This window comes from Mycobacteroides sp. H001 (genome assembly GCF_001440005.1).
In the GTDB taxonomy this organism is placed as follows: domain Bacteria; phylum Actinomycetota; class Actinomycetes; order Mycobacteriales; family Mycobacteriaceae; genus Mycobacterium; species Mycobacterium gwanakae.
In genome coordinates this window covers 1-57,671 of record NZ_LJYH01000023.1, presented here as the reverse complement: position 1 = coordinate 57,671, position 57,671 = coordinate 1, and the positions used below count along the sequence as shown (strand labels likewise).

Sequence of the window (57,671 nt, the reverse complement as noted above, 5' to 3'; positions counted from 1 at the left end):
GCAGGTGGCAAGTGCACGGCGATCAGGCCGGGTGCCGTTGTTGTCGAAGGCGGCGATATCGGCCTTCGAGGGCTCGGCGAGTTCGATGGAGGTGTATCGCCAGTGGCTTCCGACGTCGCATGTCTGCGCCAGAACTTTTGCGACCGTGGTGAATTCCTCCGCCGCGAGGGGATCAAGGGGGTGGAAGGTGTCGGTTGCCATTGCTAGTGCGCGCTCATCACATGTTTGATCCGGGTGTAGTCCTCCACGCCGTAGGCCGAGAGGTCCTTGCCGTAGCCGGAGTACTTGAACCCGCCGTGAGGCATCTCGGCGACCAGCGGAATATGGCAATTGACCCACACGCAACCGAAATCTAATTCACGCGTGAATTTTTCGGCGGTTTCGTGGTCCTTGGTCCACACACTGGAGGCCAGTGCGTAACGCACTCCGTTGGCCAGCCGGACGGCTTCGTCCGCGTCGTCAAACGATTGGACGGTCAAGATCGGCCCGAAGGTCTCTTCCTGGACGATTGCATCCTCCTGGCGCACACCGGTGACGATGGTGGGCTCGATGAAGAACCCCTTGTCGCCCCAACGTTTTCCGCCGGTCACGACCGTCGCGTGTGCGGGCAGGTTGTCGAGTTTCTTGGTGACCGCGGTGAAGTGGTTGATGTTGTTCATGGGCCCGTAGAAGCTGTCGGCATCATCGGGCAGGCCCGGCCGCAAAGTCTGTGCCGCGGAGTTGAGGGCGCTGACGAACTCGTCATGGATCGACTGGTGCACGATCACCCGGGTGGCGGCCGTACAGTCCTGGCCGGCGTTGAAGAAGGCGGCCTGTGCGATACCGGTGGCCGCCTTGTCGATGTCGACGTCACCGAACACCACGACCGGGGCCTTGCCGCCGAGCTCGAGGTGGCTGCGCTTGAGCTGTTCGGCTGCCGAGGCCGCGACGGCGATACCGGCCCGCACCGACCCCGTGATCGACACCAGGCCGATGGCGGGATGACTCACCAATTCGGAGCCGGTGGTCGCGGTACCCAACACAACGTTGAAGACGCCGTCGGGCAAGATCCCCTTCGTCAGCCGGGCCAGCACCAGTGTGCTCTCCGGGGTGGTGTCGCTGGGCTTGAGGACGATGGTGTTCCCGGCTGCCAGCGCGGGGCCGATCTTCCAGATGGCCATCATGAATGGGTAGTTCCACGGGGTCACCTGTCCGACAACCCCGATGGGCTCGCGCCGAACATAGGAGGTGAACCCCTCCATGTACTCGCCGGCAGATTTGCCTTCGACAAGTCGCGCAGCTCCCGCGAAGAACCGGAGCTGGTCGGCGCTCACTGTCACCTCTTCGGCAGCGATGACCGCCTTCGGCTGACCGGTGTTACGGCATTGGGCCTCGACGATCTCGTCGATGTGCGCCTCGATCGCGTCGGCGAGTTTGAGCAGCGCCTGCTGCCGGACGCTGGGTGTGGTCTTGCCCCAGGTGGCGAAGGCACGTTCGGCGGCGCTCACCGCCGCGTTCACGTCGTCGGCATTGGACACGGGGGCGCGCCCCACCACCGACTCATCGACCGGGTTGATCAGGTCGATGGGCTCGGTAGATTTCAGGGATAAGGAATCGACGAACTGGCCGTCAATGTAGTTCTGCAGTATCGAGTCCGGCATGTGGCACGTCCATCCGTCGAGGGAATCCGTCTAAGCACGTCAAGAAAGCACGCAGACAACCAGTGTGCGACAGGACACATCCCTGATCATCCGACAATTCGGGGAATCTTGGCGGTGTTTTTCACCATTCTGTACAGTCCCGTGAGGTGACTGTTCCGGTGCGTTGGGTGTTGGATCAGCCGGACCTGAAACTCACCTTGAAGGGCGGCGCCGCGGGTGTGGGGCGCGAGATCAATTTGGCGCTCACCACAGAACTCGCCGACCCCGCCCAATGGCTATCCGGTGGAGAGCTGGTGCTCACCACCGGTATCGGTCTGCCCACGACGGCGCCGGAACGGCTGGGCTATCTACGGGCGCTGGATGAAAATGGTGTCGCCGCACTGGGATTCGGTACCGGTCTGACATTTGACGAGGTGCCAGGGGAGTTGGTGGCTGCGGCCGACGAGCTGGGTATGCCGTTGTTGGAGGTGCCTCTGCGCACTCCCTTTGCCGCCGTGGTCAAGGCCGTGAGCACGCACATCGCCGAACTGGAGTATGACGCGGTGCTGCGCGCATCGCGGGCACAGCCCCGGATCACCCGCGCAATCGTCAACGGAGGTGTGCAGGCGGTCACGGCGGAGCTCGGGCGGTCGCTGCGTGCCAACGTCGTGGTGCTGGACTCAAGTGGCACGGTGATCGCCAGTCATCCACGCAATCTGGATGTCGCGACGATCAATCTGGTCCGCGGCGCATTGACCCCGGGTGTATCGGCCGTCGCGCAACAACTGGACCCCGAAGTTGCCGTTGCGCAACAGACGATCGGGGTGGGCGGTACGTCTTACGGAGTGCTGGCCGTTGTCAGTAAGACGCCCTTGACCTTCGTGGATCAGGTGCTGCTGGGGCATGCAAACTCCTTGCTGGCCTTGGATTTCGATAAGCCGTCGCGGCTGCAGGACGCGCAGCGGCAGTTGAATGGGCAGGCTCTGGGGCTGCTGCTCGGCGATGAACGGAACCTGGAACCGGTATGGGCGCAACTGGCGCAGGCCGCCGACGGGCGCGGGCGGATCCGGGCGCTGGTGGTGGATGCCGAATCACAGGCGGCGCTGCGGCGGGTGCAGTCTGCGGTCACCCGTGCCATGGAGTCTGCGGGCTACCCGGTCTTTGCGCACGCCGCCGAGTCCCGCCTCATCGTCGTAGTGCCGGGATCGGAGACCGCCGAATTCGCCCGGAAATTGTTCACCGACGTGGATGGACGCACGCGCAAGGGGCTGCGAGCCGGGTTGAGCGGAGCGCACGCGGTGGGGCGGTTGGGTGATGCGGTACAGAACGCGAAGCTCGCCGCATCGGTGGCCGAGCGCGGTGGCATACCGCTGGAGTTCACCTCGCTTGCCGGCAGCGCGCTGCTGTCCTTCGGCGCGAGTCGTGAGGTGCTGATCGCCGTTGCCAATGCGACGTTGGCGCCCATCGTCGAGCACGACGCCAGTCACGGCACCGACCTGATGGTGTCCCTGCGGGCCTATCTGGAGGCGAACGGCCATTGGGAATCGGCGGCCGCTGCGGTCGGTGTACACCGCCATACGCTGCGCAAACGTATCGAGACGGTACAGGCGCTGCTGGTCTGTGACCTCGACATCGCACGGGTACGCGCGGAGCTGCTGCTGGCGATGCTGGCGGGAACGCCGAAAACCGGGATCTGAATCAGGACCGCGAAATCGCAGTGCGCGGGCCTGCGGTAGTGCTACCTTATTTAGAACAGGTTCCAGTTTCGGGGTTATTTATGCAGGTGAAAAGATCGTGAGCGCCATGGTTGAAGTGTCACCGGTGCGGCCAGCCGCCATGCCGTCGACCCGGCGCCAACATGAGCAGTACAAGCGCATGCTCGACGCGGCCGAAGAACTCGCCATGACGCGCGAGCTCGACCACGTCCAGATGCACGACGTCGCCAAGCACGCCAACGTTGCCATCGGTACGTTGTATCGCTACTTCCCGACGAAGCGGCATCTGTTCGTGTCGGCTCTCGTCCGGGAATCGGAACGGCTAGTGGGCCGCATTCCCGTCTCTCCGGACGGGAAGGAAACGGCGGCCGACCGGGTGGGCGAAGCGCTGGTACGGGCGCTGCGCGGCCTGACACGGCGCCGCATGCTCGCGATCGCGATGATTCGGTCCTCCAACTCAGCGTCGCTGGCCGAGGTGCCGGACCTGATGCAGGTCGAGAAGCGATTCCACGAGCTGATTTCCGAGGTGGCCGGTCTTTCCGATCCGTCCGAAGAGGATGAGGCCGTGATCAGGCTGCTGGTGCACCAGTGGTTCGGCTGCATTCAGGTGTGCCTCAACGGTGGTCTCACCGTGGCGCAGGCCGAGGCCGACCTGCGGCGAGCGGCGCAGTTGCTGACGTGCGACTGGCGCACGGTCGGCGAGGGTTAGGCTCCGTCGGTTTGTTTCAGAACCGTTAGTGCGGCGTCGATGGCCAGGGCCGGGACGTCGATTGTCTTGGACCCCAAGTCGTGACGTGCGCCGGTGATCTCCACGATCGTCGCTCCGCCCGGTATCAGGACCGACGCCGCCTTGATTTCGGCGATGGTGCCGAACGCATCCGAGGTGCCATGGGTGAACACCGTCGGAACCGCGATGCCAGGTAGATGTTCGGTGCGAAGCCGATCGGGCTTACCGGGCGGATGCAGCGGGTAGGAGAACAACGTCAGGACGTCGATGATCGGTCCCTTTTCCGATACGAGCATCGAGGTCTGGCGTCCGCCATACGAATGACCGCCAGCCAGGAGCGGGCCGTCCACCATGGCACGAGCCTTCTCGATCACCTCCGCGATACCAGCGCGGTCCTTGTCGGCCGATGAGGCCGAGGGCGGACCGCTGGGCCGGTTGCGCCGGAAGGGCATATCGAAACGTAGTGCCAGCCAGCCGCGTTCGGCCCACGCCGTGCACAACAAGCGCAGCATGGGGGAGTGGCAGCTACCGCCGGCGCCGTGGGTCAGCACCACGGCGCCATGCGGCTGCCCGTCGGGGTGATGCGCAATTCCGGCGATATCCGGAAGTTCCTCGGTGCTCACACGTTGAGTCTAAAGAGGGCCGATACCGGGCCGTGGCCTCGGCCAAGTGGATACGCGGCTCGCAGGCACTCGGTGATCCACCGTTTCCCGAATGCCACTGCCTCGACCACGGAAAAACCATGGGCCAGTGCGCAACTGATAGATGCGGCGAGGGTGTCCCCGGCGCCGTGATCATGGCCGGTGTCCACTCGCTCGACGGGGAAGTAGTGAAATTCGGTCCCGTCGAAGAGCAGGTCGGTGCTGGTATCGCTGGATCGAAGGTGCCCACCCTTCACCAGCGCCCATTGGGGCCCGAGGGCATGTAGTTTTCGCGCCGCTTCCCTTTGCGATTCCTCGTCGACTACATCGACGTCCACGAGCAGGCGTACCTCGTCCAGATTGGGAGTGACGAGTGTTGCCAACGGAAATAACTGTGTGCGTAGGGCATCCAGTGCACTGGGGTGCAGCAGGGGATCGCCGTGCATGGACGCGCACACCGGATCGACGACCAGGGGAACGCCAGGCGCCAGGTGCGACCATGCCTGCGCGATGGCCTCGATGATCGGCGCGGAGGCCAACATTCCGGTCTTGGCCGCCTGGATGCCGATATCGGTGATGACCGCGTCCATCTGCGCTGCCACCACCTGTGGCGGAATCTCGTGAAAGTCCCTGACACCCACCGAGTTCTGCACGGTCACCGCGGTGACCGCCACGCATCCGTGCACACCGAGCAGTGCCATGGTGCGCATATCGGCTTGGATACCCGCCCCGCCCCCGGAGTCGGACCCGGCGATGGTCATCGCACGCACCGGGGTGACTCCTGGCTCCGGGAGGGGCAGGAAGGCGTTCATGCTCACGCGATCGGCAGATAGACCCGGTTGCCGTGTTCTGCGAACTCCGCCGACTTCTCCTCCATGCCGCGTGCCAGCATCGCGTCGATGTCCTCCTGGGTCTCCAGACCGTTCTGGGCCGCGAACTCCCGGATATCGGCGGTGATGCGCATCGAGCAGAACTTCGGGCCGCACATGGAGCAGAAGTGCGCGGTCTTGGCCGGCTCGGCGGGCAGCGTCTCGTCATGGAATTCGCGGGCGGTGTCCGGATCGAGTGACAGATTGAACTGGTCATCCCAGCGGAACTCGAAGCGCGCCTTAGACAATGCGTTATCGCGCAGTTGTGCGCGCGGATGCCCCTTGGCGAGGTCGGCGGCGTGGGCGGCGATCTTGTAGGCGATTACGCCGTCCTTGACGTCCTTGCGGTCAGGCAGCCCCAGATGCTCCTTGGGGGTGACGTAGCACAGCATTGCCGTACCGGCCTGGGCGATGATCGCGGCGCCGATGGCCGAGGTGATGTGGTCGTAGGCCGGGGCGATATCAGTGGCCAGCGGACCCAGCGTGTAGAACGGAGCCTCCTCGCAGAGCTCCTCCTCAAGCTTCACGTTCTCGACGATCTTGTGCATCGGAACGTGGCCGGGGCCTTCGATCATCACCTGCACGCCATGGGATTTGGCGATTTTTGTCAATTCGCCGAGGGTACGCAGCTCGGCGAACTGCGCCTCGTCGTTGGCGTCGGCGATGGACCCCGGGCGCAGGCCGTCGCCGAGCGAGAAGGTCACGTCGTAGCGCGCCAGGATTTCGCACAGCTCCTCGAAATGGGTGTAGAGGAACGATTCCCGGTGATGTGCCAGGCACCAGGCGGCCATGATCGAGCCGCCGCGCGAGACGATGCCGGTGACACGCTTGGCGGTTAGTGGCACGTAGCGCAGCAGCACTCCGGCATGCACGGTCATGTAGTCCACGCCCTGCTCGGCCTGCTCGATCACGGTGTCGCGGTACAGCTCCCAGGTGAGAGCTGCCGGGTCGCCGTTGGTCTTCTCCAGCGCCTGGTAGATCGGCACCGTGCCCACGGGGACGGGTGAGTTGCGCAGGATCCATTCGCGGGTCTGATGGATGTCCTTACCGGTGGACAGGTCCATGATGTTGTCGGCGCCCCAGCGGATGGCCCAGACCATCTTCTCGACTTCCTCGGCGATAGAGGAGGTGACGGCCGAGTTGCCGATGTTGGCATTGATCTTCACGCCGAAGGCCTTGCCGATGATCATCGGCTCGCTCTCGGGATGCTTGTGGTTGGCCGGGATCACCGCGCGGCCCATCGCGACCTCGCTGCGCACCAGCTCGGCGGGGACACCCTCGCGGACGGCGATGAACTCCATCTCGGCGGTGATCTCACCGGCGCGGGCACGCTGTAGTTGCGTGCCGCGATCGGTCACGATCCCGGCGCGCGGCGGCAGACCCTTCTGCAGATCGATGACGGCATTGGTGTCGGTGTACGGACCGGAGGTGTCATAGAGGTCCAGATGCTCACCGTTGGTCAGGTTGACGCGGCGCTGCGGCACCCGCAGGCCGCTGTCGAGCTCTTGGTAGATCTTCTCGCTGCCCTGGATGGGGCCGGTGGTGACGGTCTCGGGGGTACGTGATTGGTCAGGCATTTCTTCCTCCCTACGCCGGCATTACCCGGTCAGGTTCATACGGTCGACGGCCCTAGCCGTCCTCTCAGCGCACTGGTGTGCGCTCCCGTGTCTTTTTGTGTTGGGGCTGTTCGTTGACGAACACTGGCCACGCTACTCGGTGAGCCACGGATTTCTCCGTCGAGTGCGAGCCTCACCCGGATTTTCGGCCAGATTTACGCGTCAGGCTCGCACTCGAACCGGATGAGGCATGCGCCCGAAGCCCGATCTGACAGATGAGGGCTCGAAAGTTTTTGGAATATAGTTTCCCTTGCTAAAGTTGTGCACGGTGGTGTCCACAGACGGCCGGTCGGAGCTGCCCGCGTCGGGGAGAAGCGCGCAACAAGGGTGACGATGACTGAATTGATGACACGGACCGACGAGACAGCTGCGGATATCGCAACCGCCCGACGTCGTGTGCGGGTAGATCGCGACCATCCCCACTACAAGTGGGTGGCGCTGTCCAACACCACGCTGGGTGTGCTGCTGGCGACCATCAACTCGTCGATTGTCCTGATCTCGCTTCCGGCCATTTTCCGCGGCATCGGTCTGAACCCGCTCGCTGCCGGGAACGTGAGCTATCTGCTCTGGATGCTCATGGGTTATCTGTTGGCCTCCGCGGTGCTCGTTGTGTTGTTCGGTCGCCTTGGCGACATGTACGGGCGAGTCCGGATATACAACATGGGCTTCGTCGTCTTCACCGTTGCGGCGGTGGTGCTTTCGTTCGATCCCTTCGACTACGGCGGCGGTGCGGTCTGGCTCATCGCCTGGCGCGTGGTGCAAGGGGTGGGTGGGGCCATGCTGATGGCCAACTCGTCGGCCATCCTGACCGATGCCTTCCCCTCCACACAGCGCGGTCTGGCGCTGGGCATCAACCAGGTGGCCGCGGTGGCCGGGTCCTTCCTGGGGCTGTTGATCGGAGGCGTGCTCTCCGAATGGGATTGGCGCGCCATCTTCTGGGTAGGTGTGCCGCTGGGCCTGCTGGGCACAGTGTGGTCGTACCGGTCGCTCGTCGAGATCGACCAACCCACGCCAGGAAAGCTGGACTGGGCCGGAACCGTGACCGTCGCGCTGGGGCTGACTGTGCTGCTCACCGGCATCACGTATGGCATTCAGCCGTACGGTAATTCAAATACCGGATGGGGTAACCCGCTGGTCTACGGATCGTTGATCGCCGGTGTCGCTCTGCTGGTGCTGTTCTGTGTGATCGAGTCTCGGGTGGCCGACCCAATGCTGGATATGCGCTTGTTCAAGAACCGTGCGTTCGGCCTGGGGAACCTGGCCAATCTACTGGCGTCGGTGGGTCGTGGCGGTCTGCAGTTCATGCTTATCATCTGGCTGCAGGGCATCTGGTTGCCATTGCGCGGATATAGCTATGAATCGACCCCGCTGTGGGCGGGAATCTTCCTGCTGCCCATGACACTTGGCTTCCTGTTGGCCGGCCCGGTGGCCGGTGTGCTCTCGGACCGCTATGGCGCCCGGCCGTTCGCCACCGGCGGCATGGTGCTGTCGGCGGTGACGTTCCTGGCGCTCATCGCCATTCCGGTGAACTTCAATTACTGGGCCTTCGCGGCGCTCATCTTCCTCAACGGGTTGGGATCGGCCATCTTCACCGCACCCAACACCGCGGCCATCATGTCGAGCGTGCCCGCCCATCAGCGCGGCGCTGCCTCGGGGGTGCGTGGCACCTTCTTCAACGCGGGCAACTCCCTATCGATTGGAATCTTCTTCTCGCTCATGATCGTCGGGCTTTCCGCCACGATGCCGGGGGCGATGCAGTCGGGTCTGACCGCCCAGGGCGTGCCCGCCGCCACTGCCGCTGAAGTGGCCGGTACACCACCAGTGGGCAGCCTGTTCGCGGCATTCCTCGGCTACAACCCCATCAGTGAATTACTCGCTCCGTCAGGTGTTCTGGAGCAGCCGGGGGTCAATGCGGCCGAGCTGACCGGGCAGTCGTTCTTCCCGAATCTCATCACCGAGCCGTTCCATGCCGGCCTGGTGGTGGTGTTCGTCGCCGCCGCGCTGATGATGGCAATCGCGGCGCTCGCCTCGCTGGGCGCCGGCGGCAAGTACGCCCACGCGGAGGACTGAGCTAGCTACTATCTGCCCATGGCAACGTGGGGGATATCCGGTCCGGTGGATCTGCTGCGCCGTACGGGGATCTTGTGGTGGCGCTGCTGGCCGCGGCTGGTGGCGATCTATCTGGTCGGCTGGCTGACCCGTTATGGCGCATTGAAGCTGGCCATCTTTGTGTCTGTACACGTGGGAGGCCTGTGGGGTGATCTGGTATTCCCACTGGTTCCACTGGCCCGGTTGCTTACCTACGTCGCGATGTTCTGGGTGGTGCGTGGGGCAGTGACAAACGCCAGGGCAAGTTGGACAGAAGCGACCAACACCGTTCTCCGGTCCATACTTCCGGTGTTTGTGCTGTTTACGGCCTGGAAGCTCCATCTGGAGGACCGTGCCGGGTATCTCAATGTGCGGTATCTCGAGTACTACGGCTCGACGATGGACGGCCTTTCATCGGCTAAGACAAGCGAACAGATCAACCAGTACTTGAGTCCGACTGACTGGCGTATCTACGCCGTCATTGGTATCGCATTCGCGATCAGGATGCTGCTGACCCGATTTAGGGAAAAATTGCCCACCTGGACACAACTGCTCGCCCTGTACTTGGAGGCGACATGGGTGCTTCTTCTGGTGACTGCCGCTGCGGACAAGCTGTTTGGCACTCCGGAGTGGATAAAAGAGCGCCGTGTTGTCGTGTGGTACCTGAATGAAAAGGAGAGCCTGCTCGCGAATCTCGGCCCAGTCAGACACCTTTGGGAGTGGGCAACGCAATTCACCGCGGCGGCGATACCCGCGGTCCTCATACCTTTGACATGGATTGCCATTGCGGCAGCGATTTACGGGATTCAGGCGATGGGTACCTGGTCGACGAGTGGACATGCATTCCTCGGCGAGAAACACGCGATCCGAGTCGCCAACGCAGGTCAGTCGGTGATGGGGCGAGTCCGGCCGCGGTGGTCGCGCGTTCCGTCGGGAATTCAGGCACGAACTACAGAATTCGCACGCGGCTTTCTGGGGATATTGGAGAAGCTGGCGGACTCTATTCGCGTGACCTTGCACGGTGGTCCGCTGATAGTGGCCACTTACGTGTTCGCGTTCATGTTCCTGGTGTTTCTCTACCCGTCAGGTTCCTACTACGAACCGCAGGTCGGGGAGGGTTTCGTCTGGCGCGCAGCGGTCAATCTTCTTGGCCCGCACGAACTCTCATGGTGGTCCGTGTATGGCCAAGTCTTCATCGTCGCGATTGGTTCGTTCATCGAGCCGGTGAAGGTCTGCTTGGTGGCGGCAACATACGGATATTGCCTCGAGCGGTACAGCCCGGAGCACGCTAGCCAGGTAGAGACTCGAAACGCACTACCTCGTTGATATCCGACTTCGACTTACGGATGGTGACTTCCAGGCTCAGATCCGTAGCGTCGTGCGGGACCAGCCCGACCACCATGAACGGACCGGGTTCGGCGCAGAACGTCCGATAGCCCGTCCGCTTCAGGGAATCCTGAATCGAGAACATTGAGACATGGTTCTGTTTGGTCCAGCGACGACCGCGCCGGTCCACGATTGCGACGTCGCAGGAGACCTTCTCGACATCCTCGGAAGACAGCTGGTGGCCCGCTTTAGACCGGTCAAGCACGAGCACCACGGCTTTGGTGCCCTTGGGAATCGGACTGTCGTACTTTCCAGGCAGGGGCGGATCGACCCGCCGGAGCCGCCAGTCGATGCCATCGACCGTTGCGGATTCGCCCGGCCGTACGACGAGAGCAGGCCGCTTGCTGTCGATGTCTCGCTCCCGGCGGGGTTGAACAATGAGGAACCAATACGTGGTGAGGGCTAGTGCGATCACCAGGAACGCCACGCCGTTACGCTTCAGCCAAGTCATTCCGGGAACTTTCCCTCGTAGAGGTCGATGACGTCCCGATGAACAAGCGTGGAGGTCGGGATGTCGATGTCCAACTGCGTGTCGATACCCCAGCCGCGAGCGGCTCCGACATCGGCGTTCCTGGTACCGGGCAGGCTCCTGACGACGAGAGACATGGACCGCGGAGATTCGGGCAGGTCGAACACCAGCGCCGTACGCTCAGGAATCCCAGGCTGATTGAAGAGCTTCGCCCTGGACCTGGTGGCCTCGATTCTCAGGTCGTCGGCATCGAGATACATGATGTGGTTTTGCACTGTCGTCAGGGTTTCGTAGACGACGTCCAGCACGATCCACTGCCCTTGGGTGCGCTCCGTGAAGTTCTCGGAACGGTCTTTGAACGTGTACTTCAGGGCCGATGCTGAGTACGCGCCGCGGATGGATATCGCGTTGTTTCTTCCCCGGGTCTGGTCAGAGGCGCTGCCGTGGACGGTAATGGGGCCGTAAGACTCTTGGAGGGTGGAAACGTTGGTGTACAACGTGATTGCCCCAACGAGCAGCAGTGCACTCAGAGTGGCCGGCGCGACCTTACTCGGCGCGGTCATGAGTCGCATTCGCGAAGAGTGGTGTGGAGAACGCCGTAAGACGGATGATTTTTAGGAGTCTTCCAAGACTCGGAGCCCGCTGCGTCAGGTTTCCATTCGAGGTCGTTCAGCCGGATGGCGATATTGTCCCCGGGGTGGATTCCTGGTCGGACGAAGGGGATTCCCCAAATGGCAAGTAGCTCAACTGTTTTGCCTGGAGGAAGTGAGTACATTTTTCCGGAACCGGAGTCCGAAGCGTATTCGCCGTAATATTTGAACTCTGATGGCGTGGTCAGAGTGAATATCTCGCGGTACACCGTCGAGCTGTTCTTTCGTTCGTCGTCCAGGGTGACGTTGATCTTGTCGGTGTTCTTGACCGTCGCGCTCAGTGCGATCATCTGGTAGGTGCTGGCCTCGTACGTGAAGCGCCTCATTATCGTGGGGTCCAGCCGCGAGTCCGGGCAGATCGCAAATACGGCGCGTGGGGTGATCTGCAGTGGGCCGTTGTCGTAGACATTCCCGAGCTCAATCGGGGTTGCAGGATCAGCCTGATCCAGTCCTCCGAATCCTGCGGTCAGGCCCAGCACGCCGACAACGGCCACGCGCCATAGGTTGTTGAGCGAAAAGCGGTCGAGAAAAGACCGTTTCTGCGGTTCATCGGGCTCGTTGTTCGGGCCGCCCGCTGGTCCATCCCCCGGCATGCGCAAATCATAAAGGGCGCATGCGGAGAGAAGATGGGAAAGTTCAGTCCAGATCGACGACTGGTGCCTGGCTGCTCGCGCCCGAAGTTCCAGTCACCGAACAGCGCTATCTGGGCTGCGGGATCGTGAGCCAGCTAACTGGCCCCAGCTTGACCACAAGTAGGTCAGGCAGAGTGCGCTTAGGTAGCGTGTTGCGATATGCGCATTGAGGGGGAATCCACACCGAGACGGCGTTGGCCGATGGATGAGTTGATCGCGCACCGGTACTGGGTGCGACGCCTGAAACCGTTCCCGCATGTCACCGTTCAGAATGTATTCAACCAAGCGTTCTATGACACTCTCGAAGATCACTATCGGCGCATCGCAGCTGTCGAGACCAAGTTCAATACCAAGACGCCCGGATACGACGCGTCGATGGCGCTCATCCGGGACAATCTCGACGGCCCACTCGCGGTGTTCACTTCCCGCGAGTGGCACGACATCATCGCCGGTGTCGCTGGTGTCTCGTGCACCGGCGATGTCTCGGCGAGCCTGCACCGGCACCGGCCCGGCGGCAACGCTGGTTGGCCACACAACGACCTAAACCCCGGTTGGTTCGCCGGGCCTACTCCGAATGACACCGAGACCAGGTGCGAAGGTACCGACGGCGTCGATTACCGCACCGGCAAGCGCCCCGATGGAGTCGACGCGCGCGAAACTGTTCGCGCGGTAGCGGTGCTGTTCTACCTGGCGAATCCGCCTTGGGAGCCCGAGGACGGCGGCGAGACCGGACTTTTCGCGAGCCTCGCCGCCGGCCAACGCGGTGACGGTCTGCGGGTTCCACCGCTCAACAATTCGATGGTGATGTTCGAATGCACACCTTTCTCGTGGCACGGCTATGCGGGATCATCGCGCAACGAGCGCAACTGTGTGGCGATGTGGCTACACCGACCGAAACAAGATGTCATCGAGACGTTCGGAGAGGCAAGCATTGTCTATTGGTGATCGCCGAGTCTGCCTCCTCACCGGAGCCGGTGGGCTGCTGGGCAACGAGTTCTGTAGCGCGTACGCCGACGAGTACGACATTCTCGCGGTGTGCAAGACGCGCGTACCCGGAGTTCCGTCTCAATACGAGTCCTACGTCGACCCGCTCGAACCAGACGTACCGTACGCCGCCGCATCCGTATATGTCGTCCACGCGGACCTCTGCGACGTCCATGACGTCGAGCGGGTGGTTGATGTCGCACTCGCCCGTTACGGACGAATCGATCTCTTGGTGAACAACGCCGCATACATGGACTGCTACCCAAACACGATGATCGATGGTGATACCGCCCTGACCAATTTGGTGCAGCACATGCAAACCAACGTCATTGCGCCACTGCGGTTGTCGGTCCGGTTGGCACAGCAGTTCTGGGCTAACCGAGCGGCGGAGAACCGCGCAGTTAACCGCAACATCGTCAACATCTCGAGCACCTCCGGGTCGACCGTGTACCCCTTTCAGGGACAGGCCGGTTACGCTGCGTCGAAAGCAGCGCTTGAAGCATTGAGTGGGCACATGGCCGCCGAATTCGACTCGTTCGGGGTGCGTGTGAATGTCGTTGCGCCGAACTCTTTCCCCGCCCTCGTGAGCACCGAGAGCGTCGTGCAGGCCGTAGGCAAGCTTGATCGCGGCACTGCGACCGGGTCCACCGTGATGGTCGACGTATAGACGTCCAGGCTGTGCCGATCGAACGGTCAGCGGTCCGCGATGGCGTAATCCATGTCGGATTCCACGGACCACCACCAACACAATTCGAGCCCGCGACGCCAACCTTGCAGCGACCCACGGCACTAGCCATCCAACTTAGGACTATCCGCCCGCTCCTGATTCCCGCCTTCCGCCGCTGGCTTTCGGCGCCGAGTGCTCGCCAGTGCATATGCGATTGCCATCAGCACGATACTGCCGGTGGTCACCGAATAGACGATCATCCGCGCGTTCCGCCCTTTGTCCACATGGGCGGCGCGGCCCGGAATCTGGATGCCGACTTGGACGTTGGGGAGCTGGTCGGACGGCGGCAGCTCGTAGGTAAGCGCCGCGACTGGATCGATTACGCCCCAACCCGTGGCCAGGTTGGGGCCCGAACCGGGGGTGCGGGCGGTCCGCTTGATCACGTCCATCACCTGGCCGGCATTCAGATCGGGTCGATACGCGCGGATCAAGGCTGCCAGCCCGGATACAAACGGTGCGGCGAAACTAGTGCCGTTGATGGGTGACAGGGCTCCCTGTTGGTCTGGCTCCGCGTTGATCAGTCCCGGACCGTTGGCATCGAGTGAGGTAATCCGCTCACCGGGTGCGGCGACGGCAACCCACGGACCGCGCAGGCTGAAGTCCGCGGGCAGTGCCTCCGGCGTAACCGCGGCGACAGCGAGAACGTAGCTGTCGAACCAGGCAGGACTCGCGACGGTGCGCACCGTGTCCCAGGCATTGTCCAATGGCCGGTTCGGATCAGTCATGCTGTTCTGAATCGAACAGAGGCCCCCCTGTCCGCCTTGTTTGCTGAGATTGCCTGCGGCAGCGACGACCACTACGTTTCTTTCGAACGCGTAGCGAACCGCCCGACCCAGCGCCGCGTCGTCGGGTTTTGCGCTCGCGGGGGTGCACGCCGCCATGGATAGGTTGATGACCGTTGCTCCCAGATCGACGGCCCGGGTGATCGCATACGCCAGCGTCAGTGTGTTGCCGTATCCGGTCGACACCGCGTTTACATCGTTGCGTTGACCGCCGCCGGAACCGGCAACCCCGAAAACGGCACTATTCTGTCGAATTGACAGGATAGTTGCCTCGGGGGCTACCCCTGAGAACATGTCATACGGGCTGGGTGAGCCCGCAATAATGCCGGCGACCAGTGTGCCGTGGGCGTCGCAGTCCTGAAGTCCGTCAGTGTGGGCGACGTAGTCCCCACCGCCCTCCAGGAACGGGAGGCGCGGATGTCGGCTTACTCCGGTATCGATGACGGCCACCTTCTGACCCGCGCCCCGCGTGTACTGCCAGGCTCTGCTGTAGTCGAGCATGGCCTCAGCGGCGGTTTGTACGGAGAAATCGGTGTGCGGAAGCACCCCTGTCGGAATACCGCAGATGGCTTTCTGCTCGGTTGGTTCGGATGGGCCTAACGGGCCGCTCGGAGGTGGCCCGGGCTCGACCACTGGCGGCGGAATGGCCGCGGCCACCGGGCTGGCTTGGCCTGCGAGGATCGCAAGCACGGACACCACGGCCCCCAGCTGCCGCAGCGTCCTCACCACCAGGGACCTAGATGTTCATAGAGGCCGAGCGCCCATAGCCCCACAGGGATCAGCGCCCCTACTGCCAGGTAATCCAAGTATCCCAGCAGCGTGGTCCGCCCGGTGGACAGCGTCGGTGCCGGCTGGGCGGTGAGACCAAGCAGGACGGCACCGACGGCCACTGCCAGCAAGACCCCTGTGGAGGCGAGCGGCAACGGGAGGATGCCGTGTTGCGAAACCACGCACGTGATGACCGCAAGGGAGGTGGCCGGCAACGCCAGAGCGATCCGCTCGGCCCATGTGCGAGGATGGCGGCTGCGCAGACCCAGTGCCACGGCGCACGTCAGCGCAAAGGCGAAGACCTGCCACGTGACGACGCCGCGATCGCGCAGCAACACCGTGTCTGCCGCGACCGCGGTACCGGCGAAACTTAACAGCAGTGCGGCTCGGGTCAGTGCGGCCTGGTGTACCCGGGCCCAAACCTGTTCCGCGGTAGGCATATTTGTTCCGGAGTTGGTGGTATCGGCAACCTGGGGCGTTTCCGTGGGGAACGGATTCTCCAGGGCCCATTCGTCGTCGGAACGCTCCACGTCGACTGGAGAGTTTGGTGCTTCAAAATGATCGATACCGGCGGTCAATCTGGGGACTGCCGCGCACATCAGGATGGTGACGATCGCCGACACCACGCACACTATGTCGGTGCGTACGCCGATCGAATGGATCAGCACCGCGACCCCACACAGGCCTGCCGCCAATGAACTGGCCAGGAATACCCAATAGCCTGTCCCGATCGCGCGGTAACACACGTAATTGGTCAGTAATAGCGCCGCGCACGCGCCCGCGAACCCGTAACCCCCAAAAGCGATGAGCGGCACTCCCAGAAGGGTCGCGCTGATGGGGATAGTGGCCGCACCGAGTGCCACGGCGACATCGTCGAGGGCGAAACTACGGCGCGCTACCGCGGCGAAGGTCGTCAAACCCACCACCGCGATCACGCCCAGCCCGGTCATGGTCACGCGCTGCACCTGTGATAGCGGCTGAATCAACAACAGTGCCAGTGCAATTGCGCCGAGGTTCGCGCCCACCAGGCCCATCCATCGGGCCGAACGCGAATCCCATTCGGCGTAGGCAGCCTTGTTCAACTGGGCGGCAGCATCGACGACGTCGTCATACAGCGTCGGTGGGGACAGTGCCCGCTGCGACGACAGTCGGAGCAGTTCGCCGTTGACAACCCCTGCCTCGCGCAGCGTCTTGTCCGGGCCGATCTCGACGCCGGTGTCGAATCGGCTCAGCACTCCGAATGTTCGGCGTTCTTCTTTGCCACGCGAATCGTCGCTGGGCGTCGCGTCGCGTGACCGGACCAACTTGGTCAGGTCCGGAATAAAGCTGGATACCGGGAGGTCCAACGGCAGTCCGATGTCGAGCTGCGTGTTGCCGCCGAAGACAGACACCCTGATCTGTTCAGGTTCGGCCGAGATCACCCGGAGGCTGTTCGATTCGTCGAGGTCGTTCATAGGTCCTGCATCTTCGATAGTTGGATCACGCCGCCCTTCATGCTGCGAGAGACCAGCATTCCTCGGCCGGGAGGCATTTGAGACGGCTTATGGCCGAACAGGGCACCCTCCTCTCGAGAGCCGCTCATCACCAGAGCGTTGCAGGACAGGTCGCGCAGACGCCCGATGAACGGATCCATCATCGCGCGACCGGCACCACCACTGCGGCGGGTGACGATGACTCGCAGCCCGACATCGCGTGCCTGCGGTAGATATTCGATCAGCGGGCCCAGCGGATGGTTGAGCGTGCCACCTCCGATGAGGTCGTAGTCGTCGATCATCACGAAGAGGTCCGGTCCAGACCACCAGGACCGTTCTTTCAGCTGCTGCTGGGTTATATCGCTGGGCGGCAGCCGGTCCTTGAGTGTGGCGGCTAGCGCTGTCATGAGTTCCGAACAGGACTGCGACGCCGTCGCGTACCCGCCCAGGTAGTCATTGTCGACCACGCCGAGCAGCGATCGCCGATAGTCGATGAGGATGATCTTGGCTTCCTCTGGCGTGGCGTTCTCCATCACTCCCGCCGCAATGTTCCGCAGCAGGCCCGACTTGCCGCACTCGATGTCCGCAAAGGCCACCAGGTGCGGTTGTGTGTCGAAATCGATGACGACGGGCTGCAGCTCTTCCTCGTTGATGCCGATTGCGATGCGCGATTTGCTCAGCATTCCGGCCGACCGCGCGGCGCGGATCACCGGATCGCGGTCCACGCTGTGCGGCAGCATTCGCACCCTGGGCGCCTGCCGGTTGCCGTAGTGGGCGCGGACAGCCTCCACCGACGCCGACACCCCGGTAGGCAGGCTCTCCACATCGGAGTCCGAATCCAACCGCGGTAGCGCCACCAGCAGGTGTAGCCGCTCGGGTGTCATACCCCGGCCGGGCCGGCCCACAGGAACCAGCTCGGCGAACTTGCGGCCCACGTCACTGTCGAGCGGATCGCCGAGCCGCAACTCGATGCGGGTGCCGAGCATGTCCTTGACCGCCGCACGGATTTCGAACCAGCGGGTCGCCGAGATCACCAGGTGCACACCGTAGGACAGACCCTGGATGGCTAGCGCTTGCAACGTCGGCTCAAGCATCTCGAAGTCGCTGCGGATCGATGCCCAGCCATCAATGACCAGGAACAGGTCCCCGAACTTGTCCTGGCTGAGCGGATCCTGCGCGGCAACCTCCGGCGGCAACGTGGCCAGGCGTGCCTTGCGCTGACGGAAGTCGCGCATCGACTCGATCCCGAGATCGCGGAACAGCAATTCCCGGGAGCGCAGCACGCCGGAAACTTCGGCGACAGTACGCCGGATTCCGTCGGCGTCCATACGCCCCGCTACACCGCCGACATGCGGCAGGTTGGCCAGGCTGACCAGGGTGCCGCCACCGAAGTCCAGGCAGAAGAACTGAATCTGCTCGGGAGTATGGGTCGCGGCGGCCGACATGATCAGCGTTCGCAACGCCGTCGACTTTCCGGATTGAGGACCGCCGACGATCGCCATGTTGCCCTGGGCACCGGCAAGATCCACGGCCAGCACATCGCGCCGCTGTTCGTAGGGCCGATCGACCAGGCCCATCGGCATCCATAGCCGTCCGTTCAGGTTCTCCGGGGCGTCCCAGTTGGGTACGGGGAGCAGCTCGTTGACCGCAGGGCTCTCGTCCAGCGGCGGCAACCAGACCTCGTGAGCGGGACGGCCGTGTCCACGCAATCGCGACACGACCATATCCAGCAGGGTGACCTTGGTGGGCGATGATGACAGCGCGCTTTCCGAGACCTCGACCTCCGCTGGTGCCAATGGGGTTGGGGCCTCGTCCTTTTTCACTGGGCTCGCGGTGAACAGTTTCGGTGCCAGTTCGCCAAGCTTTGTGGCGCGGCCAGTCTGAGCGGACCGCCGCGGCCGAACGTATTCCCCGGAGACGTAGCTGGCGTTGAATCGGAGCGGCTCGGAGGCATCGCATTTGAGGAACGCGGAGCCGGGGACGCTGGGCAGGTGGTAGGCGTCGGGCACTCCCAGCACGCTGCGGGACTCGCTGGCGGAGAACGTCTTGAGGCCGATGCGGTACGACAGGTGGGAGTCGAGCCCGCGCAGCTTGCCTTCCTCCAGGCGCTGCGAAGCCAGTAGCAGATGGACGTGCAGGGACCGGCCGAGGCGGCCGATCATCACGAAAAGCTCGGCGAAGTCCGGCTTCTGGGAAAGCAACTCAGAGAACTCGTCGACAATAACGAATAGCGCCGGCAGTGGCTCAAGTTCTGCACCGTTGGTGCGGGCGCGCTCGTATTCGGTGACGTTCGGGAAGTTGCCGCTCTTGCGAAGCAGCTCCTGGCGGCGGTTGAGCTCGCCGGCCAGGGCGTCGCGCATGCGGTCGACGAGAATCAGTTCGTCTTCGAGGTTGGTGATGATCGCGGCGATGTGCGGAACACCCTCAAGCCCCAGGAATGTGGCGCCACCCTTGAAGTCGACCAGCACCAGATTGAGTGCATCGGGGGAGTGGGAGGTGATCATCGACAGAACCAGCGTCCGCAAAAACTCCGACTTGCCCGAACCTGTCGCGCCGATGCACAGTCCGTGTGGCCCCATACCGGCCTCGGCGGATTCCTTGATGTCGATCTCCAACGGCAGGCCGTTGGGTGTGTAGCCGATCGGTACTCGCAGTCGTTCGCGCGGTGTGCGCCGACGCCAAACCTGCTCGGGCACAATCTCGGCGGCGTCGGGAATCTTGAGCAGATTCATCAGTCCGGGGTCCTCGGCGTTCCGGCTGTCGGACTCCAGGTTGACGATGTGCGCCGCGCTGGCCAGCCGGTAGCGACCGATGCGTCGGGCGGTGGCCTCAGCCTCGGCGACGGTGATGGTGTCCGGGGTGGCGAAGCGCTCAACCCCGACGGCAGTCCTGGCGCCGACATCGTCGCCCTCCACTACGAGCTGGAGTGCTCGTCGGGCCGCTGCCCCCTCCGCTGGGCCGTTGAGCTGCAGCACGGTGACACCGTCGAGGCCGGCGTCGGCCGACAACCGATCGTTGCCGGTGATGTAGCCGTCGTCGAGCACGACGACCAAGCGCTTGAGCCCCTGCGGCAGCTCGGAGTTGCGGGAGAAACGGCCTCGTTGAGCGAGGTCATCGGCTAACGAGCGTTCCAGCAATTCCAGTGTCGGGTACAGCATCCGCATCGGGCCCAAACCGTCACGAGCAGTCGGGTGTTGGGCATGCGGCAACCACTTGACCCAGCTCCAGTTGTCCCCATCTGGATTGGCGGTGACCACCGCTACTTGGACGTGGTCGGGCCCGTGGAAACTGCACAACTCCAACAACATCGAACGCACCAACTGCTGCGCGAGCTTGCGGTCGCCTTCGAAGGAAATGACCGGAAACGATCGCAGGGATACCGCGGTGGGTAGTGCGTGCACCACCGAATGGGTTTTGACATAGCGGCGAAGCGCCACTGTGGAGACCGGCTCGAGGTCCTCGGGCGGACCGGTCTCGGGTGCTAGCAACCGAGTGGCAAGTCGATGCGTGCCAATCCCGACACGGACGTGGCAGAAATCTGTGTCCCCGGGGCGTCGTTCCCACATCCGGATGGTCCCGACGACGTCCGCGAGTGCCCGCGGATCCGGGTGGCTCCATTCCAGCGCCGTGCGCTGTTCGTCGCCGGTGGCATCCGCATCGTCGCGCAGGTTCGCGAGGTAGCTGAAGTAGTCCTTGCGCTCTTCGTTGAGTTCCGCCGCGGCCTTGCCCTGTCGTTGGCCGCCACCCATGAACATGCCTGCCATCGACATGATCATCATCATCGGAAAGATCATGAACATCGGGTTTTTGGTCATATCGCGGCCACCGACGGTCACCATGAGCGCGATCATCCCCACCACCGCAACGATCATCACGAACGGCATCAGCTTCATCAGCAGATTGCCGGGAATCACGCGTGGCACTTCAGGAGGAGGCTGGAGGTTCACCTCGCCCCCGGGCATTCGGGGCGGTTGCATCCGTGTGCGACGCACGAAACCCTGGGTGCTCACCTCTTACTAGCTCCTCCCCCCCGGCAGGTCCGCGACGGTCGTCTGCGGCGCCCTTCGGTATTGTCAGCAGCTTAAGTGTCGCAGGCGCGACAATATAGCCAGAGGGGGCTACCGCGTTGACTCTACCGCCTTCGCTGTCGGAGCTTGACGCGGAATCTGAGCCCGAACTCGAGCTGAGCCGGATCACCCTGGTGGTTGGTGGCCTGCGCATCGATGTCGGCCTGCCGCCGAACGTCAGTATCGCCAATTTCATCGACGACGTCATCGACATCGCCAACGACCAGATAGCCACGCGGCCCGAGTTGGCGGGCACCCAGTTCGATGCCGCCGAGGACAAGTGGACGCTGGCCCGCCTCGGTGCCGATCCGATCGATCCGAGTCGTTCGCTGTCGGAGGCGAACATATACGCCGGCGAGCTGATGGCGATCCGCGAGATCGGTCAGCCTGCGAGCCCGCTGCTCTTCGATGACATCGAAGAGCTCGGGGATGCCGGGGAGCGGACTGATCTGCCCTGGACCAAGTGGATTGTCGACAACCGGCAGATGCTCGGCTACTTGGCGGTCGGATTGGCCACCAGTATCGCCGCTGCGCTGCTCTTGCCGAGACACGCGGGCGACCGGTACCTCGCCGGGACCGTGCTCGGCCTGGGGGTACTGGGTGTGATCGTCGCCTGTGTGCTCGCGCAACGATCCCGAGGAGCGGTGCGTTCGCAGTGGGCGGCCGTCGTTGCGACGCCACTGCTTTTCGCGGGCTCCCTGTACATGGTGCCGGAGGCTTTCGGTGTCAAGGCCTTGCCCATGGCGTTCGGACTGACGGCGCTGGCCTCGCTGGCGATGGTGCTGATCACCGGGAGCGGCCGTGCGCTGCACACAACCGTCATGACGCTGTCCGCACTCGGCGGGGCCAGCGCGACGGCCGCGCTGCTGTGGGACCCACCGCAACGCTCGGTGGGCGCCGCTCTCGCGACATTTGCGGTGGTGGTTGTCTATGTCTCGCCGCGAATCACCATCATGCTTTCGAAGCTGCCAATACCGCGGGTGCCAACTGCCGGTGAACCGCTCGACGACATCGAAACTCAGGGTGGGACCACGGTCGAAGGCGTCAACGCTATTGGCAAGCAGATCATCCCCACCGAGGAGGGCATGGTTGGGCAGCTACGGCGAGCCAACGCGTACCTGACCGGCATGCTGGTTGCTGCGGCGATTGCAGCCGCCGCGGGCTGCTATCTGAGTATCGATGTCAGCGACGGATTCTATTGGCAGGGTTCGGCTTTCTGTGCTGCCGTGGCAACAGTGCTTTGCCTTCGTGGGCGCAGCCATCATGATCTAGTCCAATCGGCGACGCTGGTTGGCGGCGGTCTGATCATCGCGCTCATGGCGATCGTCAAGAACGGCCTGTACGTGCGGGATGGCCAGGTGGCTGCGACAGCGGCCATGATTGTTTTCATCACGCTGGTCGTGCTGTGCGGAATCGTCGCGCCCCGGCTGGTGTTCTCGCCTGTAATGCGCCGTCAGGTCGAGATTCTCGAGTACGTCGCCATCGCGATGGTGTTCCCGCTGTGTTTCTGGATCGTGCGTATCTACGGGTTCTTTCGCGAATTGCGGATCTGACCCGCTATTGCTTGGGTGGGTTGACCTTCGTCCCGGCCGGGTCGGCTGCGAGCGAATCATGGGCCACCAGCGCCGCCTCTTGAGATAGCTCAGGGCCAGCGGGCAGTAGGGAGAGCACCGACCACGGGGCCAACTGCGGGTACATGGCGTCGCTGTTGGGTTCGGTCACCCCGCTCACGCCGAGCGCCGCAGCTGTGGGCAGGTCCTTGATGTGGTAGCGCAGACCAGTATCGGCGACGTAGAACAGTGCGCCGGCGGCCTTGCTCTCCGGTGCGTTGCCGGTCGCCTCGACGAACTCGCCGGTGCCGGGCTTCAGATACACCCAGTCGACGCCCGGGCCGGTCCCGTCGGCGCTGGCCAATGGGACGGGTTTCGCGCCGGATGGCAGCGGCAGCCGATGCCCAACCAGCAGTCGTATCGTGGCTTGGGCGGCGTTCTTGGGCCGCTGCCAGGACATGCAGGCCACTCGGTCCGGCTCCAGGTCGATGATCCGAGGTGATACGGCTGGATAGTGATCCACCGGCAGAGTGTGCACGATCGGTGCGTTGCTGACCAGCGAGGGTGACACCTCGTGGGTGCCCTGTGGATCGTTAGCGGGTCCGCCGTATCGGATGATGTCGGCGGTCGCGTCCGAGATCCTCTGCAGTCCCTCGCGCAGCACCACGTACAGCTGATTGCCGGTGGAGTCGGAGGTCCTGATCATCGACCCCACCGGGTACTGGGCCGGCAGATACGGTGCTGGCTCGCCGATCCCCTCGATGACGACCGGGCGGATAGGCGGCGCCAGCGGGAACGAGTTGAGCAGTCCGGGCGAGACAGGCCGGGGATAGACGTCCTGCAAATGCAGAGCGTTGACGACGCCTTTGTCACGCGGGTCTACCGCAGCGCGCACCCCGTCGTAGACGAGGTAGACGGTGTCCCCGGACATAACGAGCAACATCTCGTCCGTCGAGGCGGCGCGGATGCCTTCGCCCAGAGCCGGATCATTGGCCAGGACCGCTGTCTCCAGTCCGCCGGGACCGGGACCGGAACGGATATCCGGCGTCGTCACCGAGTCGCATACGGTCCAGGACGACATATCCAGGTTATCGGCGCCGTGAATCGCCGCCGGCGCTCCAACTATGCCCACCATCGGGCCACGCGGTAGCTGGTTGAGGAAGCGGTCATCGACCTGCTTGGGTGCGTCGGCCGAACCGGTGATCATCCGGGCGGAACTGATGTTGAGCACGGGGTGTACCCGGTCGCCGATCTGCACGAACATTCCGCCGCTGGATTTACTGATCAGGATCTGCGCGTTTCCGATGTTTGGTGTCGGCTTGAAAAAGGCAAGGACGGCGGCAGCTCCCGTAATCAGGACGGCGACGACGAACCCCACCATCAGTGACCGGATCTGGCCGCGCATAGGGTCGTGGATCATCCGGGAGTCGGCGCGGATGAGCGCATGCTCGAGGCGCCGCAGCAGGAACCGATAGCCGTTGACTTGTGCGCGTGTGGTAACTTGCGCTGGCATTGCCGCTCCCCTCAGCATCGGTTCCGTATCGAAGCCGTCGGTAGCGTACAACATGGTCACGGGGGTTTACTGCACTCGCGAGGTGCTGCCCCATCAGCTGTTGAGGAAGCCGACTTGCCTGGTCGCGGTGCGGGTGCCCGTCGTCAACGACGGAGGCCGCCGGAGTCGAGCCGTTTGCGGTCAACCGTGGAGATTCGTGCACAGCGGATGCTGCCGCTGTGGGACTTGGTGTTGCTACAGGTATTGATCGCGGCCGGGCTGACTATCGCGTTGCTGGCTGGGTTCCCCGGGTGGCAGGGTGCGGCCGTGGGTCTGGTCGTCGCATTGGTGCTGGTGGTGCGGGGACGCGGTACGACACTGCCGCGACTGGTTGGCCTGCGGCTGAGGTTCCTGTTGGAACGCCGCAAACGTGTCCGGAAGCACACAGGTCCGGCAGAACCGTTCGATGTCCCTGCGTCGGATGGGACCTTGATCGGATTTCGCTGGGACGGACGCACACTGCTGTCGCTATTGAAAATCGACGAGAACCCGCAGGCGATGACGGTGATGGAACCCGGTGTCACCGTCTCCGGTGACATCGTCCCCGTAGATGCGTTGGTGGAATGTTTGCGGCAGTTCGACATAACGCTCGACTCCATCGACGTGCTGAGCCAGGGTGCTCGCTCGCACGGCCACACCGAGATGGCTGCCGTGTACGACGCGGTGCTGGGTCCGTTGCCGGCTATCGCGCAGCGCACCGTGTGGGTCGCGATCCGCTTCGATCCGTCGCGGTGTGCTGACGCGGTGCGCCGCCGCGGCGGTGGCCGGGAGGGCATCTTGCGCGCTGCCACCACGGCGACACGGCGGGTGGCCAATCGGTTGACCGAGGCCGGGCTGGGTTCGCGGGTGCAGACCGCCAGCGAGATCGGACAGGCGGTCAACCAGCTGTCCGATGGTGTCAACTTGGGCAGCGTCGAGGAAACGTGGCGGACCTGCCAGGAGGGTCGCTTCAAGCTTCGCAGCTTTGCGATCAAGCCTGCGATGCTCACGACCGCTGGCTTGGGCCTGGTCTGGACGATTCCGAGCTACTCCACCACTGTCTGCCTGTCACTGAGGCGAGACGCCGATGACGTCACCCAGGTGCGGGGATTGGCTCGCTTCGACACCCATGACCGTGCCCGCATCCACCTGCGGGGCCTGAACCACCTACGCGGCTTCCAGCACTCGGCGCTGGCCTCGAGCCTGCCTGTGCCCCAGCCGTCTCGCCAGATCAACAACTGGGCGTATGCGGCTGCAGACGGCGCGGTGGACAACATCGCAGTTCCGGCATCCGGTTGCGGCCAGGTGATCGGCGCTGACGAGCATGGCCGAGCGGTCGCGCTGCCTCTTTTCGGGCCGCAGATTAATCGCGTGGAGATTGTGGGCACTTTGCACCTGGCGCAGCTTGCGGTACTGCGGTCGTTGGCGCTCGGTGCCCGGGTGCGTGTGCACAGCCATCGTCCGCGGTTGTGGCACGGCATGATCAAGGAGGTCGATGACCACGACCTGCTTTGGGTGGCAGACGCCAATCGCCGGACCATGCAGGCGGGTTCGGACCGCAATTACACCGTCGAGGTGTTCGACGGAGTGGTCGAGCAGTCGGTGCGAATCGGCGTTACCGCGATGGTCATCACGCCGCCGAGCTCGGCGGTGAGCCCAAACGCCGACGTGGCACTGGAACTGCTCGACGCCGAGGCCGACATCGTCAAGGTGTCCACTCGGGCGGGCTCATCGGTGGTCACGATGGTCGCCACCGACGAGGAAGTGCGTTATATCAGGGATTCATTTGCCGCCGAGCGAAGCGGCGCCAAAGCCTGAGAGGGCTCGGGGGGGGGGCTTTGACGACTCCGGCGAGACCTCCGCAAGTCGTAACGGTCGGGATCGAGAGCTGCGGCTCGCTGTGTGTATGTCAGCTGGCCAGGCGTTTGCACAGCGCACTCATGTTGTGTGCGGCGGTGCGGGCGGTGGTGATGGAGTCCCCGCTGGACTCGTCGAAACTCCGGTAGGCGGTAGCCAACGCGGCCAGAGAACTCACGGTTGTTTGAGAGGTCAGCGTGAGGATCTCGGCGGCACCGGGCGTAATGCGCTGCTTCAGTGCGTCGGCGGCCTGCTGGAATAGGTCACCGGCATGCATGACAGCGCTTACGTGCTCTGGATTGTTGCGTACCGCAGGATCAAGGATGCTGGTTCCTTCCGGGATTGCCGTGAGCGCGTCAGCCGCATCGTTGATCAGTTTGCCGGAAACGTCCCAGCCTTCACAGGTCTGACGATTGGCCCGCTCAAGGGGCTTCGCGGCGGGTGGCGCGGAAGGCTCCGGGGTCACGGTGACTGTAACTGCCGGAGCGGCGGTGCGCTCACTCGCCAACATAGTGGCGCCTACCCCGACTGCTGCGCCCACCAGCACGCCCGCACTCGCAGCCGCGACGATCCCCGGCCAGCGGCGTGGTGCCCGGTACAGCTTGCCCGCATTCATCGACGCCACCTTTCGGTTGACCAGCCTGAGGCGTTCCACTCGTCACGTTTATTGGGATGAGAGAAGCTGTCGGCCACCGAGGCGGCCAGTTCGAGGAAGGCCTGCCGCGCTTTCCATCCCACTAGGTCGAGGACCACTTCGGAACCCTGCGCGAGGTGGTCATCGTAGGGGATGACGTGCACAGCGCGGGCCCGGGTAAGGAACTGGCGGGCCAGCAGGTCGATATCGACAGACACTGCACCCGGTCGGGCGGCGCTGACGGCCACCACCGCACCTGGTACCAGGTGCGCGTGACCGTTTTTGGACAGCCAGTCCAGGGTGGCCAGGCCGCTGCGGGCGGCGTCGATCGCCGGAGAAATCACCAATACCAGTGCATCGGCCTCATCGAGCACGCCGGCCATCGCCGAGTGCACCAGCCCGGTACCACAGTCGGTGAGGATGATGTTGTAAAACCGCTTCAGCGTCTGCATGACGGCCCGATAATCGGCCTCGGAGAAGGACTCGGATGTTGCGGGGTCTCGCTCGGAGGCCAGAATCTCCAGTCGGCTGGAGTTCTGCGAAGTATGCCGACGGATGTCGGAATAGCGAGACAGGCGCTCGTCGAGTAACAAATCTCGCACGGTGGAGTTGCTCTGTTTCGGTGCGCGTTGTGCGAGGGTGCCAAAGTCAGGGTTGGCGTCGACGGCGATGACTCGGTCGCCGCGGACAGCGGCGAACGTCGATCCCAACCCAACCGTGGTTGTGGTCTTGCCGACTCCGCCCTTCAACGAGAGCACGGCGATGCTGTAGTCGCCGCGCACGGGTTGGTTGACCCGCGCGGTCAACCGTTTGTGACTATTTGCCTTGTCTGATTCTCCCGGGTTGATGCCGGTCATCCGGTGAATAGCCCTGCGCCAACCGCGTTCTGGGGCCGCCTGAACGCGCCGGATCAAGCCGAGCTCACCGGGGGTAGGCAGCCGCGGCTGCCGAGTATCCGGCGAACCGGACGGGTTTCCGCGGTCGGCGGTGGTGAACGGCGTCGCCATTGGCTCAAACGTGGGAGGTGCCTGCGGTGGTGCTGTCGGTGGGGTAAACGGTGACTGGCGATGTGGCGGTGCTGCAGGTGAGGTAGGCGGCGGTTGGCGCTGCGTCGGGACTGTCGACGAGGTAAATCGTGGTATGCGCAATGGTGCGGTGTCGGCGTCATCAGGCTGCGCGTTATGCCCGGACAGTGGCCCCCGGGAACTGTCGAAATTACTCACTGTCGGCTCCGATGGCTCAGTCGCGCTTCAGCATGGCCAACGCGTTCTTGAGTGCAGCCCGCATGTCTACAGCGTCGATGCGCATCAGCTCGGCTTCGTCAAGGTCCTCCAAGGCGGCCTCATGTTCTTCAGCGAGCCTGTGTTCCCGTTCTTCCTCGGCGGCCTCTATCACATTTCGGACGAAGCGCCCGTTGCCGGCCAGGTCGATGCCCCGGCGAGTCTGGCCGGAGTCATCGGCAGAGGTGGTTTCGTAGAGCGTCTCGCACGCCTTGACCAGCTCGTCGCAGGCGGGTTCGGACAGCTCTGAGTCGCGTCGTTGCGCGGTGAGTCGGGCGATGTCGCCTAGTTCGGCCGGAGTGTAGGACTCGAAGCGTATGCGTTTGGTGAACCGCGATGCCAGGCCCTCGTTGGAGGCTAGGAATCGGTCGATCTCTGCGTCGTAGCCGGCAATGATGACGACCAGCCGGTCGCGGTCGTTCTCCATCCGGGCCAGCAATGTATCCACCGCTTCCCGACCGAAGGCGTCGCCACCGGAAAGCCCGGTCTGGATCAGTGTGTACGCCTCGTCGATGAACAGCACACCATCCATCGCTGAGTCGATCAGCGCAGACGTTTTGATCGCCGTACTGCCCAGGTGCTCGCCGACGAAATCGCTGCGCTTGGCCTCGACGACGTTGGGCGTTTTGAGTAGCCCCAGCCCGCAGTAGGTCTGTGCTACCACCCGGGCGATGGTGGTCTTGCCGGTCCCAGGCGGTCCGGTGAAGATCAGGTGCAGGCTGCGCGATGCGGCACTGAGCCCCTTATCGCCCCGGACCTTGGCGAGCTTAGCCGCGGACCTCAGCTTGGCCACCTGGAGTTTCACATCATTCAGGCCAATCTGGCGGTTCAGTTCCTCCTCGGCCTCACGCAGGTATTTGTTGCTGCGTTCGGCGATGTCGTCCGCGTCGTCGGTGTTCTCGCGCGCGGTGCTCGGATCCCACTTATCGGTGCGAGAGTCGATCGATTCCTTGGTACTGATGATCAACCGATACTTCGGGTCGTGCAGGGCTGCCGCGTTGGCCTCGAACCCGGGATCCTCGCTGTAGATGCGCTCGAAGATGATCCGGGCTTCCGGTTCCTTGCCCATCTCGCGTAGCGTCAGGCCCTTGCAGAACTCGGCTGCCTGCCGCGCCGCGGGGATCGGTCCTTCAATCGCCTGGTCCAGGCGCCGGATACCTTCGGCGAACAGGCCCATCTGAGCGCACGCCGAGCCGACCATCAGGTGCGCGCCCGCTGCCAGATACTCGTCGGTGAACGCCGCGGAGTGGGCCAATGCGGAGAGCACATCTGGCCAGCGCTGAGTGGTGAAATGCAGCACTGCACGGACGTAGGCGCAGATCTCGGCGGATTCGGTGTCGCCACCGGGCATCGTTTTGCGGGTGGCGTCGAGTTCGTCAAGCACCTTCTCGGCCTCGCCGTAGTCCGTCCCCTGGATCAGTCCCGCCGCGTAGGCGAGCGCCACCTCGGTGAGTGTGCTCAGTCCGTAGTCGAGATATAGCCCGGTCTGGAAGCGCCCAGCAAGGGCGTTGCGAGGCAGTCCGAGGCGACGCTGGTCACGTCCAAGGTTGGCCTTGCTAGTGCGGTACAGATGGTAGAGGACCTCAGGGCTGATCTCGCCGGCGGCCGCACGGCCTAACCACGCGTCGCTCATCTCGGGGTCGTACTCTGTCGCTCGCTTGAACGCCATGCCCGCGTACTGCACGTCGCGGTCGGTCTCCAAGCCGTCGATCGGGATCCCCAGCGATAGCACGCCAGCATCGAACACCCGTTGTGCGTCCCTCGACCCACTCATCGGCTGGTTATCCTTACTTCGTCAGTGATGTTCTGTGACAACGGAATTCCCGGCACAACCAAGGAGATCAATTTTCCGTGGCAACCACCCATTTTGCATTCCCCTTGTATTGCTAGCACGGCTCAGAACATTGTACTAACTTTGGCCGCATGCCAGCCCATAACGTCACACCGCCGCCAGGCGGAGGCGCGGGTACCCGCGCCGGTCAGGGCCGTCAGGGTGCCGCGCGGTCGCCCAGCGGCAGCATTTCAGTTGTCACGACTGAGCAGGGTCTGCCGGTAGCTCTCAAGATCGATCCACGCGAGCTGAAAAAGTCGCCGCAGCATCTGGCGAACGAGATTCTGGCGCTCTGCCGGCTATCCGGCATGCGCGCCCAGGTGGCCCATCGACGTGAGATGCAAGCGCAGGGCGTTGACTCCCCCACGATCGAAATCATGGGCTTGGCCACCGAATCCGACGTAGTGAACGCCGAGGAGCGCATATTCGGTGACGAGGACATGCCCGACAGTTGGATGCGTTCGGTATGAGCGCCCCGGGCACGAGCCTTGCAGCGTCTTTGCTCGCTCGAGTGCGCAAGCAGCGCGACCTCATGCAGTCCCTCGCTGAGCACACCGCCGCGGTGAGCGTGCGGGTGACCAGTCGTGACCAGTCGGTCAGCGCAGAGGTCGATGCGCACGGCGCTCTGTCCGGGCTGTGGCTGGGCCCTTCTGCGGCCCGATTGGGTGCTGACGCGTTGGCAAAGCTGATCGTTGACACTGCGCAGGAAGCCGCACGGCACGCTATGGAGCGACATGCTTTCCTTTTCAAGGAGTTCAATAACCGGATGGCAGAGTTGGAAAAAACCCCTTTGACCTGCTGGGATGGCAGCACGTTCGTGCCCGGCGAGGATCCGGACGCAGAAAAAGATGCCCGAGAAGTTGCCGGGTCCCCTGAAGATCCGGCAAAATAGTAGCCAGAACATCTGCTGGGGGAGTTATCGTTGCTGTAACGAGGGGCGGGGCTCGCCCTTTGGTCGTATATCAGGAGGGAATCATGACCGAAGATTTTGAGGCGCAACCCGCCTACATGTCCGCGATGCAGTTGGCGCAGGAGGGCGTTTCCACAGCGATCACCACCGCGTTTTCCGTGGTCACGCCGGGCGCGCTGTCCGGATTTGCCAGCGCGATCGGGCCGCTCGGCGTCGCCAACGTGATTCCGGCGTTCTTTGCGTCTACGAGCAGCAACGTCACCAGCGGGCTGGGGACGGCTGTCAACCACGCGCTGCTGGGTACGTCGACAGAGGTCGCCCAGGCCGGCTACGTCAAGGTTGACGAGGGCGCTGGTTCCGGACCGACGACTGCCGTCTGACCGGCGAAATCATGGCCGCTAACAACCCAGAGGGACAGGTACCCCCAGGTCCTGTAGGGCCCCTTTCGCCCATGCAAGGACCCATGGGTGCGGCGCCAGCTGCGGGCGGTGTCGGCGGTGTCGTTTTCGACCCGACGCCGCACCTTAACGCTCTTGAGCATGGGCTCAAAGACTGGCTGAACAAGCCAACGCGGAACATTCTGGACGAACTGAATCTGAATCCTTCCGACCGGAACGCCCAGGACCGGAACGCCCAGGATCAGGCCGCCGCCGATGCGGGTGCGGCCGGGGGTGGGGACATGGTTGCCGGGCTGATGTCGCCGATGCTTCAGATGCTCGGCACGCTGGGCACCGGGATCTTCCAGGGCCTCAACCCGCAGCAGATGTTCCAGCCCATGACCCAGGCGTTCCAACAAGGCGCGCAGAGCCTGCAGGGCTTGATGGGGCAGATGGGGCAGGGTGGCAGCGGATGGGCGGGTGCTGGTGCGGCGGGGACGGCGGCAAAGACCGCGGAGACCCTGGGCAACGGCGCGGCTGTGTCGGCGCAAGGCGCCGCGCTCGGCGGGCAGGGGATGACAGCCGGGGCGGACACGTCTCAGGGCTACACGCGGCTGCTTGAGCTCATCCAAGAGACCCAGCACCGACTCGAGGCGCTCTCTGGCGGAATTCCCTTTACTGCTCCAGAGATGGGCGAAACGGCCGGTTCCGCTACCGCGCGCGCCGTCGAGATCGTCACTGAGCTGGAAACCGCACTCACCGGACAGGCGGCCAACATGACGGCCACAGGTGCGCCAGTGGCGCTCGCTCAAGGCCCGACCTCCATGATGAGCATGATGGGCCCGATGATGCAGATTGCGATGAGCATGATGAGCCCTGCAATGCAGATGGCCACGATGCCGTTGACGATGGGTAGCCAGATGCTCACCCAGGGAATGCAGGCCGGTGTCCAGGCTGCAACCAGCATGGCGCAGGCGGCGGGTAAGGGGGGTGCGGGCGCTGGCAGTGGTTTGGGTGCGGCCGCCAAAGGGTTGTCGTCGGCCGGGCTGGGCTCTGCAGCCGCCGCCCCCAAGATCGGTGGCGGCGGGGCCGGCATCGGTAGTGGCGGAGGCGGGGGGACGATCGCGGCGCGTGCGTTGCCGTCTGCCGTTCCGGCGAACATGGCCAGCGTCAGCGAGTCGGGCTCCGCAACGCAGGCTGCCGCAGTGCGCGGTGCGGGCGTAGTAGCTGCGGGCTCCAGTGGTGCGGGCATGATGGGTGGCGCGCCGATGGGCGGCGCGGGTGCTCGCGGTGCCGGCGCTGGTGGTGGCAGCGGCGATCATTCCGCCGCGAACTTCCTACACACGAGCGATCAGGGCGGCGAAATCATTGGCGATCTGGGCACCGTCACACCCGCGGTGATTGGTGAAAACGATCCCAACGCCGACGTGGACGTGGAACTGCGTATTACCTGAGTAACCGCATCAATCCGCATCAATCAGAGGAGTAATGAAATGGCCGATATAAGAGATATCAAGATCCAGCCTGGCGAGGTGGGTGATGTCATCAAACAACTTGATGACCTTGCCGGCCGAGTTGATTCCGTCTTGAAAGCCGAGTCGCCGCATCTGACGACGGTGGCACCGGGCAGCGACGAAGTTTCCCAGCGCGTCGCGCGGACGTCGAATGCCGTGCATGAGTCTTTCGGCAAGGCTGCGGCCTTGGGTTCCACCGAGATTCGGGAAGTAGCTGCGACGTTGCGGGCGCATTCGGGCAAGATTCAGGAAACCGATCTGGCTTGATCAGCCATGAATTCGGGCTAGGGACGGGAAGGGGGTTACGGCGTGGGGTTCACCAATGTGGTGTGGGAGTCGCGGAGCGCTGAACAGCTGGCTCGTGACCTCACAGACGGACCTGGCCCAGGATCCGTCGGCGAGGCGGGGGCTGCGTGGGTTCGGGTTGCCAATGAGTTGGCACGTGTATCGACCGATTTCGATGCGATCGTCGAACGGTTCAAGGCATCATGGGATAGCGGTGGGTCGGATGCGGTTTCGCAGAAGCTCGTTGAATTTGGCCGCTGGATCCAGTCACTTGCGCTGAACGCAGCGGGCAATGGGCAGAAGATTGAGGAAGCGGCGGTAGCGAACACCGTCGCGATCCTGTCGATGCCAAGCGTGTCGGATGTTGTGGAAGCCAAGGCTTCCGCGGACATGATGGCTTCACTGGGCGCGTACAACGGCGCGATTCTCGACGGTAAGTTTGCCGAGTTCGAGGAAGCAGCCACCGCTCAGCAGGCTGATGCCGCCGCGGTCATGATCCGCTATGAGGAGGCTGTCGCAGAATTTGCCGAGCCGTGGGAACAGCTGCCGCCGCCTCAAGTGGTCAAGGGTGACGCGCTCAAGGCTGAGAAAGAAGGCAAGTCCGAGGGCAAAGGCGGTGGCGGCCGAGGTGGTGGTGGCGGCGGTACCGCAAGGCCATTGGCCCCTATGGCTGCGTCGCCGATCAAGACCAGCGATGCCGCGAAGGACTTGAAGAAAACGCCATTCGGCAGTGCTGCGGGGAGCAGTAGTGGCGGCATGGGCCGTGGTGCTATGGGCCCCATGGGCATGATGGGGAGGGGCGGCAGCCAGGACCGCGAGCACGAGTCAATCCGTCCTGCTGAGTCACTGGAAGGTGGCGGTGAGCCCGGTGCGCGGCTTTCGGAAATGGGCGGTTCGTCGTGGTTGCCGGCCGCGCAACAGAGCGATGCACCGTTCACGGTGGCGAACGTAAGTTGGGGGCCCAACACAGCGATTTTCGATGAGCTGGCCACGCCGGAACCCTCTGCTGAAAACTACGCTGACGAACCCGCCCGCACGTTGCAACAGGTCTCCGATAGATGGGTGGCGCCACCGGTTATCGGGGCGGATGATAAGGATCCGGTCCGATGACAGCCGCGCTTGGTTCGCGGTTCAACGTCAGTGAAGACGAGTTGCGAATTGTCGCGCAGCGGGTGGGGATACAGAGTCTGCCCTCGGTGTTGGCAATCCGGCTGCGGCACGGCACGGATGAAGCACTGGACGCGGCGATCGACCGTGCGACCGGGATGCTGGTATCTCGTGGTCTGGTTGTGGACGGCGTGGTGGCCGACGAGTTGCTGGGGCTGCTGCAGGTGCTGCAGCGGCCCGACCGAGAGCTAGCCATGCGGTTAGTCACACCGGACGGTATTTCCCGTGTCTCGGTGGCGCGCCGTGGCACTCGGTTGGTGACGGCACGGCGGATCGGCGATGACATCGAGCTGCGGGCGATTGCGGGAGAGGCGAGGCTCGACGCAGCGGTGGCGGCGTTGGTCGCTGAGTTGCCACGCTCGGAGGCGGCGCAAATCACCCCGGTGGGTGCCCCGCAGCAGGAGATGCGCGAGCGGCTTACCGGCACACACGATTCTGCGGAGCTAGCCGACCGTATCCGGGCGATCGGCGCGGATTCGCAGACCGCGATGCTGCTCGGATCGGCGCTCGGGTCCCGCGCGGCATTTGCCGAGGTCGTGTACTACGCCCTTTCGACCGAGGATGACCGCATTGTGCGGGCGCCGGCTGCGGTCGGGATTTTCTATACCAAGCGCGGCAGGATTGTCGGCGCGCCAAGCACCTCACCCAATGGACAGATCTGGTCTACCCTCAAGCCGGGTTCAGATCACTCGATCGGGCAGGCAGTTCGCCAGTTGGTGGAGCTGTCCGATGAAGGATGGGGGACAACATAAATCGCGACGATGGATCATTTCCGCAGTAATGAACTGACAACCAACCAGTCACCGACAAGAATTCAGATCACAGAAGTTAGGGGAAATATATGGCTCCCGTGAATATCAATGTACCGGGGATCAAGAGTGCGATGGAAAGCGTACACACGTGCCTTGAGGACATGCTCGTGCAGTTCGACAAGATGAATGAGGCACTTGACACCGTCGCGAACGCTCATAAGAGCGAAAACTCGGCAATGATTCAGCACGACATCGCCAAGATCGACGAAGATCTCAGGGAAGCCTACAAGGCCATGAAGGAGACGCACAGCGAGGTTTACCAGAAGGGAAATGCGCTGTTGCAAAGGGCGGGCGAGGCCCCGATAGCAGAGCCTGAAACCCCGGCTCCGTGGGCAGCAAGAAGTCCGGGTAGAAACAGCGGCGACGACATCGTCTACGACCCGCAAGCGATGGCGCATTATGAGGAGGCGCACGCGTCCGCTCAGCAAGCCGGAACGATCGTCACGGAAATCAACGATCTGTTCCAGAACAAGATCCCAGTCGCATTCGACAGCCAGGCCTCCACGTCGATCGTGGCGCACCAGGGGGAAATCACCAAAAACTTCGACGAAGCGCACCAGGGCTTGCTGAAGTTGCTGGGTGAAACCGCGCCAGGTGAGATGGACGAGCTGTTCGCGCTCGACCGTCAGCTGGGCAGCTAGTTATGATGCGCTGCGTCGGGCCCCGGTCGGGGACCCGACGCAGCGTTTATTATTTTTTGCTGGGCGGAGAGCCTGACGCCCGGTGGGGCAATGAGAGGACGTCGTCATGGGTGGTAAAGAACCGCCGTCAATCCAGGACCTGAACCAATACGCCAGCCAAATTAAACAGGTTTCGCCAGAGCAGCTCACGGTCGAACTCAACGAGGCAGATCTGGGGAACTGGAAGCGTGCTGTCGATAGTGTGGTCGGATCGCTCACCTCAGCGAAAGCCCTCGTGGATGGAAAGAGGGTTGATGTTGGGTCGGTGAGTTCAGACTTTCAATCCGCAATCGACACCGCTGATAATATCAATAAGTCTGGCGATCAAGTCCGTGCCAATATCGATGCGAATCTAGCCTTCGCCAAAGCGCTCCAAGATCTGATCAAGTCCGCTTTCGACAAGATCAAGATACAGTCGGGCGGATGATGGATACTCTCAGGAAAATGTGCGGCACATATGGCGCCTAAGTGGGACGTTGGAAACGGGAACGATCCGTACGGGCCAGACCCGATAAATATCCCACGTCCGGATCCAAACGAGACTACGTGGGGGTTTCGACCTTCGGAGATCCGGCCGGATATATACGGAATTGCCGGACATCTCAATGACTTTAATGCTGACAAGGGTGGACCGAACAGTAGTAGAGCTTATCGACGTGTCGCCTTGGCGCATATCACCACATTCCTGCAGGGTTATAACGGAATCATCAACGCTAACGACGACGTAGCTCCTAATCAGCACAATGATTGGGCAAACGCGGGAAACAAGCTTAGCGATGCGAATACCGCAATCAGCGGTTGGCTGACGAATCCCGGAAGTATTAAAGGTCAAACAGCCAGGTCCATACTGGAGAAGGCGGCGCACCTAGGAGACTCTCTGCAGCCTACGGCCAGTGGGGCTCGTCGCATGGATTACATAGTCGATATGTTCTCCCGCGATATGTCGGCGACAAAAACCTGGTTTAAAGACTCTTATGATAGCTATAGTCGTAATGCGCAGACGCAGAGCGGTATGGATCAATCAAATTATGCCGCACAAACATTTGTTAAACAGGCGTACAACCCTCCGATCGATATGATCGGCTACAACCACCCGGACCTGCCGGCGCCTCTTGCGCCGCCGCAGATTCCCGGTCCCGGTCCCGGTCCCGGTCCCGGTCCCGGTCCCGGTCTGGGAGTTGGACCTGGCCCAGGGCTACCCTCCATACCGCAAATATCCGCGCTCAAGACACCTACGACACCGGCGAAGGCCGCCCCAGCGGATTCCTCAAACAATCCACTGAGTGGTGCAAGTAACGCGGCGAATACCGGTGCGCAGGCAGCTCAGCAAGCCGCGCAGGGGGCCGGACAAGCTGCGCAACAAGGTGCGCAACAAGCAGTGAACGCGGCTCAGCAGGCGCTCGGAAGCGCACTCAACGGAAACAAAGGCGGACTCCCCGAAGGCGTGCTGGGATTGGGATCCAAAGGCGTCAATGGTGTAGCGAAGCCCGGCGGGTTCGCAGGGGGCGGCGGCGCCGGTAAAGGAGGGGGCATTGGTGCCGGAGTGGCTAAGGAGTTGCCCACCGCTAACCCCGCTACTCGTATGGCGGCAGGGACCAAACCCGATGCGGCCGTCTCTCGCGCGGGTCTCAGCAATGCCGGAGCTGCAGGAGCTCCGGGCTCAGGTGCTCCCGCCGCCGGGCAGCGGGGCGCCGCCGGAGGCGATAAAATTCATAAGGCGAGTAAGGCCTTGCACCACAATAAGCACGGCATCTTCAATGAAGCTGAGGCCGTCGTGCAGGTAGTGGGCGCCGAACCTGAGGAAACTACGCCCGCCAAACCGACCTAGCCGGGCAACCACACACGTGATAGAGTCCCGCGCCGTGGCAAGCGTGGCTCTTCATCGTGTAGGAAGTATCGAGGTCGTCGGCGTCGACGCTATCAGCGAATCCTACGGTCGGGATTTCATGCCACACCCATTCGCTCATACCCGAGCGTCCCGTTTCGCTAATTACGACGAATACGCTGCGTTTGCAAGAGATATTTGTGGTCGGACAAAAGATGGGGATATGACCGACCTGGGCCGATGGTTCTCCACCTACGTGAATGCAGATATTCGGGTGGAATGTGTCGTGGATATACCGGACAAACCTCGGGTCCGGGTGCTGGGACACCGATCCAATCAAATGGGTTACCTGGCAATTCAGAATCCCGACGAAGACGTCGTTGACGTCTATACGGTTTCGCCACTCGAATTAGGGGCGGCGATCACCGGTTCAATCCCAACGAGCAAACCCGGTAAACATTCGAAGGTGGTAATCCCCGAGTTTGCACCGCGGCCGACGGTCAATACTGAACCCGATGACGTTGATGCGGTGTCTGTTCGACACCGCATCGAAGATCCCGAGATCCTGACGGTGCCTTATGAGGAGGTGACTGCGTTTGCGCGAGTGCAGAGCCGCTGGCAACCGGCCCGCGACTGGAGCTTCGACCGCGGCAAAAAGGCGGTCGTGTGGGTTCGATTCATGGGTGACGGCGACTACATTTACGCACCAGGTTTTACCCACCTGACCCCGATGACCGCTTCTGGATTGGTCCGTCGAGTCGACGAACTCATCGCCGAGGATGTCGCTGAGATCCGTGCCGCCCGTGGTCTGGGGTAAACGGTCAGGCTGGTGGGCGTAGCCCTATCAGGGTGTCCTCGTTCGCCTGGATGAGTCCGCGACCTGCCTTCCAGAGGAACAGCGAGCCTTCTCCGGGTATCTCCCATCGGGTTTGACAGGTGGAGGTGTCGGTTGCCACATAGTTGCGGCGGTAGGCCTCGGCAGTGATCTGGACAGTGCTGGTCACGACGGTGGTTCCATCCGAACCGACATAGGACGATCCAGCGAGATTAATTGTGCAGATGGGGCCTGGTCGGCCGGTGAGGAGATCGAACTGCTGCCAGCTGTCGCCACTGCCGCTGTTGATGTAGAGTTTGGCCCCGATGATGCGGGAGCGAGCGGCCTCCCCAGCGGCCACCTTGGTGACTAGTTTTCCTGCGGCGGTGTAGACCTGCAACTGAGGACCCGCGCGCACTATGGGCATGGCCACATTTTGCTGCGGATACCCCACGTCGGGTATCTGGGCCAGCAGCTGCCCGTCCGTGTCGTACAGCCCCACTCCGGCTGAAGGACTGCCGGAGTGAATGCCCTTCATGTACTCGTACGCGAAGCCGCCGTTGTATACTTGGGCATCTCGTAGTGTGATGCCCGGCGGTGGTGTCGGCGTTAAATCCTTTCCGTCGACGGAAAATACCCGAAACGCCTCCTTGTCGGTCGCTGTTTGCGCCGCAAGCGTCAATGGTGGAAGGTCGTCGACCTGCGAGGCATTCGCCTGGAACACCTCCCCACTGCCAGCCAAGAACCATGTCAACTCGGCGTGCTGCCCAATCCCGTACACGCCCTTGCCTTTGACGGTAGCCACCAGGCGAGTCTCGCCAAGATAATTTCCCACCGCGAGCAGGTGCGGCTCATCGATATTCTCGCCCGAGCTGTCCTGAGAATGCACCTGGGGGAGTCCCGTGAAGATGATCGCGCCGTGATTCAGATCGATCACCCACACGCGCTCCAACCCTTGGCAGTAACCTGCCTCCTGCGGGCAATCGGGGTTTACGCAAACCGCTGTCGTGGGACCGTTCGTGTAGCAAGCTTTAGCATCTCCATGAAATCCGTCCAGCTGTACCGGTGGAAACAGCCGCGCCCCTGTCGCGGTGTCGACCCCGTACACCCAGCCCTTAGGATCCACGCAGCGATTTCCCGTGCCGCAGAACATGGACACGAAAAACGCCTTCTGTCCGATTGCGGCAAAGAGATTGCCGACCTTCACCTGCGGCGGCAGCCCGACCTCGGCGGCGCTTAGCTGCCACGCCGGCACCGGCTGGCGGTCCAACGAGAACGAAATCAATGAGTCTTGTGGAGTCCCGATTGGGGCTTCCTTGGCAGGCGAGCGACCGTTGGCGTCGTTAGTGCCCCGTTGAGTACTGGGCCACCACCACAGCAGCGCAACCAACACGACGACGACTGCTGTGGCTGTCGCACCCACCCACCATCGCCGGTTGCGCCGCAGCTGACTGCCCTCGGAGGGAGACACCCCAGACGGTGCCGACAGTTGATCGCTCGATTCCACCCAACGAAATCCTTCCGGTGGCACACCCGAGTCCGTCATCGATGGCTCCTCCTTTTCTCGAACCACCCTAGTGGTCGGGATCGGTTGACGGGCAACCACAATCGTCATGGGGTCAGCGCAGAACCCACCGCCCAGACCCGCAACTCACCGCCCTCAATCCGCATCACGAATACCAAACTCTGATCGTCCAAGTGTGTATTGAGCCCCCACACCGCCCCACGACGGGTCAGCGCGCCGGTGGCGAGCACGCGAATCTCTTTACGAAACGGGCGCCCCGCCTTGATCTCCCCGAGTTCTCGAGCCACGAGATCGGCTGGTTCAGCTACCGACAACGCCTCTAAGTTAGCCAAATGACGCTCGTTGCGTTCCCGCACCCACACCCGAACAGTCGTGTCCGCTATGGTTCGTGCCTGCTCGTCGGACATGGATTCACCGGCAGCGAGGGCACGTAAGGTTGGCCCCTCACCTTGATCACGGCCGACGATCGCCACCACCAGAAGCGCCATGGCCGCCACTGCCGCTACCGCCCACAGGCGCGCCATCAAAAGATGCCGCCCGCCCAGCGCTGGCTTCGACGAAATGCATTTTGGCGACTCTATACTCGTGGCCTGAGCCGGAAGTGCTTGGGGGATCAAGGGTTCGGCGCGTATGGCGACTGCACCGGTGTCGTCACACTCGACAACGGTACGACCCCGCGGCCGTCCCGGACGGCTGCAATATTGTATTAGCAGATGCGTTGCTTGGTCCGGTAGTCCGATCACCGACGATTCTCGCCCGATCGTCGCAGATGCCGTAGCGGCTCTACCGGCGCCGAACTCCAGACGGACGCGCTCCCAAGCGGTTGGCGCATGTGTCAGCACCAACCGCAGCGCCTGTTCGATCAATGCCCGATCCTCGTCGTGATCCACCATGGCCCCTGTCTCAGCCTGGCACCACGGACAGATCGCAGACTTTCAGTCCGGTTCCATCGTCGTCCAACGTGTACTCGTCTGCGAAAAACCCGCCTTCTTGCTGGGCTGCCGCTACTTCCTGTTGCTGGCTTTCACTTAGCGGACGGACCCGCACGGCCACCGTCACCCAGACCTGTGAGCCTGCGTCCCGAAAACGAGTTACGGCGTCCAGAACAAGCAACCCTTGCCGCTGGCCGTAATCCTGCAATGAACTGAGCCAACTCAGCACCGACGGCGCGGGATGCGTACAGATCAATGTTCGCATCCGCGCCACGTCGGCGTGGTTCTCTGCGTCAATCCAGCGCGAAATTACCGCGAACGTTTCCTTCTGGCGCGGCGGCGGGTCCGGCAACGCCGCCACCTCCACCCGCGGCGGAGGTCCCCATCGCCAGTCGACTGCGAACACCACCGCTGCCGCGACCAGACATCCCACTGTTAAGGCAGTCAACACGAGAACCAGCGATCGCCGCAGTGCGGGCATTTTTGCTGGCTCGGTGCGCACTGCCAGTCGTCCGTCGGAATGACAATCCAGGATCAATCTCCGCCACGGTGCCCCCGCCGCCGCGGCACGATGCTGATGCTCGGCTAAATTCTCGAGGACCTCCGCCGGCACATCCATTGGCGAAGGATGCCCGTCGGGAGTCGTCGCTGATGCCGCAGCTGGCGCGCCCGGCGACGACGGTTCGAATTCAGCATGTAGATGTGTCCACCCCGTCGGTGCCTCCACCAGCAACAGCATGACTGCATGCTCGATCAAGGCGCGATCATTACACACTTGACCACCGCTGACGCCTCCGGACACCGATCAAGACTAGCGCGGCCGTGGCGGCCCCCGGCTGTGCCTGTAACTCATTTGTCAAGCTGCGGTGGTGAGCAGTTCTCATACGGCGTCCGTGAGCTGGCGGTCTACAATTTATCGTTGTTACAGGCTGCTGTTGTCCCGGTCTTTACAGTTTTGGCCATCATGGCCCTCACCATCAGGCATACCTAGCCTAGTAGGCCGCGCGCGCCAAAGTTCGGGAACTTCGGAGTGCGAGGCTATACACTTGCCGCAGCCCAGGGTGGGCAAACGGAGGGGCGATGAAGTTCGACGACACCTACTTTTCCAAAGAGGACAGGTACTCCCTCGGCGTCGAATCGACTTCGGGCCGCTACTACGCGTCGATACCCGTGAGCAACGGAATCGTTGACTACGAAGAGTATTACGAACTCAGCCCTGCGCAGTACCGCGAGTTCCTGGCCGACAGCACGGCGGCACTGGCATTCATCGAAGCATGCCGTCGCCACGAGTGTGACGGGTTGCTCTTGCAGCAACCGGGCAGTAACCGCGGGACGCCGGTCTAACACGAGACACCTAGGAGTTGTCGTGGGAATGTTCGACGGACTGTTCCAGGATTCAGATGATGTCGATCTCGAAACGATCATGTCCGATATGGACAAGGCACTGGGCGCTATTGCCGAGTCCGCGCAACGTATGGCTATCGAGACCGCCGATGCCCGATCCAAGGACCATTTGGTGCGGGTGTGGGTGAACGCTCAGGGAATCGTCGTACAAGTCGAGGTCGACGACGAGGTGTTCGCCGAGGCTACCAGCACCCAGGTGGCGGAATCGATGTTGGAAGCGACCCAGGCCGCGGCGGCCAGGATGAATGACAAGTCGAAGATATTTCAGGCCGACATCTTGAAGCAGACGTCGGCTCTGGGGGCGGGCATACCAGGTGTCGGGGCCATGGGGACGATTGACGACTTCGCCAAACTGCAACCGACCGTGCCCCTCTCGCCGCCCAATTCACGGGAACGCCAGGCTATGGCCGAACAGCTCGATGACGGCGATGGGCCAGACGATCCGGAACCACCGATGACGGTGCTCGATCGTCGGTAGCCACCAAGGCCATGGGCTTCGAAAAACTGAGGAGGCGCCTCTTACCCGCGGGGGTTATCGTAGTCTATTAGCTACGATACGTATTCAGGCAGGGGCAAGGAGATCGCGATGGCCGGGAAGTTTGAGTTCAGTCAGGGGCCAGCCCGGGCGGGGGCCGCCAAGTGGGGTGAGGCTGCCAAGGTCGCATCGGCAGCGGCCACAGGGGTTGGAGAGCTGACCGATTCGCCATGGAGCAACGATAAAATCGGCGCTGCGTTCGCCGAGAAGTTCGACCCCAACCGTGCGCAAGCCATCAAGAATGTGCAGGATCTGGCCAAGGGCTTGGGGACCATCGAGCCAAACCTCGCTGCTGCAATCAATTCCATTGTTACCCAGACCGGCGGTGAGGCTGGTTAGCCGCTCCACGAATTAGTCTGATTTCGGTGCCAGCTGCACTGTGCGACTCGTATGGCGCAGCGGTCGGGGATTTTGCTGAGGGGGGCATTCTAGGATGAGTCAGGGTCTTCCGGGCCCCCTGAATGGGATACTTGAGGTCCTTGTCGGGATGCGATATCCCGATGGCGACGAGGATGCTTGTAGAGAGCAGGCGACGCAGTGGCGCAAATTTGCCGCTGACCTGAAGGCACTCGAAGACATTGTTAAAGATGGGCGGCAGTTGACCCTGGAGGGTTTTTCCTCCGGCGAGTATCACGACAAGCTAGTCCGGCTGTTTCAGGACATTCCGGACGATGTCAGTAAAATGGTCGGCCAGCTGAACTCAATAGCTGACAGCGTCAACAACGTTGCGAACACGATCGATGACACCAAGACTACGTTTTGGATCGCACTGACTGCGTTGGCGGCGACCATCGCAGCTACAGCCTGGTGGACCTTCGGCGGCGGCGCGGCGGTGGCGGCGGCGGCTACGCGCGTCACACTTCTCGCCGCCTTGCGGTGGGCCGTTTCGCGCGTGCTAGGCGAGGTCGCCACGAAGGTCATCGTTGCGATTGCGGCGCGGATTCTCGAAGGGGCTTTTGCGGGCGTAGTCGGGGCGATCGCGGGCGACCTCACCTCGCAGGGTTTGCAATTTGCCACTGGTACGCACCCGCCGGGTGGGTTCAACTGGGGCGAGTTCGGCAAAGCTGTGGCGGGCGGGGCGATTATGGGCGCGGTTGCTGCGCCGATCACAGCTGTCGGTGCGAACTTCAAGCTTGGAAACGCTTTTGCGAACGGCGCCAAGGACTTTGGTGTCAGCACCGTTGCGAACACCGCCGGTGGGCTGGCCGCACAGCCAATCGTGGATGGTCACTTAGATTTCGGGAAAGCACTCGCCCAGGGTGTTGCCTTTGCCGGAATCGACGGTGTCAAGGGCTACCGTAACCCCACACATGCCGACGGTTCCACTGGCTACCGTGACATCAGTGAGGTACATCCGGCTGCCTCGGACAGGTCTAGTTCGACGGCACCATCGCCCGCCGAGGCCCGCGCCACTTCCAGTGCGCAGGGCGCCGGTTCGCATGACGGGGGCGCGCGGTTGGGATCGGATCCGCCGAAGGCCGGCGGCCCAACCGCCGCCGACCCGGGCGCCGGTCAACACACCACACAGAGCACCCCGAACGGTCATGCCGCGTCGAACCCAACTGCCGCGTCGTCAGGCCCGCGTGTCGAGGCGGGGTCACCAAGTGTGCCCCGGGCCGAGGGCCCCCAATCCAACAGCGGTTCGACCAGTACTCCGACCAACACCCCGACCGGAACCCGGGCGGGCGTGGTACCGACGGGTGCTTCCCCATCGGCAGCGCACCCCGTTAGTCCAGCCGCGCACGTCGCCGACAGCGCCGCGCGACCTGCCCCGGCGGCATCTACCACCGGTGATCGTCCGGTAGCGCCAGCCACCACCGGCGAGCCAACCCCACGATCCCCTAGCAGCGAGGCAGTCGATCGCCCAGCGCCAAGCAGCGAGGCTTCCGATCGCCCGGCATCGGCAGCCGACAGACCTGCCCCGGCCGGAGAGCAAGCCCAGCCCCGCCCGTCCAACAGCGGCGACCGCGCTGCAGAGCCCGCGCATGCTACCGATGCTCACCGGCAATCAGCGTCGGGCGGCGATCCTGTGCAGCCCCGCTCGCTGCGCCCCGACCACGTCGGCGTCGAGCCCACTGCATCACCAAGCAAGAGTGGCCTGCCAGCAGAAGCGCCGAGGGCACCGAGCGAGCCGTCGGCACCCGCTGACCGACCCGCCGGGCAACTGGAGCCGCCTAAACCCGATGGGCAGCAGCCCGTCCCGCGGTCAGCCGATGATCTTGCAGCCAGAACCCCCGTGGATAATCAGGCCGCCGCGGCCCGAACTTCATCCGACGGCCAACCCGCCGCGCCCAAAACGGCACCGGACAACCAGCCCGCGGCTCCCCGGCCCGCGCCCGAAAGCCAACCTGCGGCGCAGAAGGTTCCGGTGTCACCGGAAAGTAAATCGGGGGCAAGGCTTTCCGCTGATTCAGATGCCCACGCCGCCAAGCAAACCCCGGACTCCGAGGTGGGGCAGGACGGCAAACGAGGTCCGGCAACCGCGGACCCCAAGCTTTCCGAATCGGCTGATCCCGCTGTGCCGGCGGTGGCTCCACCGGCGATGCCCGCCATCGGCGGTGAACCGGTGGCACGGGCACAGGAAGGTCGCGCCAGCGCTACACCCTCGGGAGCCAGAACCGCCGCCGATCCCAACAGGTCGTCGGCTCGCTCCGGCGACTCCGGCACCGCAACAGAACCCAGACGTGCCGGTGTTGACGACTCCGGGGGTGAGCAGCCGCGTGGCCCCAATGAACCACTCGGCGACGTTCCGATCAGTAAGGAAATGTCGGATGAGATTAGAGCGATGGAGAAGGGTGACCGTCCGCCCCCAGAGAGCTATCTGCCGCCGGAGTACATCAAGCAGCATTTGGAGAGATTCAGCGAGGGCGCCACTCGGTTCATGCCCGAGAGCAATCTGAATAAGTATGGGATTGCGCAGCGCGACGGAACTTCCTTCGTTATGCCTAAGGTCGAAGCCGATGCGATGCTGGCCCGAACCCAAGGTGATCCGCGGGCGATGGAAAGGGAACTCGGTCTGACGGAAGGGTTCCTGGACTCCAACAAGCTGGTCCGCATCGACATCCCAGAACCGCACGGCGCTAACGCGCGCATACCTTCGGGTAATGAGGCCGGCGCCAACGAGAAGTGGCTTCCGGGCGGCAAGTTGCCTGACGGTGCGTCAGAGGCCGTCATCGACGGCGGCAAGCTGGGGCCCGATCGCTATACCGTGACCGATCTGGAGACCAAACCGACAGGCGCAGCCGAGTCGGGGGCTAAGCCACCTACGTCATCTGGGCCTGCTCGGACTGAGGGTGCGCGTTTGGAGTCGGATGCCAAGCCTCCTGTGTCGTCGGAGTCGGGGGCTAAGCCGCCCACCGCACCCGAGCCAACTCGAACTGAGGGTGCGCGTCTGGAGTCGGAGGCGAAGCCGCCTACGTCTGAACCGGAGGCGAAGGCGCCTACGTCGGCTGAACCGGAGGCTAAGCCGCCCACCGCGCCCGAGCCAACTCGAACTGAGGGTGCGCGTCTGGAGTCGGAGGCGAAGCCGCCTACGTCGGAACCGGAGGCGAAGGCGCCTATCTCACCTGAGCCTGCTCGAACTGAGAGCGCGCGTTCGGAGGAGCTCTCCACGGGCCGTGACTCGGCACCGGAAGAGTCGGTGGCATCCCAGGATCACGATCCCTCGGCCCGCTCCGAGCCCAGTGTTGATCGCGATCCCAACGAGGCCGGCCGGGATGTGGCGTCGCATCCCGATGCCGAGCACGCCCGCGAGATAGCGAACGATGCGCTGTGGCGGCGGGAACCACCTGTTTCCCCCGATGAGATTCGACGTCAGCTAGGCAACGACCCGCACAATGAGCAGCGGGCGGCAGACAATACCCGCTGGTGGGAGCGCTTGAGCGGTGAAGAGCAGCGTGCACTGATCGACACCTACCCCCGAGAGATTGGTAACGCCGAGGGCATTCCGCCGTGGGCTCGCACTGAGGCCAGCACACACGAGCTGACCCGACTACACGACGAGTTGCAAGCCCGTAAGGACGCCGGCGAGCACCTGACCCGTGCCGAACGCAAAGAGCTGAAGCGCTACGAGGGAATCCAGCGAGCTCTCGATGACGCGCACAGCTGGGCACAGAAGCATGGCGGGGAGGTGAATATCCTGGCGTTTGACCCGCACGCTTTCGGTGGCGACGGTCGGATGGTGGTCAGCGTCGGCGAGAACCCCTTCCGTGCGGATGCAGTGTCTTGGCACGTACCGGGCTATTCCACGACGATCGACAAGATCGGGGGCAATCTCGAAAACGCACGGGCGCATTTGGAATCTGTGTGGAAGGAAGGCGGCACCAAGGTGTCGTCGATTGCCTGGATCGGCTATGACGCGCCACAAGGCCTGTTCAAGGGACTGTGGGATGTCTCGCACACGAAGCTAGCCAGCGCTGGCGGCGACATCCTGCACGGGGATATCACTGCCTTCAACGCTGCGCGCGACGTGATCGCCGGGGATGGCAGCCACTTCTCCACCAACGACATATTCGCCCACTCGTACGGGACGACCACCTCCAGCTTCGCCGGTGAAGGCGCCCGGTTAGGCAACGAGGTCCGCAGTGTCACGTTGGCCGGATCGCCCGGGGCCGGACCCATCGGAAAAGCTGCCGATTTCGGTGTCGGCGACAAGGTATTCGTCGCGTCATCCTCGCGAGACCCGATCACCATGCTGGGTGGGCGCACTGCCGATTCGGCGGGACGGTTCTTCGGGAAGGGTCTGGGTTTCGATCCGGCGATGGAAGGGTTCGGGGGTCAGCGAGTCACCGCCGAATTCCCTCAACATATGGATCACCTTTCCGGGAAACATGGAACGGTCAGCACCCACACGGCGTATTACAAGTTCGATCCGATCCTGGGTGTGCGTACCGAATCGTTGGCGAATTTCGGCCGCATCGGGGCCGGCCATTTCGACCAGGTCCATCACGAGGTCCCTCGCACCGTTGATGACCGCCCCGGATGGCAACCGGGTTGGCGCACCGACGAACCTGCAGCCGGCCGGCCTTTGCGGCTTGACCACGATGTCAGCGGTCAGTATTCATCGGATCGAAGGATCTGGGATCCGCGCTGGCATGAGGGATACCGGGAGCCAGACCCGGGGCAGGTGACTGCCGACAAAACCGGTAGCTCGCAACCCGCTGCGTCCGGCGAGCACACCGGCGACCACTCGGGCAGTCCCGCTGCGCCCAACGTGAGCGAGCATCCGGTGCCGCAGCCAGCGAAGGCTCCGGCCGTGGAAGGCCAGGACTATGGTCTATCGCCTCAGCATGCCTTTGAGCTTATGCAGAACCCTGCGGACGATGTAGCGCGCCTCCATGAAGGTGGCGTTCCCAGTACGGTCACCGACGGCTACGACCCACTCGCTGGCCGCACCATCGATCAGTTCGAACACGAATTCACAGTCTCTGGACGAGACGGAAACCCCCGATGGGACTGGGATGGCCAAGCGCCCAACAATGGATTCGCCGGACTGCCCACCATCACCGACCGGATTCCTCAGGGATATCAGCTCGACCGACTCGGTTCCAATGGAGGCGGATTCATGGCAGATGAGGGCGCGCCACTGGCTACGCGTGCCATGCCACCAGGCGTAGCTAACCAGTACCACACATTCGAAGGCACCGGGAAGTCAATACCCGATGGACTAGACTGGGAGGTGCACTACGGTCCAGCCAAGTCAGCTTTCGGTCAGCCAGGCGGAGCCAACCAATGGGCTGTCATCGACAGAGCCACCGGAGACCCAGTGTCGGTTGATCAGTTACTAAAGAACCGGCTGATTCGTGAGACCACTGGTAGATGAGAGAGATCGTCATGAACCCGGATTTCGCGGCTGCTGATCCTAGATTTGTTGAGCTAATCAGCCAATACGAGAATTGGCGACGAACCTACTCGTACGCTGGCCAGCTCTCACTGAACGCGCCAGTATGGGAAGACGGCAGACTTCACCTCCGCGACGGCTACCCCTGCGAGGGCTGGACATCGCTAATAGTCGAACCGAAAGACGGTGGATGCAACGTTTTGCGAGCCACAACAGAACGCCGCAACGAGCCCCACGAAAGCTTAGTGGCCTTCTTTTCGGATATTGACGACGCCGGAAAATACATCATCTGGGATCTCGGCGAGAGCCTACGTATGGACTTCCGTCTTGATCCCGTTCAATGGGCTTGGGAGGACGAGGGGCTCGATGACCGAGTGCGTCAGGTTTCGCTCGATCGTTATGTGTCGAAATTCGAGTTGAAATCTGACCCGAGCCGCTATTTCGTATTGCAAGCTGGTGGTATTCGACCTGAGAATCACCTATTGCCACTGACTTACAGACAGTTAGATTACTTGCTGCTGAATGGATTCCCGGCCTCGATCACCTCTCAACTGTGAGTCGACTCTACGAGGTTGTGCCGAACCTGTCTGATTCTGCCGGTCCGCTGGACAAGTCAGATGTCGGCAGCGGTATCTCGACGTATTTTCGCGACACTGACTGGATCATCAACTGTCCCGGGGGCGCTCGCCGCTGATTCATCATCAATTCTTTGTCCGAATGGAAGAGGTGACCTGGCGGGGCATTTCTCCGACTTCGGCGAGCAGGTTGGACTGGAATGGCGTGGTTGCCTTCACGATGACTGGGATCAAGAGTTCGGGAGATCGATGTTGCACTCGCGGGAACAAGGCTTGGCAGAGTTGAACCTTTGGCGTTACGCGGGCGACGACTGGAATAAACAGGCTTACGTATGAGAAAGACCCGCTGGCGAAGCAGAATAATTGCGCCGCAAGGTTTTTTAGATGCCGCTGCTGCGGCGGGTATGACGATTACGGCGCAGTCCGGTATGAAATCGCCGAAACTTCCTCGCCAGGAGGAGCGAGGTACTTCGTCTGCCTCCGACTAAGTCCTCCACGCCGGACGTGCGCCGCTGTGCCCGGTAGCCAACGACTCGCCGAGCGTCCAGGACGTGCTGTCCGCCGACAGCTAGGCTGCGGTGATGCCGTCGGGTAACGAACGCACACCGTCCCCGATCCTTGTCGCCATGGTCACTGTCGTGGTTTGGGCTTTCCTCGTTGGCGCGTTGCCTCTGGGAATCGCGCTCATACACTGGGGTCTGGATGGCCTGAACCGCGATCAGCCCTACTGCTATGGCGTCGCCATGAGCCGCGGCGGTACCTGCCAGATCGACGAATACCGCGTACACCGGGAAAACGACTACGACGGGCAGCTGGCTTACGAACACCACGGCGCCAAAGTCCAAATCGGGTTCGGTGTGCTGCTTTCCTTGATCGGTGCCCTTTTTCTGTCATTCTTCGTGGTCAGCCGCTCGAAGATATGGCCGAAACGCAAACTCGAGTAGTTTCCTGGCGACGCCCGCGCAGGCCGCCGTGTTACTCGCGTCTCCAGCATGGAACTATCGGAGTCCAGTGACGCTCTTCTCGATGATTGGGTATGTCTAACGGACCGTGATTGCCTGCGCGCATTCATCCCGGCGCAGCTGGCTGCCTACGGCCAGAGCGGGTGGACTAGGACGCGAATCCACACCCTGATCGAAACACCGATAGCCGCCCTGTTGCGTCGGCTACCGAAATTATCGAGGCCGTCATCGACTTCCCGTCTGCTGCCGGCGGCGACGGAGGCACGATTCGCCTAGGCGCAGCTGTGGGCTGATGCTGGCGATCCGTCGCACTCAAGAAGACGGTGGCGGGTGGGCCGTACAACGCGCACTGGTCGCCTGTGGCACCGTCATCATCGACGTTCAAGTCAGCGGTTACTGGAGTGACACCGATCAGGCTCGTCAACTCATCGAAGCCATTGCCGCCACCACCAGCGCTGGCCGGTGAACTGTTGTGCGGCGCGGACGATCACTACTCCTCGTTGTTTAGATAGACCCGGTCGCATCGCACCCGCGGCGGGGCGGTGGCATTAGCCCTTACTTCCCGTGCCCGCTTGTAGACTTGGCGAACGCTGGCTACCTGAGGGAGATCCCGCTGTCGTATCGCAACCTGGACGACGACGTGCAGATGAAAATTGCAGGCGACCATGAAGGGTTGATCAGCAGATCATGCCTGGTCAGGCGAGGGGAGCGGTACTGTGCCATCTGATTATGAAAGCCCTGACGGGCGTCCCAACGATGCGCCCGCCGTGCGCAGCGTTTCATTCGTCGAAGACGGGCCCTCTGATCCCGGCACGGCCGCCGATGACGCGGAGGTCAGGTCGCGGGCTTCGGCGATGGTCGACCCGATCGTCCGGGACATCGCGGCGTTGGGACCGCCGGGGTGGTTGGAGTTCACCGCGGTGTTCGCGTTGACAATCCGGGCGGGCAGTGCCACCTGCGGGTTCGTCACCGCCCAGGGGGCGCAGCCGGTGACGGTACCCGCGTCGGTCATGGCGCAGGCTGCTCAACAACGTGACGTGAGTGCGCAGGTGTCGGCTGGGCCGTGGTGGCGGATGCTGCTGAACGTGACCAATCAGGGTCGGCTGCAAGTCAGCTACGACTACGGTGACCAGCCTTTTCCCGATGACCAGCTGCAACCTGCCGAGAACTACCGCGCCGACCTCGCCACTTACCCGCGCCCCCAGGTACCGATTTGGCTCGCAGGCTACATAGCCGGGCCGGCCGCCCAGGGCCGCACGCCCGCCCAAGCATCGGCGGCCGCGGCGGCCGATATCGGGGCCGGTCGCCGCGGTGTCGTCACCGACGACATCGAACCCCTAGCCCAGACGTTCATCCGTTGGGCCGTACTGGCCGCGGTATATAGCGGAGCCCGCTCGCCGTGGGGTCCACGGATCGATGCCGGTCTCGCCTGGTACGAATCCGATGCACGCAGCGGCTCCACTCTGTACCTGCTGCCGGGTGATCGGGCAGTACTTTCGGGTGGGCGATGGAATTCACCGCTACTTGCCGCGGCCTACCAACGACACCAACCGCTGCCGGACTTATATCGCGGCGCCCCGGACTGGGTCAACGACACCGTGCTCAACAGCCGCAACCAAAACGGACTGCTGAGTTTTTGCTACTGGTGGACCGAGGGGCAGTGGTGGCGTGGAGACACCGACACCTTCGACGAACTCGATGACCCGTTGCCGCCGATTTGGACCCCCAAGGAATGCATTGCGGCTATGACGGCGGTGATCGGATCGGGCTCCGAATGGGCCTGCGGGCAACTGCTGGCGGCAGCAGAGGGCCGCGCCGTCACCCCTGACTTGCTCACCGCCGCCTTCGTTGGCCACCCCAACGCCGATCTGCGGGCCGCACATGAGCAACTCCGCTTTGCCGGCTTGACCCGATGAGCCCCACCCTCGATACCGCGCTGACCATCGCTGGATTCGTCGCCGTGTTTATCGGAGTCGCGGTGGTCATCAGCATCGCACCGTTTGCCATGCTGATGAGCGATGCAATCCATGACGACTCCCCGGCGATTCAGTCCTACCTGGTTATCGCCGCCGTCGTCCTTCCCCCAGTAGTGGTTGTTGCCGAGTACCTCACCGGCATCGTATTGGCCTGGCGAAACTCCGGCACCACGGTCTACTACCCGTGGATCACCTTGGTCATCGGCGCCGCATCGTGGTGCGCCATCGCAATCGTCATCGACACCTGGTTCGAAAATGCCCAATTCAACATCAATCCCCGCCGCCGCGATGTGGTCAAACGCTATGCAGTACAAGGAACTATCCATAACCTCACAGCCTCCGAGATCGCCGAACTCGATGGGCTAGTACTTGACGACCGACTCGGGTGGCGAGACCGCACCGCGTTGACGCCGACAGACACCCCCCGTCGTAAACGCGCCATTCCCCGAGACCTGTTCCAGGCCAAGCACCGTATGTTCGCGGTGCACGCTGACAAGGGACTGCCACCCGGCTGGCACATCGAACGATCCGATATCGCAGGCGAAGCAGCTGGCCCTGGTGGGGGCACCCAGTACGTGTTCATCGCTCCCGACGGTCAAACCCCCACCTTCCAGCCACTCGTTGAACGAGGATTCTTGGAGGAGACGTCCGCATGACTATCGAAGAAACCACGGGCGCAGACACCCGAGCGTTAGTCGAGAAAGTGCTGGAAGCGCTGGTGTCGGTCGCATCACCGGGCTGGCAGACGGTGCACGCTGCATTCAGCATGGCAGGTGGGGAAGAGATCGCCCAGGCCGTTGCCGTGACTACCGACGGCAGCGTCTCGATTCCGGCGACCTCGAAGATGGTGCAGCCCATGCGTGAGCATCGGCGAGTGACCATCGGCTCGCAGGGGCCTTGGCTGCGGTTCTTAATTGATTGCGATAGCAGCGGCAATTACAGTGCGGCACCGGATTATGGCGACGCCGAACTCCCGCCAAGCCAATTACTTCCTGCCGCCGCGTATGTGCGTGACTTCCAGCAGCATCCGCGTGATCGCGCGCCAGTGTGGCTGTTGGCGCATATAGGCAACGAGGGCCGTCAGCTGCGCCCTGCACGCGTCGCCTATCAGCAAGCCGCCGATGGTGTCAGTGGTGCCGATATTGCCGATGATGAAATCCCGGCTCTGCCATTGCTGTGGGCGCGCACGGCGGTGCTGGCGGCGCTGTGTCGCGGCGTCGATGCTGCCTTTGGGCCGCGTTGTGACCCCACATTCCAAGTGCATCAAGGCGACGGCGGCGGATGCACATTGGCTCGGCTACCCGGCGGTCGAGCAGTGCTCTCGGGCGGCCGCAATGATTCACCCTTATTGTCAGCGGCTTATCGGGGCACCATCTCGTGGCCGGATCTGTATCAAGGTGCGCCCACCTGGGTGCATAGCCTGTACCTGGATTCCCGTGCGGCGCGGGGCATGCTGTCGTTTTGCTATTGGTTCGACGGTCAGCACTGGTATCGCAGTGAGCTACCAGAGGCGGTCGGGCTGAACCACAATGGCCGTCCATGGAGTCCCGAGGACGAACTTGTCGGCGGGATGCCCGAGGTATGGACGGCGAACGATACCGCCGCTGCTGCGGTAGAGCTGTTGAGAGACATCGGTGTTGGGTTGTCCGATCGGTCCGCGGACGCCGTCGCCCTGATTTTCGCCGCAGAGTCAGGCATTGCGCAGCCCGAGCACCTGCTCCGGCTGCTTGGTGGCGTTGTCCCTGACGCTTTCGACATGGCCGAGGCGATGGCACAACTGGACGCAACGGCCGTCGTCCGCCAGCCAATCGACTGAACGGTGAGGTCGCCATGGCAGCACAGTATTCGGTGTCCGATACCTGATTGCCCCGACGATCACGAGATCTGTATGCGCGACTTATCCGCACGCGATGAGTTCCTCGGCGAGAGTCATAAATATGGCTAGGTTCTCGACACGCTTTGCCGCCTCGACCATCACCGCCTTTTTGGGCTTCACCCGCAAGAACAGCTCGACGTGACCCTTGTTGACGTTGTTGTTGATCCAGATCGTGGCGATTTCCGGCCACCGCCAGGTGTGGAGAGTGTCCCCCATCTCGGTTGCGCTCAGCCAGACCGGGCCGAAATCGAGACGGTCTCCGGCCGAGATCGCCTGACGCGCACCGGGTAGCTGCGTGCCGACGATCCCGCTGACAATGGCGGGACCCCATTCGGTGGGACCATCGAAACCGCTGTGCAGCCTTGTCCCGCCATTGGCGGACACCTTCGGGCCGCCTGGTTCTCTCAGGGTGTAGCTGTATTCCATGGCGCTGCCCATCGAGCTGGTCCGTCGGACGATATCCCGTGTCACCCGCGCCGCGGCATATCGGAACACCGCGATGTCCTGCTCACGATTGGTCACGATGGCACCGCGCTCGAACAGGTCCAGCCGGCGGTCCCCTTTGGCCATCCGGATGCGGCCCCGCACGAACGACACCAGTCCCAGCAGCGCGGGGACCAGAAAGATCACGCCGATGAGGCGCGCGCCTGGCGTCGTAGCCAGGTACAGGCCCAGCAGTCCGAAAAAACCTGCGAACGGCACTGAAAACCACGATTGCCGCCACTGGTAGCCGCCGACGTAGGCGCCGAGACCGGCATTGGTAGCGGCGGTGTGGATCGCACTCATCAACACCGCGCCGACGGCGGGGTCCGGGGACCTCGATTCGGTCATTTGCTGGTTCCTCCGTTTTGGTCTGCAACCCTGGCTGCAGCGGTTTCCGAACGCATCCTAGCTCGCAGCCCGGCAAGTTCACGCGATCGAACTCCGGGTGCCGGAGATGAGACGAGAACACTCAGGTTCCGTTGTGGGAGGCGGCTTTTGAAGCCACTACTACGAAGGGGCTTTCGTTCTGCCCCCAACTCAAAACTGCCCGCCTCGTAGAACGAGGCGGGCAGTTTCGTTGTGCTTAGACCGTCAGAGGCCGCGGCCGCCGCCGTAGCTTCCGGACACCGCATCGCGCACGGCATTGTCCTGGGCGTGCATTGCATCGTGCTGATCGACGGCATTCTGGGTCTGCTGGCTGTGCCGAGCGATCCAGTCCTGCAGGTTCAGCTGCACCGCGGCTTCGACCTCGGCGACGGCAGCTGCACCCTGGCCGGCGAAGACCGGGTACAGGGACCGGAATGCGTCGCGCAGTTCCTGGGTCGCGGCGTCGAGCTTGGTGCCGTGGCTGGCGAGTTCATCAAGGTTGCCATAAGCGGCCTTGCCGTACTGAATTGAGTCAGACATGTTCGTCTCCTTGCTTAATCCGTTGTGGTCTGGGTGGGTTAAACGTCGTCGGAGGACTGGAGCTGCTTGACGCCCTCTTCGCTGACCGTGATGAAGTTGAACAGGCCCTTGGTGATCTCAGAGGCCTCGTCGTTGTATGAGACTGAGGCGTTCATGTACGAGCCGTGGCTGCTGCCACCCCAGTTGGCTGCCATGGCGCGCTGCTCTTCCTCGATGCCTTGGAAAATGCGGTGTGCATTCTCGCCATGCTGGCGGGCAGTCTGGAAAGCTGCCATCGCTTCGGCCGGGCTTACTGCCAGGCCACTGTCATTGTCGAGCTCGTTACCGGTGGTTTCCATGGTGTCCTTCCTTTGCTTCCAATGTGTACTGCTGAACTCCGACCGCACTGATGAGCGTTCGCCGGATGAGGAGCATTCACGTTGTCCTCCCCCTTGAAGGCCCTAACTAGCACGAGAGTAGCAGGTAACTCAAAACTCGGCGCGCAAACCTGTGCATCCTGCAGATTTACTGCGTGGCAGAGGGGCGCGGGCCCGGCTGACCTTGTGTTCCGTACTGTTGGCCCGGAGCCTGGCCCGGCGCCCGGGCGAAGCTCGGCAGACCCGCCTGCCCTGGCTGAGCGGCCTGGGGCGCATGGCGATCGACAGTCGCCCCCCGCGGATTCTGATTGTCCACGTAGTCGGTGTAGCTGGCCGACTGGTCGGCCACGTGCTGCACAGCGCGTGCTGCCGATTGCCCGTGCGCTCCTCGCTGCAATGGTTCCGCTGTCTCGGTCGGCTGGGAATGTTGGTCCGGGTACTGGTTGTAGTACTGCGCCATCTGTGCCCAGTATTCGGAGTAGGCCTCCTGTGAGCCCTGTTCCGCCTCACCGGCCGGATGTGCCTGCAGCAGCCCGCCGATGGCCACCACGGACTGCAGCCCGTTGACCACCACTATCACCGTCAGAGCCCAGCCACCGTTCGCGGTGCTGATCAGCGCCGCCAGGGCGTCGAGGAACCCGGCCGCCGCCAGTACGGCGATCACCTTGTGGTTTGAATCTTGCCGCGGGATTAGCCCAAAGCCTGATAATAGGGCTGCAAGCACCGCAAACCGGACGCCCCACGCGCCAGGATGTCCTTCGGGCATTGGGCCGAAACTCAGCAGATATGACGCGGCTCCCAGTACGAGAACTGCCAGTGCCATGTAGTGAGGCAGCAACAGCCGCTTCTCATCAGTGCCGAAACTGTCGCTGTACGCGGCGGTGTAGTACCCCTGGTTTCCCGACGGATAGGACATGGCCCTCCTACATTCCTACATCGCCCGGCCCGGCATGTGGGGCCACTGTGTTTAGGCTAACTCAAACGTGGTCTTGCCTGATCGAGGACGGGCGTAGCAATCTCGAATTGGGAGTGTCCTTCGGCCACCACTACCATAGGTTTAGGAGTGGTATCAGTACCTGGAAGGGGGGGCGTTGGCTAAGAAGAAGCCTACGGCGGAGCCGGGCGAGGGATCCATCGCGCGTCCTCCCTGGCTGCAGCCGCCGGAGAAAGAACGGCGTTGGTCACTGTCGGGGCTCGGCAGTAAGAAGAAGGATCAACGTGAGCCCGCCCGTGATCGCGAGGCTCCCCAAGTCGTCGACCTTGACGATGATGATGATCAGGTGGTCGAACCGTCGGCGCCCGACGTTCCAGAAACGACGACCGTGGAGGACGTTGAGGCGGATGTGGTGGTTGCGCCTGCCGACATTGATGAGTCGGTGAGTCAGCCTCGACGCACGGTGACCGACGACTCGGTCGCTGTGCCCTCGGTATCTGGGCCTGTGGAGCCGGTCGATAATCCTTGGGAGATGAAGGTTCCGGCCTGGGATGAGGTGTCAGAGTCGCCGGTGTCGCCGTCGGTGCTTGACCGAGCTGATGACATTGAGATATCGAGCGGTGGGGACGAGGCGACGGTGGTCCCTCCGGTATCTGGGCCTGTGGAGCCGGTCGATAATCCTTGGGAGATAAAGATTCCGGCCTGGGGTGAGGTATCGGACCCGACAGTTTCGTCATCGGCGCTTGACCGGGTTGACGGCGTCGCCCAACCCGGCATCGGGGATGACGTGGTCGAGGATCGTCCCGATGCTGCCGAGGTGGATGCGGCGCGGACCGGTGATGCGGTCATGGTGCCTGAGTCTGAGGTGTCGGGGCGGGTCGATGTGCCTGGGGAGTCTGAGGTTCCGGAGGTCGAGGCGGCTCCCGCCCCGGTCGAGGATGTTGTCCCGGCGTGGCAGCCTCCCGCTCCGCTTGTGGAACCGGAATCGATTGATTCAGAACCTGTTGCGGTTGAGGCTGAGTCATCGACCGATGCCCCTGAACTTGATGAGCCGGTGGGTGTGTCGACCGGCGATGCGGTCGTGGAGTC

The 57,671-nt window shown here is 62.9% G+C and carries 50 protein-coding genes, 2 pseudogenes and 1 riboswitch (1 of these 53 running past the window's edge); of the genes and pseudogenes, 30 read left to right on the top strand and 22 right to left on the bottom strand.

Annotated elements, in window-relative coordinates; translation table 11 throughout:
* Positions 1-201, bottom strand: the 5' portion of a protein-coding gene (locus tag AOT83_RS06180) for a primary-amine oxidase (protein ID WP_057964155.1). 1,743 nt of this gene lie to the left of the window's left edge; the window shows 201 of its 1,944 coding nt (coding positions 1-201); its start codon is at positions 199-201; its stop codon lies beyond the left edge, outside the window.
* A 2-nt stretch (positions 202-203) separates the two neighbouring features.
* Positions 204-1,640: a gamma-aminobutyraldehyde dehydrogenase gene (locus AOT83_RS06175; RefSeq protein ID WP_057964156.1), complete on the bottom strand. Its 1,437-nt coding sequence runs from the start codon at positions 1,638-1,640 to the stop codon at positions 204-206.
* Between the two features lie 158 nt (positions 1,641-1,798).
* On the opposite strand from AOT83_RS06175, the gene AOT83_RS06170 reads away from it, so the two are divergent.
* Together AOT83_RS06170 and AOT83_RS06165 are read left to right on the top strand one after the other, a co-directional pair.
* On the top strand, positions 1,799-3,316 hold the full coding sequence (locus tag AOT83_RS06170; RefSeq protein WP_078313614.1) for a PucR family transcriptional regulator: 1,518 nt from the start codon (positions 1,799-1,801) through the stop codon (positions 3,314-3,316).
* 106 nt (positions 3,317-3,422) lie between these two features.
* The gene (locus AOT83_RS06165) at positions 3,423-4,043 is read left to right on the top strand and encodes a TetR family transcriptional regulator (RefSeq protein WP_030096286.1); all 621 of its coding nucleotides are present in this window, start codon (positions 3,423-3,425) and stop codon (positions 4,041-4,043) included.
* Here AOT83_RS06165 and AOT83_RS06160 read toward each other — a convergent pair.
* The 3 genes from AOT83_RS06160 to thiC form a co-directional block, all read right to left on the bottom strand.
* Entirely contained in the window at positions 4,040-4,684 is a 645-nt protein-coding gene (locus AOT83_RS06160) for an alpha/beta family hydrolase (RefSeq protein WP_030096287.1), read from the bottom strand. The genes AOT83_RS06165 and AOT83_RS06160 overlap by 4 nt on opposite strands.
* On the bottom strand, positions 4,681-5,514 hold the full coding sequence (thiD, locus tag AOT83_RS06155) for a bifunctional hydroxymethylpyrimidine kinase/phosphomethylpyrimidine kinase (RefSeq protein ID WP_109394619.1): 834 nt from the start codon (positions 5,512-5,514) through the stop codon (positions 4,681-4,683). Before thiD ends, AOT83_RS06160 begins: the two co-directional genes overlap by 4 nt.
* A 2-nt stretch (positions 5,515-5,516) precedes the next feature.
* Entirely contained in the window at positions 5,517-7,148 is a 1,632-nt protein-coding gene (gene thiC, locus AOT83_RS06150; protein WP_030096289.1) for a phosphomethylpyrimidine synthase ThiC, read from the bottom strand.
* Positions 7,139-7,247, bottom strand: a riboswitch (TPP riboswitch). (Overlaps the previous gene by 10 nt.)
* Positions 7,248-7,520: 273 nt before the next feature.
* On the opposite strand from thiC, the gene AOT83_RS06145 reads away from it, so the two are divergent.
* Positions 7,521-9,257, top strand: a complete 1,737-nt coding sequence (locus tag AOT83_RS06145; protein ID WP_057964158.1) for an MFS transporter — start codon at positions 7,521-7,523, stop codon at positions 9,255-9,257.
* An 18-nt stretch (positions 9,258-9,275) separates the two neighbouring features.
* Positions 9,276-10,601 (top strand): hypothetical protein, encoded by a 1,326-nt coding sequence (locus AOT83_RS06140; protein WP_057964159.1) that lies wholly within the window; start codon positions 9,276-9,278, stop codon positions 10,599-10,601.
* Here the strand turns inward: AOT83_RS06140 and AOT83_RS06135 are convergent.
* Genes AOT83_RS06135 through AOT83_RS06125 form a run of 3 tightly spaced genes read right to left on the bottom strand, consistent with a single transcriptional unit; the run spans position 10,564 to position 12,373 of the window.
* On the bottom strand, positions 10,564-11,112 hold the full coding sequence (locus tag AOT83_RS06135) for a hypothetical protein (RefSeq protein ID WP_057964160.1): 549 nt from the start codon (positions 11,110-11,112) through the stop codon (positions 10,564-10,566). The genes AOT83_RS06140 and AOT83_RS06135 overlap by 38 nt on opposite strands.
* A complete protein-coding gene (locus tag AOT83_RS06130) occupies positions 11,109-11,693 on the bottom strand; it encodes a hypothetical protein (protein WP_057964161.1) in 585 nt (194 codons plus the stop codon). Before AOT83_RS06130 ends, AOT83_RS06135 begins: the two co-directional genes overlap by 4 nt.
* Complete coding sequence (locus AOT83_RS06125; protein WP_057964162.1) at positions 11,690-12,373, bottom strand: hypothetical protein; 684 nt, start codon at positions 12,371-12,373, stop codon at positions 11,690-11,692. The genes AOT83_RS06130 and AOT83_RS06125 overlap by 4 nt, the downstream gene beginning before the upstream one ends.
* A gap of 240 nt (positions 12,374-12,613) precedes the next feature.
* On the opposite strand from AOT83_RS06125, the gene AOT83_RS06120 reads away from it, so the two are divergent.
* On the top strand, positions 12,614-13,357 hold the full coding sequence (locus AOT83_RS06120; protein WP_057964163.1) for a 2OG-Fe(II) oxygenase: 744 nt from the start codon (positions 12,614-12,616) through the stop codon (positions 13,355-13,357).
* Positions 13,344-14,063: an SDR family oxidoreductase gene (locus AOT83_RS06115; RefSeq protein WP_234797677.1), complete on the top strand. Its 720-nt coding sequence runs from the start codon at positions 13,344-13,346 to the stop codon at positions 14,061-14,063. Before AOT83_RS06120 ends, AOT83_RS06115 begins: the two co-directional genes overlap by 14 nt.
* A 122-nt stretch (positions 14,064-14,185) precedes the next feature.
* Here AOT83_RS06115 and mycP read toward each other — a convergent pair whose 3' ends face one another.
* Genes mycP through eccCa form a run of 3 tightly spaced genes read right to left on the bottom strand, consistent with a single transcriptional unit; the run spans position 14,186 to position 21,155 of the window.
* Positions 14,186-15,631 carry a type VII secretion-associated serine protease mycosin gene (mycP, locus tag AOT83_RS06110; RefSeq protein WP_057964197.1) on the bottom strand — a complete coding sequence of 482 codons (1,446 nt, stop codon included), beginning with the start codon at positions 15,629-15,631 and terminating at the stop codon, positions 14,186-14,188.
* Positions 15,628-17,127, bottom strand: coding sequence for a type VII secretion integral membrane protein EccD (eccD, locus tag AOT83_RS06105; protein WP_057964165.1), 1,500 nt, complete (start codon positions 17,125-17,127; stop codon positions 15,628-15,630). The genes mycP and eccD (AOT83_RS06105) overlap by 4 nt, the downstream gene beginning before the upstream one ends.
* Positions 17,124-21,155, bottom strand: a complete 4,032-nt coding sequence (gene eccCa, locus AOT83_RS06100) for a type VII secretion protein EccCa (protein WP_057964166.1) — start codon at positions 21,153-21,155, stop codon at positions 17,124-17,126. The genes eccD (AOT83_RS06105) and eccCa overlap by 4 nt, the downstream gene beginning before the upstream one ends.
* Before the next feature lie 116 nt (positions 21,156-21,271).
* Between eccCa and eccD (AOT83_RS06095) the strand changes: the two genes are divergently transcribed.
* Positions 21,272-22,765: a type VII secretion integral membrane protein EccD gene (eccD, locus tag AOT83_RS06095; RefSeq protein WP_057964167.1), complete on the top strand. Its 1,494-nt coding sequence runs from the start codon at positions 21,272-21,274 to the stop codon at positions 22,763-22,765.
* 4 nt (positions 22,766-22,769) lie between these two features.
* Here eccD (AOT83_RS06095) and eccB read toward each other — a convergent pair whose 3' ends face one another.
* Positions 22,770-24,275 carry a type VII secretion protein EccB gene (eccB, locus tag AOT83_RS06090; RefSeq protein WP_057964198.1) on the bottom strand — a complete coding sequence of 502 codons (1,506 nt, stop codon included), beginning with the start codon at positions 24,273-24,275 and terminating at the stop codon, positions 22,770-22,772.
* Positions 24,276-24,461: 186 nt separating this feature from the next.
* On the opposite strand from eccB, the gene eccE reads away from it, so the two are divergent.
* Positions 24,462-26,111, top strand: coding sequence for a type VII secretion protein EccE (gene eccE, locus AOT83_RS06085; protein ID WP_057964168.1), 1,650 nt, complete (start codon positions 24,462-24,464; stop codon positions 26,109-26,111).
* A gap of 91 nt (positions 26,112-26,202) precedes the next feature.
* On the opposite strand, the gene AOT83_RS06080 is transcribed toward eccE, so the two are convergent.
* The 3 genes and pseudogenes from AOT83_RS06080 to eccA all read right to left on the bottom strand — a co-directional run bounded on the left by AOT83_RS06080 (position 26,203) and on the right by eccA (position 29,838).
* The gene (locus AOT83_RS06080) at positions 26,203-26,766 is read right to left on the bottom strand and encodes a hypothetical protein (protein WP_057964199.1); all 564 of its coding nucleotides are present in this window, start codon (positions 26,764-26,766) and stop codon (positions 26,203-26,205) included.
* Positions 26,763-27,842, bottom strand: a pseudogene (locus AOT83_RS06075) (MinD/ParA family protein); the annotation flags it as partial. The pseudogene AOT83_RS06075 and the gene AOT83_RS06080, both read right to left, overlap by 4 nt.
* A 181-nt stretch (positions 27,843-28,023) precedes the next feature.
* Positions 28,024-29,838, bottom strand: a complete 1,815-nt coding sequence (gene eccA, locus AOT83_RS06070) for a type VII secretion AAA-ATPase EccA (protein WP_057964169.1) — start codon at positions 29,836-29,838, stop codon at positions 28,024-28,026.
* Positions 29,839-29,987: 149 nt separating this feature from the next.
* On the opposite strand from eccA, the gene AOT83_RS06065 reads away from it, so the two are divergent.
* The 11 genes from AOT83_RS06065 (at position 29,988) to AOT83_RS06015 (ending at position 38,282) form a co-directional block, all read left to right on the top strand.
* Positions 29,988-30,365, top strand: coding sequence for a hypothetical protein (locus tag AOT83_RS06065; RefSeq protein ID WP_232785235.1), 378 nt, complete (start codon positions 29,988-29,990; stop codon positions 30,363-30,365).
* A 41-nt stretch (positions 30,366-30,406) separates the two neighbouring features.
* Entirely contained in the window at positions 30,407-30,787 is a 381-nt protein-coding gene (locus AOT83_RS06060) for a YbaB/EbfC family nucleoid-associated protein (protein ID WP_057964202.1), read from the top strand.
* Positions 30,788-30,870: 83 nt separating this feature from the next.
* Positions 30,871-31,185: a hypothetical protein gene (locus AOT83_RS06055; RefSeq protein WP_057964170.1), complete on the top strand. Its 315-nt coding sequence runs from the start codon at positions 30,871-30,873 to the stop codon at positions 31,183-31,185.
* An 83-nt stretch (positions 31,186-31,268) separates the two neighbouring features.
* A complete protein-coding gene (locus tag AOT83_RS06050) occupies positions 31,269-32,636 on the top strand; it encodes a hypothetical protein (RefSeq protein ID WP_057964203.1) in 1,368 nt (455 codons plus the stop codon).
* 39 nt (positions 32,637-32,675) lie between these two features.
* Entirely contained in the window at positions 32,676-32,963 is a 288-nt protein-coding gene (locus AOT83_RS06045; RefSeq protein ID WP_057964171.1) for a PE domain-containing protein, read from the top strand.
* Between the two features lie 42 nt (positions 32,964-33,005).
* The gene (locus AOT83_RS06040; RefSeq protein WP_057964172.1) at positions 33,006-34,091 is read left to right on the top strand and encodes a PPE domain-containing protein; all 1,086 of its coding nucleotides are present in this window, start codon (positions 33,006-33,008) and stop codon (positions 34,089-34,091) included.
* Positions 34,088-34,900 carry an ESX secretion-associated protein EspG gene (locus tag AOT83_RS06035; protein WP_057964173.1) on the top strand — a complete coding sequence of 271 codons (813 nt, stop codon included), beginning with the start codon at positions 34,088-34,090 and terminating at the stop codon, positions 34,898-34,900. Before AOT83_RS06040 ends, AOT83_RS06035 begins: the two co-directional genes overlap by 4 nt.
* A gap of 98 nt (positions 34,901-34,998) precedes the next feature.
* Entirely contained in the window at positions 34,999-35,601 is a 603-nt protein-coding gene (locus AOT83_RS06030) for a hypothetical protein (RefSeq protein WP_131726941.1), read from the top strand.
* Positions 35,602-35,707: 106 nt separating this feature from the next.
* Entirely contained in the window at positions 35,708-36,067 is a 360-nt protein-coding gene (locus tag AOT83_RS06025) for a hypothetical protein (protein WP_057964175.1), read from the top strand.
* 237 nt (positions 36,068-36,304) lie between these two features.
* The gene (locus AOT83_RS27795) at positions 36,305-37,468 is read left to right on the top strand and encodes a hypothetical protein (RefSeq protein WP_157858376.1); all 1,164 of its coding nucleotides are present in this window, start codon (positions 36,305-36,307) and stop codon (positions 37,466-37,468) included.
* Between the two features lie 34 nt (positions 37,469-37,502).
* Positions 37,503-38,282: an ESX secretion-associated protein EspG gene (locus AOT83_RS06015; protein ID WP_109484286.1), complete on the top strand. Its 780-nt coding sequence runs from the start codon at positions 37,503-37,505 to the stop codon at positions 38,280-38,282.
* Between the two features lie 4 nt (positions 38,283-38,286).
* On the opposite strand, the gene AOT83_RS06010 is transcribed toward AOT83_RS06015, so the two are convergent.
* The 3 genes from AOT83_RS06010 to AOT83_RS06000 all read right to left on the bottom strand — a co-directional run bounded on the left by AOT83_RS06010 (position 38,287) and on the right by AOT83_RS06000 (position 41,355).
* A complete protein-coding gene (locus AOT83_RS06010) occupies positions 38,287-39,672 on the bottom strand; it encodes a hypothetical protein (RefSeq protein ID WP_131727372.1) in 1,386 nt (461 codons plus the stop codon).
* Between the two features lie 218 nt (positions 39,673-39,890).
* A complete protein-coding gene (locus AOT83_RS27605; RefSeq protein ID WP_131726939.1) occupies positions 39,891-40,328 on the bottom strand; it encodes a hypothetical protein in 438 nt (145 codons plus the stop codon).
* Positions 40,329-40,707: 379 nt separating this feature from the next.
* Complete coding sequence (locus AOT83_RS06000) at positions 40,708-41,355, bottom strand: hypothetical protein (RefSeq protein ID WP_131726938.1); 648 nt, start codon at positions 41,353-41,355, stop codon at positions 40,708-40,710.
* Between the two features lie 461 nt (positions 41,356-41,816).
* Between AOT83_RS06000 and AOT83_RS05995 the strand changes: the two genes are divergently transcribed.
* From AOT83_RS05995 to AOT83_RS05955, 10 genes are all read left to right on the top strand, one after another.
* The gene (locus AOT83_RS05995) at positions 41,817-42,080 is read left to right on the top strand and encodes a hypothetical protein (RefSeq protein ID WP_057964181.1); all 264 of its coding nucleotides are present in this window, start codon (positions 41,817-41,819) and stop codon (positions 42,078-42,080) included.
* Positions 42,081-42,108: 28 nt separating this feature from the next.
* A complete protein-coding gene (locus AOT83_RS05990) occupies positions 42,109-42,618 on the top strand; it encodes a YbaB/EbfC family nucleoid-associated protein (RefSeq protein WP_057964182.1) in 510 nt (169 codons plus the stop codon).
* A 108-nt stretch (positions 42,619-42,726) separates the two neighbouring features.
* A complete protein-coding gene (locus AOT83_RS05985) occupies positions 42,727-43,014 on the top strand; it encodes a hypothetical protein (RefSeq protein ID WP_057964183.1) in 288 nt (95 codons plus the stop codon).
* Between the two features lie 94 nt (positions 43,015-43,108).
* On the top strand, positions 43,109-48,496 hold the full coding sequence (locus tag AOT83_RS05980) for a glycohydrolase toxin TNT-related protein (protein WP_131726936.1): 5,388 nt from the start codon (positions 43,109-43,111) through the stop codon (positions 48,494-48,496).
* A complete protein-coding gene (locus AOT83_RS05975; RefSeq protein WP_057964185.1) occupies positions 48,493-49,071 on the top strand; it encodes a hypothetical protein in 579 nt (192 codons plus the stop codon). Before AOT83_RS05980 ends, AOT83_RS05975 begins: the two co-directional genes overlap by 4 nt.
* A 599-nt stretch (positions 49,072-49,670) precedes the next feature.
* Positions 49,671-50,033, top strand: coding sequence for a hypothetical protein (locus AOT83_RS05970; RefSeq protein WP_057964186.1), 363 nt, complete (start codon positions 49,671-49,673; stop codon positions 50,031-50,033).
* 307 nt (positions 50,034-50,340) lie between these two features.
* Positions 50,341-50,517: a sensor domain-containing protein gene (locus AOT83_RS27275; RefSeq protein WP_324610508.1), complete on the top strand. Its 177-nt coding sequence runs from the start codon at positions 50,341-50,343 to the stop codon at positions 50,515-50,517.
* A 250-nt stretch (positions 50,518-50,767) separates the two neighbouring features.
* Entirely contained in the window at positions 50,768-51,967 is a 1,200-nt protein-coding gene (locus tag AOT83_RS05965; RefSeq protein WP_131726935.1) for a hypothetical protein, read from the top strand.
* The gene (locus AOT83_RS05960) at positions 51,964-52,683 is read left to right on the top strand and encodes a hypothetical protein (RefSeq protein WP_057964188.1); all 720 of its coding nucleotides are present in this window, start codon (positions 51,964-51,966) and stop codon (positions 52,681-52,683) included. The genes AOT83_RS05965 and AOT83_RS05960 overlap by 4 nt, the downstream gene beginning before the upstream one ends.
* A complete protein-coding gene (locus tag AOT83_RS05955; protein WP_057964189.1) occupies positions 52,680-53,843 on the top strand; it encodes a hypothetical protein in 1,164 nt (387 codons plus the stop codon). Before AOT83_RS05960 ends, AOT83_RS05955 begins: the two co-directional genes overlap by 4 nt.
* 81 nt (positions 53,844-53,924) lie before the next feature.
* On the opposite strand, the gene AOT83_RS05950 is transcribed toward AOT83_RS05955, so the two are convergent.
* The 4 genes from AOT83_RS05950 to AOT83_RS05935 form a co-directional block, all read right to left on the bottom strand.
* The gene (locus AOT83_RS05950) at positions 53,925-54,734 is read right to left on the bottom strand and encodes a DUF6585 family protein (RefSeq protein WP_057964190.1); all 810 of its coding nucleotides are present in this window, start codon (positions 54,732-54,734) and stop codon (positions 53,925-53,927) included.
* A gap of 243 nt (positions 54,735-54,977) precedes the next feature.
* On the bottom strand, positions 54,978-55,292 hold the full coding sequence (locus tag AOT83_RS05945) for a hypothetical protein (RefSeq protein WP_016343402.1): 315 nt from the start codon (positions 55,290-55,292) through the stop codon (positions 54,978-54,980).
* Positions 55,293-55,330: 38 nt separating this feature from the next.
* Positions 55,331-55,630: a hypothetical protein gene (locus tag AOT83_RS05940; RefSeq protein ID WP_057964191.1), complete on the bottom strand. Its 300-nt coding sequence runs from the start codon at positions 55,628-55,630 to the stop codon at positions 55,331-55,333.
* A gap of 166 nt (positions 55,631-55,796) precedes the next feature.
* On the bottom strand, positions 55,797-56,564 hold the full coding sequence (locus AOT83_RS05935) for a DUF5336 domain-containing protein (protein WP_057964192.1): 768 nt from the start codon (positions 56,562-56,564) through the stop codon (positions 55,797-55,799).
* Positions 56,565-56,739: 175 nt separating this feature from the next.
* Between AOT83_RS05935 and AOT83_RS05930 the strand changes: the two are divergent.
* A pseudogene (locus tag AOT83_RS05930) lies at positions 56,740-57,671 on the top strand (hypothetical protein); the annotation flags it as partial.

Excerpts from the sequence above, each read along its gene's own strand:
- thiC (WP_030096289.1), bottom strand. The coding sequence starts at position 7,148 with ATGCCTGACCAATCACGTACCCCCGAGACCGTCACCACCGGCCCCATC.
- AOT83_RS06050 (WP_057964203.1), top strand. The coding sequence starts at position 31,269 with ATGGGTGCGGCGCCAGCTGCGGGCGGTGTCGGCGGTGTCGTTTTCGAC.
- AOT83_RS05945 (WP_016343402.1), bottom strand. The coding sequence starts at position 55,292 with ATGTCTGACTCAATTCAGTACGGCAAGGCCGCTTATGGCAACCTTGAT.
- AOT83_RS06080 (WP_057964199.1), bottom strand. The coding sequence starts at position 26,766 with ATGAATGCGGGCAAGCTGTACCGGGCACCACGCCGCTGGCCGGGGATC.
- AOT83_RS05975 (WP_057964185.1), top strand. The coding sequence starts at position 48,493 with ATGAGAGAGATCGTCATGAACCCGGATTTCGCGGCTGCTGATCCTAGA.
- eccA (WP_057964169.1), bottom strand. The coding sequence starts at position 29,838 with ATGAGTGGGTCGAGGGACGCACAACGGGTGTTCGATGCTGGCGTGCTA.
- AOT83_RS06025 (WP_057964175.1), top strand. The coding sequence starts at position 35,708 with ATGGGTGGTAAAGAACCGCCGTCAATCCAGGACCTGAACCAATACGCC.
- AOT83_RS05955 (WP_057964189.1), top strand. The coding sequence starts at position 52,680 with ATGACTATCGAAGAAACCACGGGCGCAGACACCCGAGCGTTAGTCGAG.
- AOT83_RS06140 (WP_057964159.1), top strand. The coding sequence starts at position 9,276 with ATGGCAACGTGGGGGATATCCGGTCCGGTGGATCTGCTGCGCCGTACG.
- AOT83_RS06135 (WP_057964160.1), bottom strand. The coding sequence starts at position 11,112 with ATGACTTGGCTGAAGCGTAACGGCGTGGCGTTCCTGGTGATCGCACTA.
- AOT83_RS05970 (WP_057964186.1), top strand. The coding sequence starts at position 49,671 with ATGCCGTCGGGTAACGAACGCACACCGTCCCCGATCCTTGTCGCCATG.
- AOT83_RS05960 (WP_057964188.1), top strand. The coding sequence starts at position 51,964 with ATGAGCCCCACCCTCGATACCGCGCTGACCATCGCTGGATTCGTCGCC.
- AOT83_RS06125 (WP_057964162.1), bottom strand. The coding sequence starts at position 12,373 with ATGCCGGGGGATGGACCAGCGGGCGGCCCGAACAACGAGCCCGATGAA.
- AOT83_RS06130 (WP_057964161.1), bottom strand. The coding sequence starts at position 11,693 with ATGACCGCGCCGAGTAAGGTCGCGCCGGCCACTCTGAGTGCACTGCTG.
- AOT83_RS05995 (WP_057964181.1), top strand. The coding sequence starts at position 41,817 with ATGAAGTTCGACGACACCTACTTTTCCAAAGAGGACAGGTACTCCCTC.
- AOT83_RS27605 (WP_131726939.1), bottom strand. The coding sequence starts at position 40,328 with ATGGCGCGCCTGTGGGCGGTAGCGGCAGTGGCGGCCATGGCGCTTCTG.
- AOT83_RS06065 (WP_232785235.1), top strand. The coding sequence starts at position 29,988 with ATGCCAGCCCATAACGTCACACCGCCGCCAGGCGGAGGCGCGGGTACC.
- AOT83_RS05985 (WP_057964183.1), top strand. The coding sequence starts at position 42,727 with ATGGCCGGGAAGTTTGAGTTCAGTCAGGGGCCAGCCCGGGCGGGGGCC.
- AOT83_RS05980 (WP_131726936.1), top strand. The coding sequence starts at position 43,109 with ATGAGTCAGGGTCTTCCGGGCCCCCTGAATGGGATACTTGAGGTCCTT.
- AOT83_RS05950 (WP_057964190.1), bottom strand. The coding sequence starts at position 54,734 with ATGACCGAATCGAGGTCCCCGGACCCCGCCGTCGGCGCGGTGTTGATG.
- AOT83_RS06035 (WP_057964173.1), top strand. The coding sequence starts at position 34,088 with ATGACAGCCGCGCTTGGTTCGCGGTTCAACGTCAGTGAAGACGAGTTG.
- thiD (WP_109394619.1), bottom strand. The coding sequence starts at position 5,514 with ATGAACGCCTTCCTGCCCCTCCCGGAGCCAGGAGTCACCCCGGTGCGT.
- AOT83_RS06000 (WP_131726938.1), bottom strand. The coding sequence starts at position 41,355 with ATGGATGTGCCGGCGGAGGTCCTCGAGAATTTAGCCGAGCATCAGCAT.
- AOT83_RS06175 (WP_057964156.1), bottom strand. The coding sequence starts at position 1,640 with ATGCCGGACTCGATACTGCAGAACTACATTGACGGCCAGTTCGTCGAT.
- AOT83_RS06120 (WP_057964163.1), top strand. The coding sequence starts at position 12,614 with ATGGATGAGTTGATCGCGCACCGGTACTGGGTGCGACGCCTGAAACCG.
- AOT83_RS05940 (WP_057964191.1), bottom strand. The coding sequence starts at position 55,630 with ATGGAAACCACCGGTAACGAGCTCGACAATGACAGTGGCCTGGCAGTA.
- AOT83_RS05990 (WP_057964182.1), top strand. The coding sequence starts at position 42,109 with ATGTTCGACGGACTGTTCCAGGATTCAGATGATGTCGATCTCGAAACG.
- AOT83_RS05935 (WP_057964192.1), bottom strand. The coding sequence starts at position 56,564 with ATGTCCTATCCGTCGGGAAACCAGGGGTACTACACCGCCGCGTACAGC.
- eccB (WP_057964198.1), bottom strand. The coding sequence starts at position 24,275 with ATGCCAGCGCAAGTTACCACACGCGCACAAGTCAACGGCTATCGGTTC.
- AOT83_RS06165 (WP_030096286.1), top strand. The coding sequence starts at position 3,423 with ATGGTTGAAGTGTCACCGGTGCGGCCAGCCGCCATGCCGTCGACCCGG.
- eccD (WP_057964165.1), bottom strand. The coding sequence starts at position 17,127 with ATGAACGACCTCGACGAATCGAACAGCCTCCGGGTGATCTCGGCCGAA.
- AOT83_RS06045 (WP_057964171.1), top strand. The coding sequence starts at position 32,676 with ATGGCCGATATAAGAGATATCAAGATCCAGCCTGGCGAGGTGGGTGAT.
- AOT83_RS06145 (WP_057964158.1), top strand. The coding sequence starts at position 7,521 with ATGACTGAATTGATGACACGGACCGACGAGACAGCTGCGGATATCGCA.
- AOT83_RS06055 (WP_057964170.1), top strand. The coding sequence starts at position 30,871 with ATGACCGAAGATTTTGAGGCGCAACCCGCCTACATGTCCGCGATGCAG.